This window comes from Amycolatopsis sp. NPDC102389, from assembly GCF_044765885.1.
In the GTDB taxonomy this organism is placed as follows: Bacteria; Actinomycetota; Actinomycetes; order Mycobacteriales; family Pseudonocardiaceae; genus Amycolatopsis.
This window is the reverse complement of the sequence record NZ_JBIWKX010000020.1, coordinates 1-45,964: the sequence shown is the minus strand read 5'-3', so window position 1 is coordinate 45,964 and position 45,964 is coordinate 1. Positions and strand designations below refer to the sequence as shown.

Below are 45,964 nucleotides of genomic sequence, written 5' to 3'. Positions count from 1 at the left end.
CGGGGGGCGCGGCCGGGTCTCCGCGGGCCGCCCCCCCCCGCCCCCCCCCCCCCCCCCCCCCCCCCCCCCCCCCACCCCCTTGCGACACCGTGCAGACTGCTCAAACCGGACACTTGCGGCTCAAAAAGTGTCCTTTGTGGACAGTCGCCGCGCGGCCGGCCCTCGTCGGTCAGCGCGGACCCAGGCCGCAAAGGGAGCGCGGCACGCCATATTTGACTTGCCCCTCAATAACCCTCATTACCACTCACGACCTCGGCCAGGATCATATCTAATAGCTATAAACCGGACACCGCGCGGTCGGAAACTGTCCCTTGTGGACACTCAGTGGCGCTTAGACGTCTGCGGCACGCCACGTTTGACTTACCCCTCAATAGAGCCAACCACGTCTTAGGTGGATACTGCCCCGGCGGTTTCGCGTGACTGGATGGACGACACGCGTGATCGGGTGGACGACTCGCGGTGGCGCCCTAGCCGCGGTCGTGTCGTCCGTCCAATCACGCGTGTCGTCCGCCGGATCACGTGTGTCGTCCATCCAGTCACGCGAGATCGCCGGTGCCGGCCTCGCGAACGCGCCATAAATGCGTTGCGCGAGGGGCCACCCGATCGCATCCTTCTCCCCATGACTTCGACCCGCACCTTCCTGCCGCCGTCCACCGTCGTCCGACGGGTGCGGGTGCAGCAGCAGGCCGGGTCCTGGCGGAGGCCGACACCACTCCTGCCGTGAGCGCCGCGCTCGTCGCGGGCCTGCTCGCCGGGTATGGCATCGCCATCCCGGTGGGCGCGGTCGCGACCTATCTCGTGGTACTGACGGCCCGGTCGGGGCTCAGGATCGGTGCGTACGCCGCGCTGGGGGTCGCCACGGCCGACGGGCTTTACGCCCTGGTTGCGGTCCTCGGCGGCGGCTCGCTGATCCCGGTCATCGAACCGATCGCCGTGCCGCTGCGCTGGGTTTCGGTGGTGGTGTTGCTCGGGCTGGCCGTCCACATCGGACTCACCGGGGTCCGGAACTTCCGTGCCTCCGCGAAAGCCGAGGTGACCGACCCGGTCGCGATCGGACCGGTGAAGGCTTACGCGAGCCTCCTCGGGATCACCCTGCTGAACCCGACGACGGTGGTCTACTTCGCGGCGCTCGTGCTCGGCAGCGAGGACATGGCCGCGGCGAGCGGAGCGGATCACGTGGTCTTCGTGCTCGCGGCGTTCGCGGCCTCGGCCAGCTGGCAACTGTTCCTCGCGGGCGGCGGCGCCATGCTCGGCAAGGCCTTGACCGGACGTCGTGGACGGCTGGTGACCGCGCTCGCGTCCAGCGCGCTCATCACCGTGCTCGGCCTCCGCCTGCTTTGGTGACGGCTGGAATCGAGGACCGTGGTTGTCCGCATGGGTTGCGAGGCTGTCCGCATGACCGAAACCCAGGAACGCCTCGCTTCCCTCCACGCCTACCTCGCCTACAGCGACGCCCCGAAGGCGCTTCGCTGGCTTGAACGCGCCTTCGGCTTCGAGACCGTCGCGGAGTTCGCCGACGACAAAGGCTTGATCCTGCATGCGGAACTGCGGCTCGGCGGAGTCGGGATCGTCGTGTTCAGTGCGGAAGAGGACTACGACCGCCCGGCCCGCAAGGGCGAAACCGTCGGCCACGGCCTCTATGTGAGTCTTCCGACGCAGGAGGCCGTGGACGCCATCTTCGCCTCCGCGGTCGAAGCCGGCGCTACGCCGGTCTGGGAACCGACGGATACCGAATGGGGCAACTACCGTTGCCGCGTCGACGATCTCGAAGGCTACGAATGGACCTTCGGCACGTACATCTTCGGAGCCCCGCAGAGCTAAAGCAACCGCGCGAACCACTCGCGAGTGCGGCGAAGCAGATCCAGCTGATGTTCCCGTTCGGAGATCCTATGCCCTTCGCCGGGATACACGACGAGGTCGTGTTCGACGCCGAAGTGGCGTAGCGCGCGGTGGAAGAATTCCGCCTGGGACAACGGGACGTTGGTGTCGTCCGCACCGTGCACGATCAGCACGGGGGTCTCGACCTTCGACGCGAAGGAGATCGGGCTGAGCTGATCGTGCCGGTGCGGGCCGCCCCCTTCCCAGCCGGTACTTCCGCCGAGCGCGGCTTCGAACGGGCCGAGCTCGCCGGTCGCGGCTTGCATGCCCCAGTCACAGATACCGGCGCCCATCAACGCCGCCTTGAACCGCCTGGTCCGGCCCACGGCCCAGGCCGCCACGAACCCGCCGTGGCTCCAGCCCGCGATGCCGAGCCGCTCCGGATCGGCCACCCCTTCGGCGACGAGGAGATCGATCCCGGTTTCGAGATCGCTCCATTCCTCCAGCCCGACCCGTCCCGCGACGGCGGCGGCGAATTCGTGTCCATGCCCTTGTCCCCCACGGGCATTCGGCAGGAAGACCGCGTGCCCCGCCAGTGCGAGCCATTGCGCGGACGGAAACCAGCCGAGCCGGAAGCCGTCCGCGTAGCGGTCGTACGGTCCGCCGTGCGGCAAGGTGATCAGGGAGAACGGGCCGTCGGCCCGGGTCTTTCCCGGTGGCAGAACGAGCAGCCCGTCCAGCACAAGTCCATCGGAAGCCTTGTAGGACAAGCGTTCCTGCGATCCCCAAGAAATACCGGCGAATTCCGGAGCCATATCGCTCACCCGTGTCAAGGGTTCGCCGATCGGTCCACAGTGGACATCATTCGGGCGGTGAGCGGTGCTCAGCACGACGGCCACGATCTCGCCATTCGAGGCCAGCGCGTCGGCTTGCCCGCGCCACAACGACACTTCGCCGTCACCGAGCCGATGGAGGGCCGTGTCGAGACCGTCGGCGACGAGCATCAGCGGAGCGCCGGAATCGACCTGCGCGAGCCTGATCGGGCAGGTCGATTCCGGGGTCAGGTTCCGGTGCTCCCCCGTTTCCACGGGCACGTCGAAGACCGCCCAGCCACCCACCATCTCCGGGGTCGCGAGATACGTGACGTGCCAGTCGTCGCCGTCCCGCCACCAGACGGGGCTCGTGGCCTCGACCGCGGTTTGCCCGAGGTCGCGCCGTTCTCCGGTTTCCAGGTCCAGCACGGAAAGCCGGGGTTCGAGCCCGCCGGGATCGAGTTCCGGGGTCGGCCACGTCACCACGGCGAGCGCCTTGCCGTCCTGACGGCGGGCGACGTCGACCACGTGGTCTTCGAGCAGTGTCGTGATCTCACCGGTTCGAGGGTCGAAGCTCCGCAACCGTGCCGGGCGGAGGCTTTCACTCCAGACCCGGACTGCAGGAGCGGGCGTCTCGTCCTCGGCGATGAACACGATCCGGTCGCGCAGCGGAAGAAACGCGGTGATCTCGCTCCGCCAGGCGAACAGCGGCCCGTCCTCCGTGTGAATCAGCCCGTCCCGGAGGAAGTAGAGGGAATCAGGCGACCACCGGGGCGAGGTCCCCTCGGCCAGCTTCCGCGGCTTTTCCTCGCCGTCCACGGCCGCCAGCCAGATCTCGGGGGCGCCCTTCGCGATGGTCGCGACCTGATAGGCGATCCACCGCCCGTCCGGGGAGAGCGCGGGTTCCGACGGGACACGGCTGTCGACGATCAGCTCAGCGGTCAGCATGTGTTCATACTGCCGACAAAGCCTTCCCCAGCGCATCGAGCCAGTCGCCCGTGCCCTGCTCCCGCCATGCCGGTTCTTCGAGTCCGTCGAGGTAGGTGGCCTGCTCGATCAACGTCAGCCGGGTGCCGCCTTCCTCGGCTTCGAGCAGGATCGTCGTGAGCGACACGGTCGCCAGGACGTCGTCCGCGGAGAGCCTCCCCGCGTAGACGATCCGCTCGTTTTCCGCGATGTCCTCGTAGCGCGCCTCGAAGACCATCCGCTTGCCGTCGGCGGGGCCGGTGATGGCCTCGCGGCCGCCGACGCGGAAGTCCAGCGAATGTCCGCCACCCGGCACGGTGATCCAACCGGCTTTCGCGGCCGGATCCGACCAAGCGGCGAAAACGCGTTCGGGCGCAACGGGGTAGACGCGCTCCAGGGTGAAAGTGGCGTGTTTGACGGTCATGACCTGTTCCCTTCGTCGGAGTCCAGAAAGCCACCAAGGCGATCGAGCCGGTGTTCCCAGCCGGTGCGCTGTCCGCCGAGCCAGTCCTCGGCCATCCGCAGCCCGTCCGGTTCGAGATGGCAGGTGCGGACACGCCCCGCCTTCTCCGACCGGACGAGCCCGCTCGCCTCCAGCACCTGGAGGTGCTGCATCACGGCGGGCAGCGACATCGACAACGGCTGCGCGAGCTCCCCCACCGAGGCGGGTCCCCGGGTGAGGCGCTCGATCATTTCGCGGCGCGTCCCGTCGGAGAGCGCCTTGAACACCTGGTCCATCCGTTGGTTAGGCACATGCTTAACTATCCGCCCACGCCAAGCGATAGTCAAGTAGATGCTTAACTTTCCGCGGTCATACCTTCGACAAGCAGCCACTGCGACGCCAGGTACGAGGTCAGCACGAAGGTTTCGAGGTTGACCCGCACCCGCTCGCTGGTGACGAAGTTACGGCGGATCAGGATCGCCAGATCCGACGCGGAAAACAGCAGTGCACCGGCGGCGATCCAGGTCCGGCGGTCACGCGAGGGGACCACCATTCCGCCCGAGACCTTGGCCTTCGGCGCCAGCACCGGGTCCGCCGCGAGGGTCGACGTCGTGCTCAGCAGGCCTCCGTAGACCGAAAGCACCGAAGACACCGGAGACGGCTTCGGCAACGCCATCGCGACCGCGGCCGCCGCCCACGCCGCCAGCCGGGGCGGCGCGGTCGCCGCGCGCGGACGAGCACCGCGACGCCACAACAGCGCGGAGTACAGCACCTGCATCACGCCGAAGGAAGTCGCGCCCTTGATCAGCTGACCGTCCTCGTCGGACCTGCCCATGAAGTGGTCGCCCGCCCCGGCGGCGATCAACGCGGCGACGAGCAGCCCCTTCTCCCCCGGCGCGAGCCCCCGCGAGCGCGCGACCCGGGCGGCGAGCACCGGGACCGCGGCCGGCTTGGTCGCCAGCTGCAGCTTCCGATTGCCTGTCCTCGCGGAGTACACCGTGCCGATCGCGGCGGCGCCGAACAGCAGCCGTTCGGCGAACTTGAGGGTCTTCACTAACCACCTCCGGAACTTATTTCTGGGTAAGTTACCAGGAGGTCAGTCACTTTCAGACGGCTTCGCGGAAGGTGTTCCGATACGCACTCGGCGAGACCCCGAGCGCCGCCTGCAGATGCTGGCGCAGTGACGCGGCGGTGCCGAAACCCGCCTCGGTGGCGACCTTGTCGACCGGCAGATCGGTCTCTTCGAGCAGCTGACGGGCCCGCTCGATCCGCTGCTGGGTGAGCCACTGCAACGCCGAGATCCCGACCTCGTCGCGGAACCGCCGCGTGAACGTTCTCGTGCTCATCGCCTCTTTCGCCGCCAGCTCGCGCAGCGTCAGCGGCCGGTCGAGGTTCTCCAGCGCCCAGGCCCGCGCCGCCGCCGTCGACGAGGACTGCGGCTCCGGCACCGGCCGCCGGATGAACTGCGCCTGCCCGCCCTCGCGATGCGGCGAGACGACCGTTCCGCGCGCGACCTCGTTCGCGACCGCGGCACCGTGATCGCAGCGGATCATGTGCAGGCAGAGGTCGATCCCGGACGCGACGCCCGCCGCGGTCAGCACGTTCCCGTCGTCGGTGTAGAGCACGTTCGGATCGAGGGCGACCTTCGGGAACTTCGCCTGGAAGTCCAGCGCCGAACGCCAGTGCGTGGTCGCCTTCCGGCCGTCGAGCAGGCCGGCGGCGGCGAGTACGAAGGCACCCGTGCAGATCGACGCGATCCTGGCCTCCGGCCGGATCAGCTCCAGCGCCCGCGCGAGCGGTTCGGTGAGGTCGTGTCCCGAGGGTTCGTATTCGGTGGACGATGCCGGGATGACGACGGTGTCGGCCTCGGCCAGCACCTCCGGGCCGAGCGCGACCGAGACAGTGACGTCGGCGTCGGTCCGGATCTGCCCTGGTTCCGGCGTGCAGGTGACGACTTCGTAGAGCGGCTCGCCGTCGGCCGACTTGGCCGTGCCGAACAGCCGGGTGACGATGCCCAGCTCCATCACCAGCATTCCGTGCCGGACCAGCACGGCGACCCGATGACGGCCGGGATGCGCGAAAAAGCCCATGGCTCGATTCTTGCACATATTGTCCATCGGGCCACTCGCCTCGGCGGCCGGACCGCGCGACGGTGGGACCATGAACGTGCTGTGGATCTTCGCCCATCCGGAACCCCGTTCCCTCGGCGGCTCGCTGCGCGACGAGGGGTTGCGCACCCTCCGCGCGCAGGGCGCCGACGTCCGGGAATCCGATCTGTACGCGATGAAATGGAAGCCCGTCGTCGACGCCGACGACTTCGGGCGGGCCGCTTCGACGGAGCGGCTCATCGTCGGTTCGACGTCGAAGGACGCCTTCCAGAGCGGCGAGCTCGGCGAGGACATCCGCGCCGAGCACGAAAAGCTGGCGTGGGCGGACGCCGTGATCATCCAATTCCCGTTGTGGTGGTACGGAATGCCCGCGATCCTCAAGGGCTGGTTCGACCGCGTCTTCGTCAAGGGTTTCGCCTATGGCGTCCGACGCCCCGACGGCCGGACGGCGCGCTACGGCGAAGGTGCGCTGGCCGGGAAACGCGCCATGGTCGTGCTGACCGCGGGCGCGCCGGAGGCCACCATCGGGCCGCGTGGCGTGAACGGCGAGATCGGCGACCTGCTGTTCCCGCTGCAGCACGGAACCCTGTGGTACGCGGGCATGTCCGTCCTCCCGCCGCTGACGATCTGCGGCGCCGACCGCGTTTCGCCCGAGCAGTACGAGGCTGCCGCGGAGTCGCTGCGCGAACGGCTGCGGACACTGTCCACACAGGACCCGATCCCGTTCCGTCACCAGAACGGCAGCGACTACGACGACGCCCTTGTCCTGCGCGACGACCTGGCTCCCGGCCGGAACGGGCTCGGCGTCCACCTCGACGTTTGACCCGAGTATCACGTTGCGGTTATATTTCCTTTAAGGCACATTAGGAGGTGACCGTGAACGCTCGCGCCCGGTTGGAAACCGTCGGAGAACGTCCGGCGCTGCGGATAGAACGCCGTCTCGCGCATCGGCCGGAACGCGTCTGGCGGGCGATCACCGAACCGTCGGAGCTCGCGAAATGGTTCCCCGCGGCGGTCACCGTCGACCTGCGCCCGGGCGGGACCATCGAGTTCACCTTCGAAGGCGAAGAGACGCCGACAGTCGGCGAAGTCCTCGAAGCCGACGAACCTCGCGTCTTCGCGTTCAGCTGGAACGACGACGTCCTGCGCTGGGAGATCACGCCGGAGGGTGACGGCAGCCGTCTCCTGTTCACGCATACGTTCGGCCGAGGCGAGCCCGCCATCGCCAGGATCGCCGCGGGCCGCACGGCCGCCGGTTGGGACAGCTGCCTCGTCGCGCTGGCCGCCTTGCTGGACGGCGAGGATCACGAGCCGCCGCGGGACTGGGTCGGCCCGATCGAGGCCTACACCGAGGAGTTCGGGCTCGCCGAGGGCGAAGTCCTGGAAACCGGCGACGGCAAGGTGATCCGCTTCCGCCGCGATCTGATCTGGAAACCGCTCGACGAGGTCTGGGCTCTTCTCGCGTCCGAAAGGGCCTCGGGGACGGTCACCCGCGAAGAACCGCCGCGGCTGCTGGAGCTCAGCCTGCCGCGCGGCGGCGTCGTCCGCTGGGAGTTCAGCCACTCCGAACTCGACGGCACCATGGTCGAGCTGACCCAGACCGTCCCCGCCGGCCAGGACGACGTCGTGCCCGAAGCGCTGCGAAGCTGGCGCGAGAAGCTGAAAGAGTTCTTCGCGGCGGTTCACCGGAGCTGAGCTCCACCCTGGGGTTGACCTCCGGCGGACGGACGCGCGAGCGTCGTCCGTCTGGTTGAGTTCGCCGTATGAAACAGCCGTCGGCGCTCTCCCAGCGGGTGGCGTACACGATCGACGCGCTCCTCGCGCTGGTGCTCGTCGTGGCGGTCGGCGGGAACCTCGCCGCGCGGACCTGGACGTTCCTCGTCGTCATCCCGATGTGGCTCGCCTGGGCGACGGTCGCCGCCAGCGGGATCGCGATCGCGCTGCGGCGTCACCACCCCTTGATCGCCTACGGCCTCGGACTCGGCAGCTTGGTCCCGGGCCTGCTCGCCGGCAACGGGCTGGGCCCGGCCGCGCTCCTGGCCACCGGATGCGCCCTGTACACCGTGGCGCTGGAAAACCCGCGGGCCCGTTCGCTGATCGCGATGGGCCTCGGCCTGGTCGTCGTCATGATCTTCGAACTGCTGCGGCTCGGGCCGAACACGATCGCCTCGACGGCGTTCGCGGGCGGCGGGGTCGCCGGTTCGTGGGCGCTGGGCTGGATGACGCGGCAACGGCGCGCGAACCTGGCCCAGCTCGCCGAAACCCAGGCCGATCAGGCGGTTTCCGACGAACGGCTGCGTATCGCGCGCGAGATGCACGACGTCGTCGCGCACAGCATGAGCCTGATCGCGGTCAAGGCGGCCGTCGGCAACCACGTCGCGGAGGAGCAGCCCGAAGAAGCCCGTGAGGCGCTGCGGGTCATCGAACTCACCAGCCGCGAGACCCTCGTCGAACTCCGGCGCATGCTCGGCGTCCTCCGATCCGGCGACGGGACGCCCGAGGCCGCGCTCGGGCCCGCGCCGAAACTCGCCGATCTGCGGACCCTGGCCGAACGCGCCGGACAGGCCGGGGTGCGGGTCGAGCTGACCGGCGAGGCGGTGGACGACCTGCCCGAAGGCGTCGCGCTTTCGGTCTACCGCATCACGCAGGAGGCGGTGACGAACGTCGTGAAGCACGCGGGGCCGTCGGCGTGCCGGGTCACGATCACCGAGGACCCGGGCGAGGTCAGCGTCGAAATCGTCGACGACGGGCGCGGCGATGGCTCGCCTTCGGCGCCCGGCGGGCACGGCTTGATCGGCATGCGCGAACGCGTCGCCGTCTACGGTGGAGACTTCGAAGCGGGCCCGCTGCCCGCCGGGGGATTCCGGGTGTTCGCGCGGCTGCCGTACGCCGCCAAGGAAGTGGGGACACGATGATCCGCGTACTGATCGCCGACGACCAGGCGTTGCTGCGTGGCAGCTTCCGCGTGCTCGTCGACAGCGCGCCGGACCTCGAAGTCGTCGGAGAGGCGAGCGACGGCGCGGAAGCCGCGGAACTCGCCGAGAAGGAACGCCCCGACGTCGTGCTGATGGACGTCCGTATGCCGGAGCTGGACGGGATCGAAGCGACCAGGCGGATCTGCGCCTCGGCCGCCACCGAAGGCGTCCACGTGCTGATGCTGACGACCTTCGATCTCGACGCCTACGTCTATTCGGCCCTGCGCGCGGGCGCGAGCGGCTTCCTGCTGAAGGACACCCCGCCCGCCGAATTGCTGACCGCGATCCGGGTCGTCGCCGCGGGCGAAGGGCTTCTCGCCCCTTCGATCACGCGAAGGCTCATCGCCGAATTCGCCCGGCTGCCGGAACCCGGCCAGCGTGTCGCGGCCTCGCTGGAGAACATCACCGCGCGTGAACGCGAGGTGCTGAGCCTGATCGCGCGCGGCCTGTCGAACGACGAGATCGCCGGGACGCTGCACCTCGGGCTGGCGACGGTGAAGACGCACATCGGCCATCTGCTGCACAAACTCGCGGCGCGGGACCGGGCGCAGCTCGTGATCGCGGCCTACGAGTCCGGTCTGGTGCGCGCCTCGGTCCAGTGACGACGTTGCCTACGCCACACGCGAAGTGACCGTCGAGTAGCTAGGCTGCGGTTTCATGAGCAGTGCGACGGAGCCGCTCGGGACGCCGCCCGAGGACGAACCGGACATCCACACGACGGCCGGCAAGCTGGCCGACCTGTACCGCCGGTATGACGAGGCGGTGCACGCGGGTTCCGCGAGGGCGGTGGAGAAACAGCACGCCAAGGGCAAGAAGACCGCTCGCGAGCGGATCGACCTGCTGCTGGACGAAGGCTCCTTCGTCGAGCTCGACGAGCTGGCGAAGCACCGCTCGGTGAACTTCGGCCAGGAGAAGAACCGGCCCTACGGCGACGGCGTCGTCACCGGCTACGGCACCGTCGACGGCCGTCCGGTGTGCGTGTTCAGCCAGGACGTCACCGTCTTCGGCGGTTCACTCGGTGAGGTGTACGGCGAGAAGATCGTCAAGGTGATGGACCTGGCGATCAAGACCGGCCGCCCGATCATCGGCATCAACGAGGGCGGCGGCGCGCGGATCCAGGAAGGCGTCGTCTCGCTCGGGCTGTACGGCGAGATCTTCAACCGCAACGTCAAGGCGTCCGGCGTCATCCCGCAGATCTCGCTGATCATGGGCGCCAACGCGGGCGGGCACGTGTACTCCCCCGCGCTGACCGACTTCGTGGTGATGGTCGACAAGACCTCGCACATGTTCATCACCGGCCCCGACGTCGTGAAGACCGTGACCGGTGAAGAGGTCTCCTTCGAGGAACTCGGCGGCGGGCGCACGCACAACACCCGTTCGGGCAACGCGCACTACCTCGGCTCCGACGACGAGGACGCGATCGCCTACGTCAAGGAACTGCTCTCGTTCCTCCCGGCGAACAACCTGTCCGAGGCGCCGCTGTTCGAAACGGACACGCCCAAGCCCGGCTTCTTCGACGACGTCACCGAGTCCGACCGCGAACTCGACACGCTGATCCCGGACTCGCCGAACCAGCCGTACGACATGCACGAGGTCATCAACCGCGTCGTCGACGACGGTGACTTCCTCGAGGTGCACGAGCTGTTCGCACCCAACATCCTGGTCGGTTTCGGCCGGGTGGACGGACGCAGTGTCGGCATCGTGGCGAACCAGCCGACCCAGTTCGCCGGCTGCCTCGACATCGACGCGTCCGAGAAGGCGGCGCGGTTCGTGCGCACCTGCGACGCGTTCAACATCCCGGTGCTGACCTTCGTCGACGTCCCGGGTTTCCTGCCCGGCACCGACCAGGAGTGGAACGGCATCATCCGGCGCGGCGCGAAGCTGATCTACGCCTACGCCGAAGCGACCGTCCCGCTCGTCACCGTCATCACCCGCAAGGCGTACGGCGGCGCGTACGACGTCATGGGGTCGAAGCATCTCGGCGCGGACATCAACCTGGCCTGGCCGACGGCGCAGGTCGCGGTCATGGGCGCGCAGGGCGCGGCGAACATCGTGCACCGCAAGACACTCGCCGCGGCCGCCGCCGACGGCAAGGACGTCGACGCGTTGCGGGCCGAGCTGATCCAGGAGTACGAGGACACCCTCCTGAACCCGTACGCGGCGGCCGAGCGTGGCTACGTCGACTCGGTGATCGTGCCCGCGCACACCCGCGGCCACATCGCGAAGGCGCTCTCGCTGCTCCAGGGCAAACGAGAGTCGCTGCCGCCCAAGAAGCACGGGAACATCCCGCTGTGACCGCGCCCGAAACCCCGCTGCTGCGCGTCGTCCGGGGCAACCCGGACGACGCCGAGCTCGCCGCGCTCACCGCCGTCGTCGCGGCGGCGGCGAGCGCGCGGGCACCGGAACCGGCGCCGAAACGGGATTCGTGGTGGGCGGACAAGGCTTCGCTCGTACGAGCCCCGCTCGCCCCCAGCGAGGGAGCTTGGCGGGCTTCGGCGCTTCCTCGCTGAGACGGCTCGGCGAACAACGCGGATCGGCCTTCCGCGGGCTATCGTGACAGTCCTCCTCGACCGCGATCGCCCCAGAAAGCCGTGCGTGACGAACCAGGACCACCTCTCCACCGAGTTGCGCCGTCTGCGCAAGGCCGCCGGGCTATCCGGTACCGAAGCGGCGAAACTCGCCGGCCTCAGCCAGTCGAAGATCTCGCGGGTCGAGACCGGCGCGTTCATGCCGACAGAGGACCAGGTCGTCGCGCTGTGCCGCCTCTATCGCGCGCCCGCGAAGGTCCGGCGGACGCTGGTCGCGATCACCCGGGACCTGCGCGAAGAGGCTTCGTCCGCCCGCGTCGTCCTCCAGCGCGGTGCCTGGCGGATGCAGCAGCGCATCGGCAAGATCGAGACGGCTTCCGCCCGCATCCGGGGTTTCCAGCCGACCATCGTGTTCGGCCTCCTCCAGACGCGCGACTACATCACCGCGCTGTTCGGCGATTCCCTGCCCGAGGACGAACGCGACCAGACGGTCGAGGCCAGGCTGGAGCGCCAGCGGATCCTCGACTCGAACCGTGAGTTCCACTTCGTGCTGACCGAAGGCGCCCTGCGCTGGAACATGGGCGGAGCGGCGACCATGCTGGCCCAGCTCGGCCACCTCATCGAGGTGTCCCGCCGCGGCCGGGTGCGGCTGGGCGTGATCCCGTGGACCACGCCGGTGTCGGTCCCCGTCCTCCACGGTTTCGACATCTACGACTCGCGCGCGGTGCTCCTCGGGACGCAGACGGCCACGGCGCTCGTCACGGACGAACGCGAAGTCGCCGACTACGAGAAGAACTTCGCCGAAGTCGAGCGCTACGCCACTTACGACGACATCGCCTGTTCGCATCTGGCGCGGATCGCCGCCGACTACCGAGAGCTCGCGGTCTGACCACTTCGGTGACCTAAGACCCTTTGCGCTATGCACCCCGGGAGTGCATCGTGAGTAAAGCAGCTGTCGGTGAAGGCCCCATTCCGTGCGCCGAACGCGATCACCGAAGCCGTTCACCGACGAGCGGACACAGATCACCCGATCTCGCCAACCTTGCTGCCGCGCAACCCGTCTACTTGCCGAAACAGTCACTGGGGAAAGGGCCTCCGATGACCACCTGGCACGAGAACATGACCGGCTGGCACAAGTCGACCTACACGCACTGGGAAGAGAACGCCTGCGTCGAGGTCGGCACCGCGCCCGGCCTCGTGGGGATCCGGGACACCAAGCAGTGGGCACTGCCGGACGAGACCCGGCCGATCCTGGTGCTCCCGGCCGAATCCTTCGCCGCGCTCCTCGAACACCTCGGACGATGAACGACGTCGCCGAGCCGTACATGGTCCACGATCCGCGGGAGATGGCGGGCCAGCTGATCAACGGCAACTGGATCGTCGCGCGGTGGGAGCACCTCGGCGAGGACGAGGATCTCGACCGCTGGACCGCCGTCCTGCGGGAGCACTGCGAAGAACTCGACGTCGATCCGTACGTCATCAACATCCCGCGAAAGAGCCTGACGATCGTCTTCAACGGCGCACTTCCCGCGCCGACGTTCGAACAGCTGGAGAACTCGATCGCGGCCATCGAGTACCACCGCTTCCTCGAACGTGAAATCGGGCCGAGACCGCTGAACTAGCGTCTTCCGCCCCCAGACACGCGAGTCGCACCTCCAGACACGCGAGTCACGCCTTCAAACACGCGAGTCACGCCCCCAGACCCCGGGCTCCACCCTCCGCCACTTGCGCTCGAACCATGCGTGCCATATATTCCACGCGGAATAATCAGCGAGGAATCCTCCGAGAGGGGCATCATGGCCGCGAAGCTCACCCCGCTCGCCATGGCGGTGCTGGAACTGCTGCACGAGCGGCCCATGCATCCGTACGAGATGGCGCAGCTGATGCGCGAGCGCTTCGTCAACACCCGCGTCAAGGTGAAGGCGGGCTCGCTCTACCACACGGTGGATCGCCTGGTGCAGAACGGTTTCGTCGAGGTCGTCGAGACCCAACGGGACGGGAAACGCCCCGAACGCACCGTGTACACGATGACGGAAACCGGTCGCGACGAGTTCGTCGATCGCGCGCAGGACATGCTGGCCACTCCCGCCGAGGAGTACCCCGAGTACCTCAGCGCGCTCGCCGTCATCGACGACCTCGGCCTGGAAATGTCGCTCACCCAGCTCAAGCACCGGGTGCTGCGGCTGCAGGCCGCCATCGCCTCCGACCAGGTCGTTCTCGAAAACCTGGTCAACGAGCACAAGCTTCCCGAGATCTATTGGCTCGACTGGTCCTACGCCACCGCGCGGCGGGCCTTCGAGCTCGAATGGACCCAAAAACTGGTCGAAGACCTGGAATCCGGCCGTATCCGGTTCCAGGGGCACTGCAAGCCACAACTGAACCTGGTCACCGAGGACGACAGCGATGAACGCAAGACAAGCTAACCCCTGGGCCGCGCTCTCCGCGCTGTGCCTGGGTTTCTTCATGATCCTGCTGGACACCACGATCGTTTCGACCGCGATTCCCGCGATGCTGCGCGAACTCGGCGCCGGGCTGAACGCGATCGTCTGGGTGATCAGCGTCTACCTGCTCACGTACGCCGTGCCGATGCTGTTCGCCAGCCGGCTCGGCGACCGCTTCGGCCCGAAACGCGTCTACCTGGCCGGGCTCGTGGTGTTCACGCTGGCCTCGTTGTGGTGCGGCCTGTCCGGTTCGGTCGAGATGCTGATCGCGGCTCGCGCGGTACAAGGCCTCGGCGCCGCTTTGATGACGCCGCAGACCCTCGCGTTCATCAGCCATCTGTTCCCGCCGTCTAAACGTGGCCCGGCGATGGGGCTTTGGAGCGGCGTCGCGGGGATCGCGGCCATCGTCGGCCCGGTGCTCGGCGGCGTGCTCGTCGACCATCTCGGCTGGGAATGGATCTTCTTCGTCAACCTGCCGGTCGGCGTGGTCGCGCTCGCGCTGGCGCTGCTCAAGGTGCCGGACTGGCAGCCGAAGCATTCGCATTCCTTCGACGTCCCCGGAATCCTGCTCTCCGGCGCCGGTCTGTTCTGCGTCGTCTACGGCGTCCAAAATGGACAGCACTACGACTGGGGACGTGTTTTCGGGCCGGTCACCGTGTTCGAGATCATCGGCGCCGGGATCGCGTTGCTGGTCGCCTTCGTGGTGTGGCAACGGTTCAACCGCAAGGAACCGTTGCTGCCGCTGGGTGTTTTCGCGAACCGCAACTTCTCGGCCGGGGCGCTGACCTCGGTCACCGTCGGCTTCGCGATGACCGGCATGTTCCTGCCGCTGGTGATCTACATCCAGGCCGTGCTCGGCGAGACGCCGACGATGTCCGGCCTGCTGTTCGCGCCGATGTCGTTGCTGGCCGGCATGATCGGCCCGTTCGTCGGCCGTGCTTCGGACAAGGTCAACGGGAAGATCCTGCTGATCGTCGGGCTCACCGCGCTCGCCGCGGGAATGGTCCTGGTGGCACTGATCGCACGGGCGGACGCGAACGCTTGGTCGCTCACCCCGGCGCTGCTGGTGGCAGGCCTCGGAATCGGGTTCATCTTCGCGCCGATGGGCAATCTGGCGATGAGTTCGGTCGAACCGCGGCTCGTCGGGACCGCGTCGGGCATCTTCAACACCGCCCGGCAGGTCGGCGGCGTGCTCGGCAGCGCGGCCGTCGGTGTGCTGCTGCAGGCGCGGATCAGCGCTTCGATCGCCGATGAGGCGACGTCGGCCGCGAGCGCGTTGCCGGAGCAGTACCGGGCGCCGTTCGCGGAAGGCGTGGCGAAGGCCGCGGAATCGACCGGGGAGTTCGGCTCGTCCGGACCGGCCGCGTTCCCCGGCCTGCCGTCCGGTGTCGCCGAGCAGGCTCAGCGGCTCGCGCTCGAATCGGTCCACAATGGACTCACCGACGCGGCACGGGTGACACTGCTGCTGCCGGCCGCGATCCTCGTGCTGGGCGTGCTCGCCGCGCTCACCATGCGGCGCCCTGCTCCGCGGGTTCCGCACGCGCCGGTGCCCGAACCCACCGCCAGCGCCGCCTGACCCTCTTGCCGCGTTTAGTCCTCTGAATGCGGTTCGTGGGCCATCACGGGTGCGATGAACGGTCCGTTCCTGGCAAATTTCGCCAGGAACGGACCGTTCCTCATCCGCGGGAGGGCGGAAGCTACCGGCGGTACCGCAGGCCGTAGCCGTACGGGTACAGCGCCTTCTTGCCGTCGCCGACGTTCACCGGTTCCTGCGCCGCGCTGGTCGGCCAGCTGAACGTCAGCTTCCCGGTCGGGTTGTAGTCGCCGTAAAGGACATCGGCGACACCGGCGCCTTCACTGCCCGGGAGCCAGGCCGCGACCAGTCCGTCGAACCGCGGCAGCTGGGCGGCGATGTCGAGCGGGCGCCCGGACACGGTCACCACGACGACCGGGACTCCGGTGCTCTTCAGCTTGGCGATCGTGGCGAGGTCTTCCGCGTCGAGTCCGAAGCCGTTCGGCCGGTCTCCCTGTCCTTCGGCGTACGGCGTTTCGCCCACCACGGCGACCGCGACCCGGTAGCTGCCGTCGATTCCGTCACCCTCACGGTCATAGGTCACCGTGGTTCCCTTCCCCGCCCCCGACTTGATGCCGTCGAGGATGGTCGTGCCCGGGATCACCGGGCCGCTCTGTCCCTGCCAGGTGAGCGTCCAGCCGCCCGCCTGGTTGCCGATGTCGTTCGCGTTCTTGCCCGCGACGAAGATCTTGTTGTTCTTCTTCGCCAGCGGCAGCACACCGTCGTTCTTCAGCAGCACCTGGGATTCACGGACGGCCTGCCGGGCCAGTTCGCGGTGTTCCTTGCTGCCGAACGTCTTCTGGAGCGATCGGTCGGTGTACGGGTGCTCGAACAGGCCGAGCTCGAACTTCTCCGCCAGGATGCGGCGGTTCGCGTCGTCGATCCGGTCGCGCGAGACGCGGCCCGCCTCGACTTCGGCCTTGAGGTAGGCGATGAACTGCGGCGCGTCCCACGGGACCATGAACATGTCGATGCCCGCGTTGACCGACAACCGCACTTCTTCGGGAGTGAAGCCCTCCTTGCCGTCGATCTGGTTGATCGCGTTGTAATCCGAGATCACCAGCCCGGAGAACCGCAGTTCCTTCTTGAGGACGTCGGTGATCAGGTACTTCTGGGCGTGCATGCGCACCCCCTGGAAACTGGAGAACGAGATCATCACCGAGCCGACGCCGCGCTCGATCGCCTCGCGGAACGGCGGCAGGTGGATCTGCCGCAGTTCGCGTTCGCTGATCTGGGTGTCGCCTTGGTCGACGCCGTTCGTCGTGCCGCCGTCGCCGACGTAGTGTTTCGCGGTCGCGAGCACCGATCCCGGTTTGTCGCCGAGCCTGCGCCCTTGAAGCCCGGTGATGGCCGACGCGTTCGCGATGGCGTCACGCGGGGATTCACCGAAGGATTCGTAGGTCCGGCCCCAACGATCGTCGCGGGCGACGCACAGACACGGCGAAAAGTCCCACTGCGGCCCGGTTCCGGCGACTTCCAGCGCCGTCGCGCGGCCGATCTTCTCGACCAGGCGCGGATTGTTCGCGGCGCCGAGGCCGATGTTGTGCGGGAAGATCGTGGCGCCGTACACGTTGTTGTGGCCGTGCACGGCGTCGACGCCGTAGAGCGTGGGAATGCCGAGCGGCGTCGAAACGGCGGCCTTCTGATACGAGTCGACCATGTCGGCCCACCCGTTCGGCGTGTTGCTCTCCGGCACTGAGCCACCGCCGGAGAGCAGGGACCCCAGTTTGAGCGCGGCGGCCTGATCGGGCGTGACCGCGCCGCGTTCGGCCTGCGTCATCTGGCCGATCTTGTCGTCGAGACTCATCCGCTCGAGCAGGTCGTTCACCCGCGCGGAGGTCGAGGCGTGGGGGTTCTTGTAGACCGGCCCCGGGGCGGCCGAAGCCGGCGCCGCGAGGGCCGAACCGGCCAGGAGCAGGCCTGCGAGCACTGTGGTTTGCGTCGTGCGAAGAGATCTTCTGACGCGGAGGCGGGACGACATCGGTTCCTCCGTAGCTCGAACAATCCATATGTTGCGCGCCACAACAAACTAACTCCACGTCCGGGTGTTCCAGGTCACAATCAGGCAACGGCGAGCCGTCGAGTACCTTCCTCACGTGCGTTTCGTTCTCGCGTCCCAGTCCCCCGCCCGCCTCGGTGTCCTGCGGTCCGCCGGCTTCGATCCGAGCGTCGTCGTATCCGGCGTCGACGAGGACGCCGTCGCCGCGTCCCTGACCGATCCGGACCCCGAGGAGCTGGTCCGCGCGCTCGCCGCCGCGAAGGCCGAAGCGGTTTTCGAGGCGCTCGGCGACCACACCGACATGGTCATCGTGGGCTGCGATTCGATGCTGTCGATCAACGGCGAGATGGTCGGGAAACCGATCACGCCGGAAGCCGCGCGCGAGCGCTGGGCGTCGATGGCGGGTAAAACCGGTGAACTTCTGACCGGCCACGCGATCATCCGCGTCGAGAACGGCGAGAGGACGAAGGAAGCGTCGGGCACCGAAGGCACCACGGTTCGCTTCGGCACACCGTCGCAAGAAGAGATCGAGGCGTACATCGCTTCCGGGGAGCCGCTTCAGGTGGCCGGCGGCTTCACCCTGGACGGGCTCGGCGGCTGGTTCATCGAGGGGATCGACGGCGATTTCTCGAGTGTCATCGGGATCAGCCTGCCGCTGACCCGGCGTTTGCTGGCGGAGGTCGGCGTGAGCGTCGTCGAGCTGTGGACCCGTCCCGCATCCTGAGACGACTCCCACACGATCGGGTGATCCGGAAGAGTCCTGCCTCGCCGAACGTTCTTCACGTTCGGGAAATCAGGAAACTTTCACGCACCGGAGTCGCCCCGTGTCTTTCATTCGGACCTACACAAGGCCAAGGGTCTTCGCGGCGGCGGTCCTCGGCTCGCTAGTCGTGGGCGCCCTGCTCGGCGTGCTCGCCAGGACGACCGAGGCGAGCTGGCTGACCGACCTGCTCGACCAGATCGGCACGATCTTCACGACGCTGCTGCAGATCGCGGTGATCCCGCTGGTCTTCACGGCGATCGTGGTCGGCATCAACAGCCTGCGCAACCTCGGCGGCGGCAAGAAGGCCGCCCGGCTGGGCGGCAAGACCGTGCTGTGGTTCGCGATCACCTCGTTCATCGCGTCGCTGATCGGTATCGCCGTCGCGAAGCTGTTCAACCCGGGCAGCGGCGGCCTCGGCGAAGGTGTCGCCGCGACCGCGAAGAACGCGGACAAGGCCACCAAGAGCGTCGACAACTGGGGCTCCTGGAGCGCCTTCATCGAAGGCTTCCTGCCGAAGAACTTCTTCGCCGCCTTCACCGAAGGCTCGACGCTTCAGGTGCTGTTCCTCGCCGTGCTGATCGGCGCGGCGGCCTACAGCCTCGGTGACAAGGCCAAGCCGTTCGTCGACTTCACCACCAGCGTCTTCGAGATCATCCAGCGCTACCTCGGCTGGATCGTCCGGCTCGCCCCGATCGGCATCATCGGCCTGATCGGCGCCGCGGTCTCGAACTACGGTGACGCCCTGTTCCGGCCGCTGTTGTCCACCACTCTCGCGGTTTACGCCGGCTGCTTGCTGGTGCTGCTGGTGGTCTACCCGATCCTGCTGCAGTTCGTGGCGAAGGTCAGCCCGCTGAAGTTCTTCTCGAAGGCGGGCACGGCGATCCAGTTCGCGTTCGCTTCGCAGTCTTCGGCCGCGACGCTGCCCCTCACCCGGCAGTCCGCCGTGAACCTGGGCGTCCAGCCCGCGTACGCCGCCTTCGCGACTCCGCTGGGCAGCGCCACGAAGATGGACGGCTGCGCCGCGGTGTTCCCCGCGATCGGCGCCATCTTCATCGCGAACCTGTCCGGTGTCTCGCTGAACATCTGGCAGTACGTCGGGATCGTCGTGGTCGCCGTGCTCGGCGCGCTGGCCACCGCGGGCACCACCGGCTGGCTGACCGCGCTGACCCTGACCACCGCGTTCATCGGCCTCGACGCGCAGCAGGTGGCGCTCGGGATCGCGCTGATCTACTCGGTGAACCCGATCATGGACATGATGCGGACCGCGACCAACGTCGCCGGCCAGATCGTCGTGCCGGTGGTCGTCGCTCGCGGCGAAGGCCTCCTGGACGACGACGTGCTCAACTCGCCGACGGACCCTTCGCCCACTTCCGACGGCGAAGCGGCTACTACGTCGGCGAAAGAGCCTGCCGCTGCTGGGGCCTGAGGTTCTTTAAGTCCGTGAAGGCCTCCTTCCCTACCCTCACGGTAGGGAAGGAGGCCTTCACGGACTTCACGCTCCGAGGACCGGCCGCCACCTGCGAAAAGTGAGCAAGGGACCTTTGCTACCACTTACCTCGACATTGAGAGAAGTGGTAGCAAAGGTCCCTTGAGCCCTCTCAAGGGCAGGCCCGCAGATCCGCCTTCGTCAGCCGGACATCCGGCCAGCCCCGCAGCTCCGACGGCGCGGTGTACCGCCGCGTGCAGCCCACGGAACCGCGCGCGACGTCGTAGACCTCCGCGAGCACCGGCGCCGCCTGGCAGCGCGCCGAACCGGACTGCGCGCCGGGACACTCGTGCCGCACGACAATGACGTCCGCGATCCCGTCGGCGGTCACGTCGCCGAGGGAGACCGTCCCGGCGTCAGAGAAATACGGCTTCCCGGTGTCCCGCCAGATCCCGCCGCGCGCGACGAACAGTTCTCCCGCCGTACCGCCGCCCGTCTCACCGCGCACCAGGCACACCGGCGTCGCGCCGTCGACACAGCGCAAAGAATCGCCCTTCAGGGTGACCCCCATGTCGTTGATCATCAGCGGGTACACGGTGTCCGCCCCGATCCGGACCACCCCTTGCTTCCCCGCGTCGTCGGCCAGCAGCACGACGGGCAGCCCGCCGACGGTCATCGCGCCGATCTCCCGGCAGGCCGAATCGCCGCAGTCGGCACCGGGAGCGGTCGGGGCCCCGTCCGAAACGGGAGGCACGCCGGGGTCTCCGGCAGGTGCCGGAGCGGCCGGGCGGAGCAGGATCACGGCCACGATCACGCCCGCCGTCACCACCGCCGCCAGCAGTGCGGTGAACAGCACGGATCGCGGCGCCCGCGCTTCCTGAGTCCGCATATCCGAGAGCGTAAGTGATCTAGCGCAGAGTGCACGTCTATGTTGTTCCTGTGACGAATCCCGGACTGCCCAACGCACTGTTCCTCCCCACGGCGAAAAAGCCGAAGGACTTCACGAGCGCGGAGATCGAACTCCGCGCGACCAAAGACGGCCGGATGGCGTTGATCGCCTTCAGTTCCGTCGAGCGTCTGGTCGAGTGCTGCGGGCCGCATCAGCCTTGGGCACTGGTGAAATCCGAGCACCTCGGCCGCGTCCACCAGGCTCAGCCGTATGACCTGATCGTGCTCGACTCCGACCTTCCGGAAGAACTGCGGCACCGCGAAGCGCTGGTGTAAGGCCTCATAGAAGAACTGAGACGGCGCGATCGACTGCTATAAACAGTGTCACCGGGTGGCCTTGCTCTCACTAATCGGGGCGGGAACTTCCGTAAACTGCTGCCGAGCCGCATCGGGGCGGCCCGACGTGCGAACGCAGGAGGTACGGCGTGACCGAGCAGGCCGGCACAGGTGGTCCGGTGACCAAGATCCTGATCGCGAACCGCGGGGAAATCGCAGTACGGGTGATCAGGGCGGCGAAGGACGCCGGGCTGACCAGCGTGGCCGTCTACGCCGATCCCGATCGTGACGCACCCCATGTGCGCCTCGCGGACGAGGCCTTCGCCCTCGGCGGCACCACCGCGGCCGAGAGCTACCTCGTCTTCGACAAGCTGCTCGACGCCGCCAAGCGCTCGGGCGCGGACTCGGTCCACCCCGGCTACGGGTTCCTCTCCGAGAACGCGGACTTCGCCCAGGCGGTGATCGACGCCGGGCTGACCTGGATCGGGCCGAGCCCGCAGGCCATCCGCGACCTCGGCGACAAGGTCACCGCGCGCCATATCGCGCTGCGCGCCGGTGCCCCGCTCGTGCCCGGGACGAAGGACCCCGCCGCGAACGCCGACGAGATCGTGGCCTTCGCCGACGAGCACGGCCTGCCGGTGGCGATCAAGGCGGCGTTCGGCGGCGGCGGCCGCGGCCTGAAGGTCGCCCGCACCCGTGAAGAGATCCCGGAACTCTTCGAATCGGCGACGCGTGAAGCGATCGCCGCCTTCGGGCGTGGCGAGTGCTTCGTCGAGCGCTACCTGGACAAGCCGCGCCACGTCGAGGCGCAGGTCCTCGCCGACCAGCACGGCAACGCCATCGTCGTCGGCACCCGCGACTGCTCGCTGCAGCGCCGCCACCAGAAGCTGGTCGAGGAGGCGCCCGCGCCGTTCCTGACCGACGAGCAGCGCAAGCGCATCCACGAATCCGCGAAGGCGATCTGCAAGGAAGCCGGCTACTACGGCGCCGGGACGGTCGAGTACCTCGTCGCCGTCGACGGCACGATCTCGTTCCTCGAGGTCAACACGCGGCTGCAGGTCGAGCACCCGGTGTCCGAGGAGACCACGGGCCTCGACCTCGTGCGCGAGATGTTCCGCATTGCGCGCGGCGAAAAGCTGCGCATCACCGAGGACCCGGAACCGCGCGGCCACTCGATCGAATTCCGCATCAACGGTGAGGACGCCGGCCGCGGCTTCCTGCCCGCGCCCGGCACCGTGACGAGGTTCGTCGCGCCCAGTGGCCCCGGCGTCCGCGTCGACTCGGGTGTCGAGTCCGGCAGTGTCATCGGCGGCCAGTTCGACTCGATGCTCGCGAAGCTGATCGTCACCGGGTCCGACCGGCAGAACGCGCTCGAGCGCAGCCGTCGCGCGCTGGCCGAGATGGTCGCCGACGGGATGGCGACGGTCCTGCCGTTCCACCGCGTGATCGTGGACGACCCGGCCTTCATCGGCGACGAGAACGGTTTCAGCGTCCACACCCGCTGGATCGAGACCGAGTTCGAGAACAAGATCGAGCCGTTCGTGGCACCGGAAACCGTCGAGGCCGAGGAAGAGCAGCCTCGGCAGAACGTCGTCGTCGAGGTCGGCGGGCGTCGTCTCGAAGTGTCGCTCCCCGGCGGTTTCTCCCTCGACGCCGGCGGCGGGACGGCCGTGAAGGCCAAGCCGCGCAAGCGCGCGGGCGGCACCAAGGCCGCGGTGAGCGGCGACGCGGTGACCGCGCCGATGCAGGGCACCATCGTCAAGGTCGCCGTCGAAGAGGGCCAGCAGGTCGAAGCGGGCGAGCTGGTCGTCGTGCTCGAGGCGATGAAGATGGAGAACCCGGTCACCGCGCACAAAGCGGGCACCGTGACCGGACTTTCGGTCGAGGTCGGCGCCGCGGTGACGCAGGGAACCCAGCTGTTCGAGCTCAAAGACTGATCCACCGGCACGTCCCGGTGAGTCCACGGTGAACTCACCGGGACCGGTGGGTCAGCAGTACTGCTTCTCCACGTGGATGTCCTGGTCGGTACTGATCTTGTACCACCAGCCGGCCTTGCCCTTCCAGTCCTCGTCCCACCAGAAGCCGGGGAAGGTCCAGGTGGACAGCGTGCCCTTGGCCTTGCACTTGACGTAGACGCCGTCCCAGTCCTGGTCCTTCGGGGTCTTCTGACCGGGCTTGAGCCGCCGCCACTCGGTGCCGGGCTTCGGCCCGTTCGAGTTGAACGTGCGGATCGCCCAGATGTCGTGATCGGACTTGTTGAGCACCGTGCCGCAGATCTTGCCCAAGCAACCGTGGCGCACCTCGGCATCGCCCTCCGGCGAGGTCGTGGCACTCGCCGACGCCACACCCAGCGGCAGCGCGGCGACCGCGATCCCGGCCGCCAGCGCGACCTTGGTGATGAACTTCCGCATGAGGTCCCCCTCTCTCGATCACGCCCGGTTCCCGGACGCGTGACCAGGGTGAAGGGCACGACGCGGCCGCTACAACACGTTTGCGCCCAGGCGAAAAGACTGACGAATGTCGTGGTCGACGGGACCTCGCTCGGCCTATTCTCGAAAGAGTGAGCGAGGTTCCGTCTCCGCGGCTGCGGATCAGTGATCAGGATCGCGAGTCCGCGTTGACCGCGCTCGGCGAGCACATGACCGTCGGCAGGATCGACATCGACGAGTTCGGCGAACGGTCCGCCCGGATCACCGCCGCCAAGACCCGCGGCGAGCTGTCCGAGGTCTTCCTCGACCTCCCCGAACCGCACCCGCGCTTCGACGCGCCCCAGGCCGCCGTGAGCGCACCGGAGAAACCGGCGAGGTCGTGGGCCGACATCTCGCCGGCGCAACGCGTCATGGGCGCGTTGCTGCCGATCCTCTTCATCGCCACCATCGCGCTGATCATCACCACCGGTGTCACCTGGTGGTTCATCCTCGTCCCGATCGGGATCAGCGCCGTCGGCGAGGGGATCTGGGGCAAGGGCTGGGAGAACTCCCACAAGAAGCTCGGGAAGCAGCGTCGGCGGGAACTCGACGGCTGATCCGCCCGTAGACTCGGGACGTGAGTGCCGAGAGACCGGACATGCGGCTGAGCGACGCCGAACGCCAAGACGCGCTCGAAGCGCTGGAAGAGCATGTCCGCACCGGCAGACTCGACCTCGACGAGTTCGGTTCGCGGTCGGCGAAGGTCAGCGCCGCGAGGATGGTGAGCGAACTCGAACCGCTGTTCACGGATCTGCCGTCGCCCCGGCCCGCCGCGCTGCTCCCCCTGCCGCCGATGCCCGGCGTCGCGCAGGCGTCCGCGAAGAACGAGATCCAGCCGTCGAAATGGCTGACGGCCAGTGCCGTGCCGATCGCCGCCGCGGTCGCGATCGCGCTGTTCTTCTTCACCCGGGGGACGTTCCTGGTCTTCCTGTTGCCGCTCGCGGTCGCGCTGATCATGAGCCGCCGTCGCTGAAGCGCCGGTTACCCTCGAAGGGTGGAACCGGTGGAGATCAACGCGGGCGAGTACTACCTGCGGCAACTGCGGGCCGACAAGGCCCTCGACGACCGTCCGGCGCTGGTCGCGGCCTTCGCCGACCCGACGCATCGCAAGTACGTCCTGAACTACCGATTACGGGACCTCGACGAGGCGACCGAGTACGTCGCGCTGCGCACCGCCCAATGGGCGGGTGACGAGCGCTGTTCCTGGGCGGTGGCCGAGCCGACGACCGGGGATCTGCTGGGCGAGGTCGGCCTGCGGGATCTCGATCTCGACGCCGGATACGCGGAGGCGTCGGTCTGGGTGCGCGCGGCGTCGCGGGGCAAGGGCGTCGCGAGCACGGCGCTCAACGCGGCCCTGCGCTTCGGGTTCGGCGGGCTCGGCCTGCGCGAGGTCAGCTACCGCTACGAGGAGACGAACGAGGTGTCGGCCTCGGTCGCCCGCAAATGCGGGTTCACCCTGGTCGGGCCCGAGCTGGAGCCGGCCCCGACCGGGGAACGCCTCATCCGCTGGCGCCGCACCGCCTGATCGCGTCGCGTTTAGCGGGCTAAACGCGACGCGGCTGGTCAGAAGGGGTAGGTGGGCGGCGGGTTCCGGACGGTGACCCAGCGGGTCTCGGTGAACGCCTCGACGTTCGCCGCCGCACCGCCGAAACGGCTTCCGGTGCCCGAAGCGGCGACGCCGCCGAAGGGACTGTTCGCCTCGTCGCTGACGGTCTGGTCGTTGATGTGCACGATCCCGGTCGGCACGCGGTCCGCGAGCTCCAGTCCTTTGAGGACATCGCGGGTGACGATCCCCAGCGAAAGCCCGTACTCGCTCGCCGTCGCGAGACGGATGGCCTCCTCCGCGTCGGAGAACCGCACAACCGGTGCGACCGGGCCGAAGATCTCCTGCGCGACCGCGGGCGCCGTCGGCGGCACGTCGGCGAGCACCGTCGCCGAGTAGAACAGCCGGTCGTATTCGGCGCCGGCCGCGACCCGCGCCCCCGCCGCCACGCTGGCGGTGACCAGTTCGTGGATCTTGTCCCGCTGCCCGGCGTCGATGATCGGCCCGAGCGCGACCTCGTCCCGGGCCGGGTCGCCCACGCGCAACGCGGACGCCTTCGCCGCCAGCCGCTCGACGAAGTCGTCGTACAGCCGCTCGTGCACGAGGTGCCGCCCGGTGGTCATGCAGATCTGGCCCTGGTGGAAGAACGAGCCGAACGCGGCGACTCCGGCGGCTTCGTCGACGTCCGCGTCGTCGAGCACGATGAGCGCGGAGTTCCCGCCCAGCTCAAGATGTGCTCGCTTCAAATGCTTTCCGGCGAGTTCGCCGACCTTGCGCCCGGCGCCGGTCGACCCGGTGAACGAGATGACCCGCACGGCCGGATGCGTCACCAACGTCTCGCCGACGTCCGCGCCACCCGGCAGCATCTGCAGCACCCCCGGCGGCAGGCCCGCTTCTTCGAAGATCCGCGCGAGGACCACGCCGCCGGTGACGGCGGTGCGCGGATCCGGCTTCAGGATGACCGCGTTCCCCAGCGCGAGCGCCGGGGCGACCGAGCGGATACCCAGGATGATCGGCATGTTGAACGGCGAGATCACCGCGACGACACCGGCCGGGACGCGGCGCGCCATCGAAAGCCGCGGTTCTTCGCTAGGCAGGAGTTCGCCGTACGGACGGCCGGGCAGGGCCGCCGCTTCATAGCATTCCTGCTCCGCGACATGCAGCGAAAAGCCCGCGACACCCGGCACGGCGCCGACCTCGCGGACGTTCCACCAGCGGATCTCGTCGGCGTACTCCGACCACAGCCGGGCCGCCTTGCGCAGGACGGCGGCCCGTTGGACATGCGGTGTCGCCGCCCAAGCCCGTTGTGCCTCGGCCGCCGTTTCCGCCGCCTTCGCGGCGTCTGTGGCCGAGGCCATCCCGATGCTTCCCAGGACCGCGCCCGTCGCGGGCTCCGTGACCTCCCGGGTGCCGCCGGTACCGGGGGCCCACGAGCCGCCGGCGAAGATCCGGTCCGTCCACGTCGACGAGTCGAGAAACACCACAGGGCCACCTTCCGTCTCAGGAAGGCCCGACGCTATGCCAGATTCACTCGATCAGGCAACGATCTCTGCGCGCCTGGCACACCACTCGGCGGCAGGGATCAACTGACCGGCTCGATGATCCCCGAGCGCGCTTCCGGAGCGGCGGAGCGCAACGCGTCGGCGGCCTCGTCGCTCGGCTGCGACTGGGACTCCCGTTCCGCGTCGACCCGCGCCTTGTACACCTCGACTTCGCGCTTCTCCTCGTCCTTCGACCAGCCGAGCACCTCGCCCACCAGCGTGGCGACCTGGGCGGCACAGTCGACGCCGCGGTGCGCGTACTCGATCGAGATCCGAGTCCGGCGCGCGAGCACGTCTTCCAGGTGAAGCGCGCCCTCGTGGCTGGCCGCGTAGACGACCTCGACACCGAGGTAGTCCGGAGCGTGCTCCAGCGGCTTCAGCAGTTCCGGACGTCCTTCGCCGAGCGCGAGGACCTCGTGCACCATCGAGCCGTACCGGTCGAGCAGGTGACGCACGCGGTACGGGTGCAGCCCGTGCTCGCCCGCCAGATGATCGGCCTGGTTCACCAGCGCGTGGTAGCCGTCGGCGCCCAGCAGCGGCACCTTGTCCGTGATGGACGACTGCGGCCTGCCCGGAAGGTCGACGGCCGCGGCGTCGACGGCGTCGGCCGCCATCACCCGGTACGTCGTGTACTTGCCGCCCGCGATCGCGACCAGTCCCGGTGCGACCCGCGCGACCGCGTGCTCACGCGAAAGTTTCGACGTCTCTTCGCTTTCTCCGGCGAGCAAAGGCCGGAGTCCCGCGTAGACCCCTTCGATGTCGTCGTGCGTGAGCGGGGTCGCCAGCACGGTGTTGACGTGTTCGAGGAGATAGTCGATGTCGTGCTTCGTCGCGGCGGGATGCGCGAGATCGAGGTTCCAGTCGGTGTCGGTGGTCCCGACGATCCAGTGGTTGCGCCACGGGATCACGAACAGCACGGATTTCTCGGTGCGCAGGATCATGCCCGATTCCGAGACGATCCGGTCGCGCGGGACGACGATGTGCACGCCCTTGCTCGCCCGCACCCGGAACCGGCCGCGGCCACCGGAAAGGCGCTGCAGTTCGTCGGTCCACACGCCGGTGCAGTTGACCACCGCGGAGGCGTGGATCTCGGTCTCGCGGCCGTCCTCGACGTCGCGCACGCGGACACCGGAAATCCGGTCCGCCTCGCGGAGGAAACCGACCACCTGGGTGGAAGTGCGCACGACGGCGCCGTAGTGCGCGGCGGTGCGGGCGACGGTCATCGTATGCCGCGCGTCGTCGGATTGCGCGTCGTAGTAACGGATCCCGCCGATCAACGCGGAGCGCTTCAGCGCCGGGACCATCCTCAGCGCACCCGCGCGGCTCAGGTGTTTCTGGCCGGGGACCGACCGCGCGCCGCCCATCGTGTCGTACATCAGCAGGCCGGCCGCGGTGTACGGACGTTCCCAGATGCGGTGGGTCAGCGGGTACAGGAAGCTGACCGGCTTCACCAGATGCGGGGCGATCGTGGTCAGCATCAGCTCGCGTTCCCGCAGGGCTTCCCGCACCAGACCGAATTCCAGCTGTTCGAGGTAACGGAGCCCGCCGTGGAAGAGCTTGCTGGACCGGCTCGACGTGCCCGAGGCGAGGTCGCGCGCTTCGACGAGGGCGACCCGCAGGCCGCGTGTCGCGGCGTCGAGCGCCGTGCCCGCCCCGACCACTCCGCCGCCGATGACGACGAGGTCGAATTTGTCCTCACCCAGCCGCTGCCAAGTCTCTTCCCGCTTGAGCGGTCCCAGCCTGGCGGGGCTGTTTTCGGCTTCGCGCTGAGAGCTTGCCACGTGACATTCCTCCTTGTGCCGCTGTGGCTCCAGCATCGCACGATCGGCCGCGACCGGTCCGTTATGCGGGTGACACGTGTGGCGTAACCCTCGTCGATCTTGGAAGGATTGGTTCCCGCGGTGCCTGGAAGGAACAAATACGCGACGGTAACGTGCCACGGACGTGGGTCGGCAAGGGCGCCGTAGCACACCGTGTTCGACCCTGCGCGGAATGTCCAAAGTGGAGGTCAAGCGGTGAGTGCAGGAGCCATATTCGTCTGGGAGCTGCTGGGAACGGCGGTCCTGATTCTGTTGGGTAACGGCGTGGTCGCCAACCACGTGTTGCGGAAGAACAACGGCCACGGCGGCGGCGTCGTGTTGATCACCCTCGGGTGGGCGTTCGCGGTCTTCGCCGGTGCCAGCATCGCCGCGCCGAGCGGCGCGCACCTGAACCCCGCGGTGACCCTGGGGCTCGCCATCGCGGACAAGACGAAGTGGGCGGACGTCCCGATCTACTTCGCCGGGCAGATGGTCGGCGCGATCCTCGGCGCCGTGCTCTGCTGGGCCGCCTACAAGCTGCAGTTCGACGACCACCCGCAGCGCGACGAGACGCTCGGCATCTTCTCGACCGCGCCGCAGATCCCGAACAAGGCGTGGAACCTCGTCACCGAGATCATCGGCACCTTCGTGCTGGTCGCGTGGATCCTGCTCAGCCCGGTCTACGCCAACCCCACGGGTGAGGGCGGCACGCCGAACTTCGGCAACTCCGCGCTCGGCTACGCGGGTGTAGCGTTCGTCGTGCTGGTCATCGGCCAGTCCCTCGGTGGCCCGACCGGTTACGCCATCAACCCGGCCCGAGACCTCGGCCCCCGCATCGCGTACGCGTTCCTGCTGCCCATCAAGAACAAGGCCAACCCGAACTGGGGCTACTCCTGGATCCCGGTCGCCGGCCCGTTGGTCGGCGGTGCCCTGGCCGCCTTGCTGTTCCTCGCCGTCCACAACCTGACCTGAGACTGGAGCTTCGATGACTTCGTACGTAGCCGCGATCGACCAGGGCACCACGTCGACCCGCTGCATGATCTTCGACCACTCCGGCCGGGTGGTCGCCGTCGACCAGCGGGAACACGAGCAGATCTTCCCGAAGGCGGGCTGGGTCGAGCACAACGCCGAAGAGATCTGGGAGAACACGCGGGCCGTCGCCGCGGGCGCGCTGGCCAAGGGGGACCTGGTCGCGAGCGACATCGTCGCGGTCGGCATCACCAACCAGCGCGAGACCACGCTGGTCTGGGACCGCACCACCGGCAAGCCGGTGTACAACGCGATCGTCTGGCAGGACACCCGCACCGACAAGATCGTCAGCGACCTGGGCGCGCTCGGCGGCGGGCAGGAGCGCTACCGCGCGAAGGTGGGCCTGCCGCTGGCGACCTACTTCTCCGGACCGAAGATCAAGTGGATCCTCGACAACGTTGACGGTGCCCGCGCGCGGGCCGAAGCCGGTGACCTGATCTTCGGCAACATGGACACCTGGGTGCTGTGGAACATGACCGGCGGGGTCGACGGCGGCGTGCACGTCACCGATCCGACCAACGCGTCGCGGACCATGCTGATGGACCTCGACACGCTGGCCTGGGACGCCGAAATCGCCGAAGAGATGTCGATCCCGCTGTCGATGCTGCCGGAGATCCGGTCGTCGTCGGAGACCTACGGCAAGGTCCGGGAGAAGGGCGCGCTGGCCGGCGTCCCGATCTCGGGCATCCTGGGCGACCAGCAGGCGGCGACCTTCGGGCAGGCGTGCCTCTCGCCGGGTGAAGCGAAGAACACCTACGGCACCGGCAACTTCATGCTGCTCAACACCGGCACCGAGAAGGTCATGTCGGACAACGGGCTGCTCACCACGGTCTGCTACAAGATCGGCTCGAACGACACCGTGTACGCGCTCGAAGGCTCGATCGCGGTCACCGGTTCGCTCGTGCAGTGGCTGCGGGACAACCTCGGCCTGATCGGCTCCGCGGCCGAGGTCGAGCAGCACGCCCGCACCGTCGAGGACAACGGCGGCGCGTACTTCGTGCCGGCGTTCTCGGGTCTCTTCGCGCCGTACTGGCGTTCCGACGCCCGCGGCGCGATCGTCGGCCTGACCCGGTTCGTCAACAAGGGCCACATCTCGCGGGCGGTCCTGGAGGCGACCGCGTTCCAGTCGCGCGAGGTGATCGACGCGATGAACGCCGACTCCGGTGTCCCGCTGAAGTCGCTGAAGGTCGACGGCGGCATGGTCGTCAACGAGCTGCTCATGCAGTTCCAGGCCGACATCCTCGGCGTGCCCGTGATCCGGCCGGTGGTCAACGAGACCACCGCGCTCGGCGCGGCCTACGCGGCCGGTCTCGCGGTGGGCTTCTGGAAGAGCGAAGACGACATCCGCAACAACTGGGCGCAGGACAAGCAGTGGGACCCGTCGATGGACGAGTCCCGCCGCGAGTCGGAGTACCGGAACTGGAAGAAGGCGGTCACGAAGACCTTCGACTGGGTCGACGAAGACTGATCTCCCGTTTGTCCGTGAAGGCCTCCTTGAGGGACCCTGCGTCCCTCAAGGAGGCCTTCATTACTTGGCGCGTTCAGAGGACTAAATGCCGCCGCCGGTCTGCGGCGCCCCCACCGGAATCTTCGAAACCTGACGACCCGAAGCCGGCTTTCTCGGCGAAGAAGGCTTCGGCCGAACTGTCGGCTTCGGTGCCGGAGGCTTACTCGACGACGTCGGCGTCTTGTCCGGCACGATCTGGAGGTTCGCCCTGATCGTCGTGGTCTTGCAGATCGCCGTGATCGTGTAGAAGGCAGGCCGCGCCTTGGCGTCGATATGCGCGACGGCCCCTTGGATCACCGGAGCCTCGTTGGTCACCGTGAATTCGCCGATACGGTCGAACACCTTCGACGTCACCTCGCCCAGTTCGCCGACCGGGCACCCGACCGAGACCAGGATCTCCTCCCCCGCCACCGACTGCTGCGGCGAAAGCCCGAGGAACGGATACGGATCCGCCTTGGGGCTCGTGGAAGGGGCTTCCTGTGCGTACGCGACGGCCGGGACGGCCAACGCCACTCCGCACACCAGCACCAAGGCGGACCTGATCATGAAGCTCACCTCGCGATCAACCGGGCGAAAACGATGATGTTGTCGAGATAGTTGCGCGACGCCTTGTCGAAGACCCCGCCACAGGTGATGAGCCGCAGCTCCGGTTCCGCGGTGTCGCCGTAGACGGCGTCGGTGGGGAACTTGTCCTTCGCCACCCGCTCGACCTTCGTGACCGCGAACTCGGCCGTCGTGCCGTCCTTGCGGGCGATCGAGACCTTGTCACCGGGTGCCAGCTCCTTGAGCCGGAAGAAGATGCCCTTCTGCTTGTTGCCGTCCACATGCCCGAGGATCACCGACGGCCCGACCTCCCCCGGGGTCGGCCCGTTCTCGTACCAGCCCGCCTGCAGCGGCTGGGTAACCGGCGGCACCTCGACGGTGTTGTCCGCGTTGAGCCCGAGCGGGATCAGGCTGGACTTCGCCTCGATCTTCGGCACGTCGATCGACACCGGATCGGCCTTCGGCATCCCTGCAGCGGGCTCGGCCTGCGGCTCCGCGCTCGGCGACGCCACCGCCTCGGTCCGCACCGTGCCCGCTGGAGGAGCGGCCTGACCGGTCTCCCCCGGACCGGACAGGACGATCGCCAGCGTCGCCAAAACCGCCAACAGGACGGCCGCGAGCACCAGCGGAGCCCGTCGCCCTCGCCACCATTTCGCTTTCATGTCCACCTCCCGGGGGCACACCGAGCCGGTCCCGGCCCCCAGACCGGGACCGGCTCGTCGTTCACCCCCATGACTGCCAAACGCCAGACGGGGCCGGACGGTTGCCCGCCCGGGTCACGAAACGATCGCGGTCGCTTACGCCTTCACCGAGCGACGACGGTACGCCGCGAACCCGGCGCCGCCCGCGACCAGCGCGAGGCCGCCCCCGACGGCGGCGAGGACACCCGTGTAGTCGGCGGGCCCGTCGGTACCACCGGTCTGCGGAGCACCGGAAGGCACCTTCGCGACCTGGTTCTTCGTGCCGAGCACCTCGAAGGTGACCGTCGACTTCTGGCCCCAGCAGGTCAGCGTCACCGGGTACTTGCCCGGTTTGACGTCCTTGACCGTCGCCGACCATTTCGCGGAGTCGATGGAGTTCGCGGAGTCGACCTTGAGGGCCGCCGAAGTGACCTTCGGACCGAACTCGTTGCCGCGGGTGGCGCACTGGAAGTCCAGCTTCACCCGGTCCCCGGGCTTGCCCTTGGCGGGCGAGAGGGTCAGGTCCTTGAGGATTCCGACGGGCGACGCGTGCGGGCCGGGGCCGTCGGGGTCTTCGGTCGGTGACTCCGAAGACCCCGACGGCGAAGGGGCCGGAGAAGACGAAGACGACGGAGCATTTGTCGGAGAAGTCGCGAGAGCGGCGCCCGGCGCGAAAAGAAGGAATCCGGCGACGGTACCGGCGGTGAGCATGATGGTGCGCTTCATTGGAATACCCCTGAAAATAATGTGGACGGAAATCGGAAGGAAGAATCCCGCGCCCCTGTTCCCCCAGTGGCGGTTCTCTGTTTTTCCGACACCCTCATGACGCCTCACCGGTGGGTCGGGTTGCCTGGTTTCATCACGGAATGGTCGCGAATTCCCGGCATGAAAAAACCGCCCCCGGAACTGGTCCGAGAGCGGCTCCAAAAGGGAAGGAAGTCAGGAAGCCATGCTGCCGTCACCCGCGTGGGCGGCACCGGCGGGCACCGCGCTCACCTGCCGGGGCGGAACGGAAAACGTTGTCGTATAAGACTTTCCGTTGCAGTTGACGGTCAGCGGGTAGCGGCCGGGCGCGGTGCCCTCTTTGAGGACCACGTCGGCGCTGACGTTCGCCGGGACGCCGATGAGCGGGCCGTAGTCGTACTTCCCGATGGTCAGCACCGGCGAAGAGAACGTCGTCGACGTCGGCGCCTTCATCCCGTCGCCGCCGGGGCATTGCGCCAGTGCCACGTTCGAGTCGCCGTGCACGTACTTGTTGACGAGCCCGAGTTCGTAGGCCGTGTCGTCGTTGAGCTGCACCGTGACACCGGGATCCGGCTGGGGTTGCTGGGCGAATCCGGTCGCCGGCCCCGCCAGCACCGCCGCACCGATCGCCACCACTCCGGCGAGAACCCTGCGAATCACGAAAAACCCCTAGCTGTCAACGAAACACCGACACGCGCTAGACGCGGGCACCCCCGCGAAGGTTGCTCGACCGGCGAAGATCAGTCCAAGTCGTCGTGCCGCATGAGCTGGCGGCCCGCCTCGGTGATCGACCCCGACAGCGACGGGTACACCGAAAATGTCAGTGCCAGGTGTTCCACTGTGAGCTGGTTCTGGACGGCGAGCGCGATGGGAAGGATGAGTTCGCTCGCCGTCGGCGCCACGACCACCCCACCGACGACCACGCCGGTGGCGGGGCGGCAGAACAGCTTCACGAAACCGCGTCGCAGGCCTTCCATCTTCGCGCGGGCGTTCGTCGCGAGCGGGAGCATGATGGTGCGGGCGGGCACCTCACCCGAGTCGATCGCCTGCTGGCTGATGCCGACGGTCGCGATCTCGGGGTGGGTGAAGACGTTGGCGGCGACGGTCTTGAGCTTGATCGGCGCGACACCCTCGCCGAGGGCGTGCCACATCGCGATGCGGCCCTGCATGCTGGCCACGGAAGCGAGCATGAGCACGCCGGTGCAGTCGCCGGCGGCATAGATGCCGGGCGCGCTGGTGCGGGAAACGCGGTCGACGCCGATGAAGCCGCCGGGGCCGGGCTCGATGCCGACCTTCTCCAGGCCGATGTCGGTGGTGTTGGGCACCGAACCGACGGTCATCAGCGCGTGGCTGGCTTCGATCACGCGGCCGTCGGAGAGGTGGATCTCGACGCCCTTTTCGGTGCGCTCGACCTTGTCGGCACGGGCCTGCTTGACGACCGTGGTGCCGCGCTGGGAGAAGACCTCTTCGAGCACGGCGGCGGCGTCGGCGTCCTCGTGCGGGAGCACGCGGTCGCGGCTGGACACGACGGTGACCTTGACGCCCATCTCGGTGTAGGCCGAGGCGAACTCGGCACCGGTGACACCCGAACCGATGACGGCCAGGTGCTCGGGCAGTTCGCGCAGGTCGTAGAGCTGGCGCCAGTCGAGGATGCGCTCGCCGTCCGGCACCGCGCCGGGCAGTACGCGCGGGGTGGCGCCGGTCGAGATGAGGACGACGTCGGCGTCGAGCACCTCGGTCGAGCCGTCGGGGGCGGTGACGGCGACCTTGTGCGTGGCAAGCCCGGTCTCTTCGTCGTCGAAGCGGGCCTGGCCGATCACGACACGGACGCCCTCGCGCTGGACGCGGGCGCGGATGTCGGCGGACTGCGCGAGCGCGAGGCCCTTCACCCGGCCGTGGACGGTCGGCAGGTCGACGCTGGTGTCGGCCATGTCGGTGTTGATGCCGAGCTCGCGGAGGTCGTGCATGTTCGCGAGCGCGCCGGAGGAGGCGATGAACGTCTTCGACGGGACACAGTCGTAGAGCACGCACGCGCCGCCGAGACCGTCCCGTTCGACGATGGTGACGTCGGCTCCGTGCTGGGCCGCGACCAGTGCCGCTTCGTAACCGGCGGGGCCTCCGCCCATGATCACGATCTTGGTCACCGGTCTCCTCCTCGCAGTCGTGTCCATGACTGCGTTTACCGTACGCGGGCGACCGTTGGGCGGATTGAGTGGCCGGACACGGCATGTGCGTCCAGCCGGGTGACCGGTAGGTCGCTAGGCTGTGGCCGTGCCGTTGTATGCCGCGTATGGATCCAATATGGAGCCCTCCCAGATGTTGGAGCGCGCTCCCCACTCGCCCATGGCCGGCACCGGCTGGCTGGAGGGCTGGAGGCTGACCTTCGGGGGCGAAGACCTCGGCTGGGAAGGCGCGCTGGCGACCATCGTCGAAGACCCGGGCTCCCGGGTCTTCGTGGTGCTGTACGACGTCACCTCGCTGGACGAACCCAACCTCGACCGCTGGGAAGGCGGCGAGCTGGGCATCCACTCCAAGATCCGGCTCCGCGTGCAGACCATGGACGGCTCCGTCCTGGCCTGGCTGTACGTCCTGGACGCCTATGAGGGCGGCCTCCCGTCCGCGCGCTACCTCGGCGTCCTCGCCGACGCGGCCGAAGCCGCCGGCGCCCCCGCCGACTACGTCGACGCGCTCCGCACCCGCCCCTGCCAAGGCATCAGCGGCTGACCCGCGAGTCCCGCCTTCAATCACGCGAGTTACGGCTTCAATCACGCGAGTCGCGCCGCCGATCACGCGAGTCGCGCCGTACGGCGCTCGAACGCGCTGCGCAACTCCGCCAGCAACCGTCGTGAATCCCGCAGGTCGGCCGCCGTCGCGCGGATCGTGATCCACCCGCGCGCCGCCATTCGGGCGTCCCGCTCCGCGTCGTAGTCCCGCCTGCCCTCATGTGCGGCGTAACCGTCGTACTCCAGGGCGATACGCAGCTCGGGCCACGCGAGGTCGAGCACGTACAGCTTCCGCCCGTCGACGGTGCCGATCTCGTACTGGGCGATCGGGACCGGCAGCCCGGCCTCCACCACGATCAAGCGAAGAATGCTCTCCGGCGGCGATTCGGCCTCGCCCGTCGCGAGCGCGAGCAGCATCTGCGCCCTGTGGATACCTCGTCGGTCGCGGCGGTCGATGATGCGATCCCGGACGTTGGCGCGCAGGGTCTCCCGGTGGTCCGGCACGAGGTTGTGCAGCGCCTCTTCGAGCGCGGCGAACGCGGTTCGCTTGTCGCCATCACAGAGGTGGTCGGCCAATGCGCGGTCCACCGAGAACACCGGAAGTCCGTCCAGTTCGAGCACATCGGCCGGCTCGAACTCGGCCCTGTGCACCACCAGCCCCGACCTCGATCCGACCCGTCTCGAGTAGGGAACGGTCAGGTGGACGATCGTGCTGTCGGCAGCCGAAATCCCGTGCAGGGCAAGAGAAGTGGCGCCGGAAAGAACCGCGGGCGCGCCGACCGCGAGCAGTGCCGCCTGCGCCAGGCACGGCAACTTGAGCAGATCCGCCGCGTGGACGATCACGCCTCGCCACGGCTGAGCCAGCACTCCGCTCGCCAGCCCTTCGATGACGGCTCGCCGCCCCAAGATCTTGTCGGCCTCACTACGCAAGACCGCTCCATGACGTCCTCCCCAGTTGATCACGTCTTCGAGAATCGGAGACCGGATCGCCTTTGGGAAGGGCCGATTTCAGCACTGTGGACAACTTGCCCAGGCTGTGGATAACTCTGTGCACGGATGTTCGGACCCGTTAGGGCGAACATCCGTGCACAGGGACGGAACTCGCGTGATTGAAGCCGTGACTCGCGTGATTGAAGGCGGAACTCAGGCCAGGGTGGCCAGGGCGGTGTGGACCAGCGTGCGGACACCGCACAGCAGCGAACGCTCGTCGAGGGTGAAGGTCGGGCGGTGGATGTCGGCCATCGGGCCTTCGCCGGACCAAACGCCGAGCCGCGCGAAGGCGCCCTGGACGTGCTCCAGGTACCACCCGAAGTCTTCGCCGCCGGACGACTGCTCGGTCCCGGCTACGGCGGTCTCGCCCAGCGCGGCCTCGACCCCGGCCCGCATCAGCGCGTGCGACTCCGGATCGGAGACGACCGGCGGCACGCCGCGGCGGTAGTCGAGCGAGAAGCCGACCCCGGTCGGCGCGAGCAGCGACTCCACCGAAGCCGCGACGAGCGGCTCCAGCATCGTCCAGACCTCGTGGTCCGCGGTACGCAGCGTGCCGCGCAGCACCCCGTCCTGCGGGACGGCGTTGGCGGCCTGCCCGGCGTGCACCGCGCCCCAGACCAGCACGGTCCCGGATCGCGGGTCGACGCGCCGCGAAAGCACCGCGGGCAGCGACGTGATCACGGTGCCGAGCGCGTGCACCAGGTCCGCGGTCAGGTGCGGCCGCGAGGTGTGCCCGCCCGGCGAGGTGAGCCGCAGCTCGATGAGGTCGGCGGCGGAGGTCAGCGCGCCGACGCGCAGCCCGACCTTGCCGACCTCGAGCCGCGGGTCGCAGTGCAGCCCGTAGATCCGCTCGACGCCTTCCATCGCGCCGGCGGCGATCATGTCGAGCGCGCCGCCGGGCATGACCTCCTCGGCGGGCTGGAAGATCAGCCGTACGCGGCCCGGCAGCTCCGGCGCGCCCGCCAGCGCCCGGGCGGCGCCCAGGAGGATCGCGGTGTGCGCGTCGTGCCCGCACATGTGCGCGGCACCTTCGGTCTTGGAGGCGTACGGGAGCCCGGTGGCCTCGGTCAGCGGCAGGGCGTCCATGTCGGCGCGCAGCGCGACGCAGCGGTCACCGCTGCCGATGTCGCAGACCACGCCGGTGCCCGAAGGGAGCACCCATGGCTTGAGCCCCACCGAGCGGAGCAGGGACATGACCATTTCGGTCGTGGCGAACTCGTGGCGGGAGAGCTCCGGGTGCGCGTGGATGCGACGACGCCACGCGACGACGTCGGTGGCGTTCGCGCGGAGCCAGTCGTCGAGCCAGAAGGGGCCGCGCCCGGCGCCCAGATCATGCACAGGTGCCATGCTGACGCCGGTCTCGGAGATCAGCGCGGTGGACGCCCCGATAGGGGAAACGACGCGACCCTCGGGGTCGCCTGGAATGTCCGGACGTGAATCGAGCACCGTCACGCCGCACCTCCTCCCGCAACACAGTTGCCTCCGTCTACCACCGTACGGGTGGTCACTGAAGACACGCTGGGTGCCGTTCGATCTGTGATACGCATTTGCGGTAGATCGTGCACCATGCAGATGACAAGCCGCTCGTCGAGTGATCGAGCCGGAGATGGCCGGTAGTGGATCTGCGTTGAACGGCTTCGGGGAGTTCGGCCCGGGCTAAGCGGAGAGTCCTTCTACTTACCGGTAGCGGTTCAGGACTTCTTCTTCTTGGAACGGGAGCGACGGCCGAGGATCACCAAGCCGAGCAGGATCGCCGCGGCGATGCCCGCGATGACCTTGTTCTTGGTCTCCTGGCTGTTGGCCTTGTCGGTCTCGGCGGGGTCGAGCACCGGGCCCGGAGGCGCCTGCTCGAGCACTGTGTGCACCGCCGCTGCCTGCGCGATCGCCGGCGCGGGCGCCTGGATCTCAACGGCCTGCGCGACCGGCGCGCAGACGACCAGCCCGGCGGCGATCAGCCCGGCCAGCTGCCCGAGACGAGACCTTTTCGGCATGACTCCCTTTCGTCGGCGTAGCGCGAATCCGATTCTGCACTCTGCCGGGTTCCCGCGTCAGCCGCCACGCGGAGGACCGGAGAACGCCTCCAGAATCCGTTGTGCGGCCAGGGTCGGGGTCAGTTCACCGTCCCGGACCGCCCGTTCGACGTCCGGAACGACCGCTCGCACGTCCGGATGCGCACCGAGCCGTCCGAGCAGTTGCTCGCGCACCATCGACCAGGTCCACTCCACCTGCTGCCGCCGTCGACGCTCGTCCAGTTCACCCGAAGCGGTCAAAACGTCGCGGTGGCGGCCGATTTCGGCCCAGACCTCGTCGAGTCCGACGTCGGTGAGCGCGCTGCAGGTCAGCACCGGGGGCGTCCACTCGGCGTCCCGGCCGTAGATCATCCGCAGCGCGCCGGCCAGTTCGCGGGCCGCGCGTTTCGCGTCGCGTTCGTGGTCGCCGTCGGCCTTGTTGACCGCGATGACGTCCGCGAGTTCGAGAACGCCCTTCTTGATCCCCTGCAGCTGGTCTCCGGTGCGGGCCAGGGTCAGGAACAGGAAGTGGTCGACCATGTTCGCCACGGTCACCTCGGACTGCCCGACGCCGACGGTCTCGACCAGCACGATGTCGTATCCGGCCGCTTCCATCAGCACGATCGTCTCGCGGGTCGCCCGCGCGACACCGCCGAGCGTGCCCGAAGTCGGCGAAGGGCGGATGAACGCCTTCGGGTCCACCGCGAGCCGCGCCATGCGGGTCTTGTCGCCCAGGATCGAGCCACCGGTCCGCGTCGACGACGGGTCGACGGCCAGGACGGCGACCTTGTGCCCGGCCTCGGTCAAATCCGTGCCGAGCTGGTCGATGAAAGTCGACTTGCCGACACCGGGAACGCCGGTGATGCCGACCCGCCGCGCGCCGCCCGCGTGCGGGAGGAGTTCGACCAGCAGTTCCTGCGCCTGCGCCCGGTGATCCTCGCGATTGGACTCGACGAGCGTGATCGCCCGCGACAGCAGGCCGCGGTCACCCGCGAGGACGCCTTTGGCCAGCGCCCCGACGTCGATCTTGCGCGGCAAGGTCAGGACTCCTGGGCGGTCAGCTGTCCGATCAGGTCGATCGCCGCTTCGGCGATCACCGTGCCGGGGCCGAAGATCGCCGCCGCGCCCGCCGCGCGCAGCTCCTCGTAATCCTGCGGCGGGATGACGCCGCCGACCACGACGATGATGTCCTCACGGCCCAGTTCGGCGAGTTCGGCGCGCAGCGCGGGCACCAGCGAAAGGTGCCCGGCGGCCAGTGACGAAACGCCGATCACGTGCACGTCCGCCTCGATCGCCTGCCGCGCGACCTCGCCGGGGGTGGAGAACAGCGGGCCGACGTCGACGTCGAAACCGATGTCGGCGAAGCCGGTCGCGATCACCTTCTGGCCGCGGTCGTGGCCGTCCTGGCCCATTTTCGCGACCAGGATCCGGGGACGGCGGCCTTCCTCCTCGGCGAACTTCTCGACCAGCTCGCGCGCCTGCTCGACGTTTTCGGTCTTGCCGACCTCCTCGCGGTACACACCGGAGATGGTACGAATCTGGCCGGAGTGGCGCCCCCAGATCTTCTCCAGCGAGTCGGAGATCTCGCCGACGGTGGCCTTCGCCCTCGCGGCGTCGATGGCCAGCGCGAGCAGGTTCCCGTCGGACTCGGCGCCCGCGGTGAGCCGCCGCAGCGCGTCCTGTGTGGCGTCCTCGTCCCGTTCTTCGCGCAACCGCCGCAGTTTCTCCAGCTGCTGCGCGCGCACGCCGGCGTTGTCGACCTTGAGCACGTCGATCTGTTCATCGTCGGTGACCTGGTACTTGTTGACGCCGATCACCGGCTGACGGCCGGAGTCGATCCGCGCCTGCGTCCGCGCCGCGGCCTCTTCGATGCGCAGCTTGGGGATGCCGGCGTCGATCGCCTTCGCCATCCCGCCCGCCTGCTCGACCTCGGCGATGTGGCCCCAGGCCTTGCGCGCGAGGTCGTAGGTCAGCTTCTCGACGAACGCGCTGCCGCCCCACGGGTCGATGACGCGCGTGGTGCCGGATTCCTGCTGCAGCAGCAGCTGCGTGTTCCGCGCGATGCGGGCGGAGAAGTCGGTCGGCAGGGCGAGGGCCTCGTCGAGGGCGTTGGTGTGCAACGACTGCGTGTGGCCCTGGGTCGCCGCCATCGCCTCGACGCAGGTGCGGACGACGTTGTTGTAGACGTCCTGCGCGGTCAGCGACCAGCCCGAGGTCTGCGAGTGCGTCCGCAGGCTCAACGACTTGGAGCTCTTGGGTTCGAAGCCCTTCACCAGCTTGGCCCACAGGAGCCGCGCCGCCCGGAGTTTCGCGACCTCCATGAAGAAGTTCATCCCGATCGCCCAGAAGAAGGACAGGCGTGGCGCGAACTTGTCGACGTCCAGACCGGCGTCGACACCGGCGCGGATGTACTCGACGCCGTCCGCGAGCGTGTACGCCAGCTCCAGATCGGCGGTCGCCCCGGCTTCCTGCATGTGGTAGCCGGAGATGGAGATCGAGTTGTACTTCGGCATGTTCCGCGAGGTGAACGAGAAGATGTCCGAAATGATCCGCATCGACGGCTGCGGCGGGTAGATGTAGGTGTTGCGGACCATGAACTCCTTGAGGATGTCGTTCTGGATGGTCCCGGCCAGTTTGTCCGGCGTGACACCCTGTTCCTCGGCCGCGACGACGTACAGCGCGAGCACCGGCAGGACGGCGCCGTTCATGGTCATCGAAACGCTCATCTTGTCGAGCGGGATGCCGTCGAAGAGCTGGCGCATGTCGTAGATCGAGTCGATCGCGACGCCCGCCATGCCGACGTCGCCGGCGACACGGGGGTGATCGGAGTCGTAGCCGCGGTGCGTCGCGAGGTCGAAGGCGACCGAGAGGCCCTTCTGCCCGGCGGCGAGGTTGCGGCGGTAGAAGGCGTTCGACTCCTCGGCGGTGGAGAAACCCGCGTACTGGCGGATGGTCCACGGCTGGTTGACGTACATCGTCGGGTACGGGCCGCGCAGATAGGGCGCGACACCGGGATACGTCGAGAGGAAGTCCACTCCGGACAGATCGTCGGCGGTGTACACCGGCTTGACGCCGATACCTTCCGGCGTCTCCCACGCGAGCGCGTCGGGACCCTTGCCGGTGGCGGCCTGCAAGGCTTCGGTCCACTGAGGACGGTCGGCCGGTTCGGGGGAACCGAGCTCGATTCCGGCGAAGTTCGGGATGGTCATCACTGCACTCCGAGCTCGTTCAACGTGCCGGTCAGGATTTCCAGGGCGTCGCAGCCCGTGTAGAGGTAACCCGTGACATCCGGGTGGTCGCCGGGTTTTCCGGCGAGGAGCACCGACGTGGCGCCCGCTTCCCTCAACGCCTTCGCGACGCTGTCGGCTTCTTCGGCGTAGGAAGTGTTGCTTCCGCAGAGGCAGGCGATTTTCGTTCCGCTGGCCCGGAATTCCGCGACGACATCTTCGGGGGCGCCGGGGTTCACCGCCTCGATCCCGCCCGCTTGGAACAGGTTCGCCGCGAAGCTCGCCCGCGCGGTGTGCGCCGCGACCGGGCCGAGCGTGGCGAGGAAGACCCGGGGACGGCTGGGGTGCGCGTCGGCCCGGTCGCGCAGGGCCTCGAAGGCCTCGGCGTACCGATGCCGGGGCAGTCCGCCGCCCGGCACGTCGTCGAGCGGGTCGCGAACGACCGCTTTCTCCGTCAGATTGGGGAATTCGCTGACACCGGTGATCGGATCGCGGCGGGTCCCGATCCGCTTCGACCGCTTTTCCCAGGTCTCGGCGAGCCGTCCGGCGAGCGCGCCCGAAGCCAGCTCCGCCTCGATCCCGCCTGCCGCTTCGATGGCGGTGAACTCTCGCCAAGCGGCCTTGGCCAGCTCGTCGGTGAGGTTCTCGACGTACCAGGAGCCGCCCGCCGGATCGATGACACCGGCCAGTTTGGACTCCTCCAGCAGCACGGCGTGCGTGTTGCGCGCGATCCGCGCGGAGAACGCGTCCGGCTGGCCGATCGCGGCGTCGAACGGGAGGACGGTGATCGCGTCCGCGCCGCCGACCCCGGCGCCGAAACAGGCGAGCGTGGTGCGCAGCATGTTCACCCACGGGTCACGCTGCGTCAGCATCGCGGGCGAGGTGACCGCGTGCTGCCGCATGCCCGCCCCCTTGCCACCGGAGACTTCGGTGACCCGGGCCCACAGCCGCCGCGCGGCGCGGAACTTGGCGATCGTGAGGAACTGGTCGGCCGTGGCGGCGAGCCGGAATTCGAGCTGCCCGGCCGCGGTGTCGACGTCCAGTCCCGCTTCGGTGAGCGCCCGCAGATACGCGACGCCCGCCGCGATGGCCGCGCCGAGCTCCTGCGCGTCCGAGCCGCCGGCCTCGTGGAACGGTAGGCCGTCGGCGACGATCGTCCGCACCTTCGGATGACTGGTGGCGACGCGTGCCGCCAACTCCGCGGCGGGGGCGAGCGGATGCGCCGCACCGGTGCGCGCGGTCAAGCCGATCGGGTCGGCGCCGAGCGTCGCGGAGACCGCGCTCGCCGGGATCTCGCGCTCGGCGAAGAGCGCGAAGAGCTCGTTCGCGGCGGCTTCGTACTCCTCGCCCGCGTCCAGGGTGACGGGTGCGAGGTCGACGTAGACCTCGTTCAACGCGTCGCCGAGATCGGCGACGGGGACCCCGGTCGCGCCGGCGCGCAGCCAGATCGAGCTGACGCCGCCTTCGAGGTCGGCGAGGATCGCGGCGTTCGTGGCCTTGGCGTCACGGCGCGCGTACCGGGCACGGATGTCCCAGCCGGTCGTCACCGCGCCTTCGGGCCGGGCGCTCCTCACGAACGGGGGAAGACCGGGGAAGCCTGTTCCCTCGACCGTGTCTTCGGCGGTGTAGAGCGGCTGGATCTCCAGGCCGTCATACGTCCGCGTGACCAGCTTGCTTTCGGGCAGGCCGTCGAACGACTCGTCGATGGCGCCGCTCTTGCGCAGCACGCCGGCGACGAGTTCCCGCCACTGTTCCCGGCTCGCTTCCGGGAACTCCGCGGCGAGCTTCAGCTCCTCGGGCGCATCAGGCTCGCCAGGGGTCGGCACTGACTCCGTCTCGGCCACTTCCGTCATAACCAACGATGCTAACGGCCTTCAACAGCCCCTACCTGTGACGCTAGTCGCCCCTAAGGCACCCCTATTCACTCCGACAGGGCACGGTGCATAGGTCCGTCACGCGGGCATACGACACAATTGGGCGGTGCCGTCCGACACCACCGAGCCCAGCGAGAGTCCCGGCGATGAGAAGCGTGTGGTCGCGGGGCGATATCGGTTGCGCTCGGTCATCGGATCAGGGTCGATGGGCACGGTCTGGTCCGCCTACGACGAGTTCCTGCACCGTCCCGTCGCGGTCAAAGAGGTCCGCCTCCCGCCCGGCGTCCCGACGTCGCAGGCCGACGAACTGCGCGAACGGACCCTGCGCGAAGCCCGCGCGATCGCCGTCCTGAGTCACCCGAACGTGATCATCCTGCACGATGTCGCCCGCGAGAACGACGAACCGTTCGTGGTCATGGAGCTGCTGCCGTCGCGCAGCCTCGCGCACATCCTGCGCGACCACGGGCCGCTGACCGTCGAGCAGACGGCGGCGGTCGGCATCGCGGTGGCGTCCGCGCTCGAAGCCGCGCACGCAGCCGGGATCACCCACCGTGACGTCAAGCCGGGCAACGTCCTCGTCGCGGGTGACGGCCGGATCAAGCTCACGGACTTCGGCATCGCGCGCAACGTCTCCGAAGCCACGATGACCCGCACCGGGATGATGCTCGGCTCGCCCGCCTACATCGCGCCCGAAGTCGCTTCCGGCGGCGCCGTCGTCCCCGCCGCCGATCTGTGGGGTCTCGGCGCGACGCTGTTCGCCGCCATCGAAGGCTCGCCGCCGTACGACGCCGACGGCGACCCGCTCGAAACGGTCGGCAAGGTCGTCAACGGGAAGGTGCCGAAACCCGGCCCCGGTCCGCTGGCCGACGTGATCGGCGCGCTCATGAAGAAGGAGCCGTCGAAGCGGATCACCCTGCGCGAGGTCCGCCGGCGCCTGTACCCGTTGCAGGCCAAGACACTCATCGACCTCTTCCCCGCCGAGCTGTTCCACACGCCCGACGGCAAGAAGACCACCGCGCATCTGGACGCCACCGACACCCAGGTGCTCAAGCCGGTCGCGCCGGAAAAGCCGGGCGAGGGCACGAGTTCCGAACTCGCCGCCGATCCCGGCCCGCTGCCGTTCCTGAACCAGCCCGCCGCGGCACCCGCGCCTCCGGCGGAGCTCGCGCCGATGCCGACCGTCACCCCGCCGCCGCCTCGACGGCCGGGCCGGTCGACGGCGGGCACCGTGGTGCTGGCGCTCGCGTCGGTCGTCCTCTTCCTGCTGGCGGCTGGCGGCGGGTTCGTGCTGGCCAGGGCCGCCGGCGGACAGGATCTGCGGCCGCCGGAGAAGGTGCAGCAGGGCGACACGATCGTCACTCAGCCGCCGCCGAAACTGATCACGCAGCAGGGCGACGCCAGCACGGTGAACGGCCTCAAGGGCGGCCGGTTCAGCCTCGGTGTCCCGGAAGGCTGGCAGAAGTTCGTCGCCCCGCACGTCACCAGGGGTGTGCCGAGCACGGTGGTCCAGTACGTCTCGCCCGACGGCCGCCAGACCATCCGGGTCGAGCGGCTGACCGGCTTCCTGGCCGACAGCGCGCCGCCCGCCTACTTCAGCTGGCTGAAGAGCCAGCATCCGGAGATCGCCCCCATCGGCGGGCCCACCACGGTGCCCGGCCGGGGCGACGGCAGCCAGCGTTACACGTACCGGACGAGCGAGCGCGCCGCCGGCACCAGGGACTCGGTGAACGAGAGCATCACGCGGACGACGTACATGGACCTGTTCAGCGGCGGCACGGACCTGTGGATCCTGTCGGTGACCTCGACGATCGAGCAGGAGAACTCCGCGAGGACCGGGATCTTCGAGCCGGTGGCGTTGTCGTTCATCGTCGACGGCTAGGCCTGTTGGGAGGCTCCGCACCCAGGTGTCGCTGCACGACCGCTTGCCGGAAGCCACCACCCGACCTCACTGTCCACAAAGGCCTCTCCCTGAGAATGGAGTGCCTGATTGGTCCGTTTTGAGCGGTTTCACAAGGGGGTCGTGAGTGGCAAATAGGGTTCTATTTGAGCCGAAGGTCAAACGTGGCGTGTTCTTGGGCGGGCCGATGGTGGGATGAAGGCTCCCTTCGCCGCGTCTAACCTGGATCCACCGATGTTTGTGGTGAGTTGATCGTGTCGTAGGCGCGCAGATGCCCTCTGACTTGGGACGATTGGTCTTGCGACAGAACAATTC

At 68.5% G+C, this 45,964-nt stretch carries 45 protein-coding genes; 24 read left to right on the top strand and 21 right to left on the bottom strand.

What is annotated here, in order from left to right; translation table 11 throughout:
* Positions 1-720 precede the first annotated feature (720 nt).
* The gene (locus ACIRGA_RS19010; protein ID WP_400942667.1) at positions 721-1,344 is read left to right on the top strand and encodes a LysE/ArgO family amino acid transporter; all 624 of its coding nucleotides are present in this window, start codon (positions 721-723) and stop codon (positions 1,342-1,344) included.
* Between the two features lie 51 nt (positions 1,345-1,395).
* Positions 1,396-1,821, top strand: a complete 426-nt coding sequence (locus ACIRGA_RS19005; RefSeq protein WP_400942666.1) for a VOC family protein — start codon at positions 1,396-1,398, stop codon at positions 1,819-1,821.
* On the opposite strand, the gene ACIRGA_RS19000 is transcribed toward ACIRGA_RS19005, so the two are convergent.
* The 5 genes from ACIRGA_RS19000 to ACIRGA_RS18980 are packed head-to-tail and all read right to left on the bottom strand — an operon-like array spanning position 1,818 to position 6,155.
* Positions 1,818-3,578, bottom strand: coding sequence for a prolyl oligopeptidase family serine peptidase (locus tag ACIRGA_RS19000; protein ID WP_400942664.1), 1,761 nt, complete (start codon positions 3,576-3,578; stop codon positions 1,818-1,820). The two genes, ACIRGA_RS19005 and ACIRGA_RS19000, sit on opposite strands and share 4 nt — an antisense overlap.
* A gap of 4 nt (positions 3,579-3,582) precedes the next feature.
* Positions 3,583-4,020, bottom strand: a complete 438-nt coding sequence (locus tag ACIRGA_RS18995; RefSeq protein WP_400942662.1) for an SRPBCC family protein — start codon at positions 4,018-4,020, stop codon at positions 3,583-3,585.
* A complete protein-coding gene (locus ACIRGA_RS18990) occupies positions 4,017-4,334 on the bottom strand; it encodes a helix-turn-helix transcriptional regulator (RefSeq protein WP_240601514.1) in 318 nt (105 codons plus the stop codon). Before ACIRGA_RS18990 ends, ACIRGA_RS18995 begins: the two co-directional genes overlap by 4 nt.
* A gap of 59 nt (positions 4,335-4,393) precedes the next feature.
* Complete coding sequence (locus ACIRGA_RS18985; protein ID WP_400942661.1) at positions 4,394-5,092, bottom strand: lysoplasmalogenase family protein; 699 nt, start codon at positions 5,090-5,092, stop codon at positions 4,394-4,396.
* Between the two features lie 52 nt (positions 5,093-5,144).
* Positions 5,145-6,155, bottom strand: coding sequence for a GlxA family transcriptional regulator (locus ACIRGA_RS18980; protein ID WP_400942771.1), 1,011 nt, complete (start codon positions 6,153-6,155; stop codon positions 5,145-5,147).
* A 43-nt stretch (positions 6,156-6,198) separates the two neighbouring features.
* Here ACIRGA_RS18980 and ACIRGA_RS18975 point away from each other — a divergent pair, with 43 nt between their 5' ends.
* The 11 genes from ACIRGA_RS18975 to ACIRGA_RS18925 all read left to right on the top strand — a co-directional run bounded on the left by ACIRGA_RS18975 (position 6,199) and on the right by ACIRGA_RS18925 (position 15,666).
* Entirely contained in the window at positions 6,199-6,969 is a 771-nt protein-coding gene (locus tag ACIRGA_RS18975) for an NAD(P)H-dependent oxidoreductase (protein WP_400942660.1), read from the top strand.
* A 53-nt stretch (positions 6,970-7,022) separates the two neighbouring features.
* The gene (locus ACIRGA_RS18970) at positions 7,023-7,841 is read left to right on the top strand and encodes an SRPBCC family protein (protein ID WP_400942659.1); all 819 of its coding nucleotides are present in this window, start codon (positions 7,023-7,025) and stop codon (positions 7,839-7,841) included.
* Positions 7,842-7,909: 68 nt separating this feature from the next.
* The gene (locus tag ACIRGA_RS18965) at positions 7,910-9,061 is read left to right on the top strand and encodes a sensor histidine kinase (RefSeq protein ID WP_400942657.1); all 1,152 of its coding nucleotides are present in this window, start codon (positions 7,910-7,912) and stop codon (positions 9,059-9,061) included.
* The gene (locus ACIRGA_RS18960) at positions 9,058-9,723 is read left to right on the top strand and encodes a response regulator (protein ID WP_400942656.1); all 666 of its coding nucleotides are present in this window, start codon (positions 9,058-9,060) and stop codon (positions 9,721-9,723) included. Before ACIRGA_RS18965 ends, ACIRGA_RS18960 begins: the two co-directional genes overlap by 4 nt.
* 55 nt (positions 9,724-9,778) lie before the next feature.
* Positions 9,779-11,416 carry an acyl-CoA carboxylase subunit beta gene (locus ACIRGA_RS18955; RefSeq protein ID WP_400942654.1) on the top strand — a complete coding sequence of 546 codons (1,638 nt, stop codon included), beginning with the start codon at positions 9,779-9,781 and terminating at the stop codon, positions 11,414-11,416.
* The gene (locus tag ACIRGA_RS18950) at positions 11,413-11,631 is read left to right on the top strand and encodes an acyl-CoA carboxylase subunit epsilon (protein ID WP_400942652.1); all 219 of its coding nucleotides are present in this window, start codon (positions 11,413-11,415) and stop codon (positions 11,629-11,631) included. The genes ACIRGA_RS18955 and ACIRGA_RS18950 overlap by 4 nt, the downstream gene beginning before the upstream one ends.
* 85 nt (positions 11,632-11,716) lie before the next feature.
* Positions 11,717-12,538, top strand: coding sequence for a helix-turn-helix domain-containing protein (locus ACIRGA_RS18945; RefSeq protein WP_400942650.1), 822 nt, complete (start codon positions 11,717-11,719; stop codon positions 12,536-12,538).
* Between the two features lie 209 nt (positions 12,539-12,747).
* Positions 12,748-12,954 carry a DUF397 domain-containing protein gene (locus ACIRGA_RS18940; RefSeq protein WP_016331337.1) on the top strand — a complete coding sequence of 69 codons (207 nt, stop codon included), beginning with the start codon at positions 12,748-12,750 and terminating at the stop codon, positions 12,952-12,954.
* Positions 12,951-13,271: a hypothetical protein gene (locus ACIRGA_RS18935; RefSeq protein WP_400942648.1), complete on the top strand. Its 321-nt coding sequence runs from the start codon at positions 12,951-12,953 to the stop codon at positions 13,269-13,271. The genes ACIRGA_RS18940 and ACIRGA_RS18935 overlap by 4 nt, the downstream gene beginning before the upstream one ends.
* A 174-nt stretch (positions 13,272-13,445) precedes the next feature.
* The gene (locus tag ACIRGA_RS18930; protein ID WP_400942647.1) at positions 13,446-14,072 is read left to right on the top strand and encodes a PadR family transcriptional regulator; all 627 of its coding nucleotides are present in this window, start codon (positions 13,446-13,448) and stop codon (positions 14,070-14,072) included.
* Complete coding sequence (locus tag ACIRGA_RS18925; RefSeq protein WP_400942645.1) at positions 14,053-15,666, top strand: DHA2 family efflux MFS transporter permease subunit; 1,614 nt, start codon at positions 14,053-14,055, stop codon at positions 15,664-15,666. Before ACIRGA_RS18930 ends, ACIRGA_RS18925 begins: the two co-directional genes overlap by 20 nt.
* A gap of 121 nt (positions 15,667-15,787) precedes the next feature.
* On the opposite strand, the gene ACIRGA_RS18920 is transcribed toward ACIRGA_RS18925, so the two are convergent.
* Complete coding sequence (locus ACIRGA_RS18920; RefSeq protein ID WP_400942770.1) at positions 15,788-17,593, bottom strand: glycoside hydrolase family 3 protein; 1,806 nt, start codon at positions 17,591-17,593, stop codon at positions 15,788-15,790.
* A 166-nt stretch (positions 17,594-17,759) separates the two neighbouring features.
* Between ACIRGA_RS18920 and ACIRGA_RS18915 the strand changes: the two genes are divergently transcribed.
* Both ACIRGA_RS18915 and ACIRGA_RS18910 read left to right on the top strand, forming a co-directional pair.
* Positions 17,760-18,386 carry a Maf family protein gene (locus ACIRGA_RS18915; protein WP_400942644.1) on the top strand — a complete coding sequence of 209 codons (627 nt, stop codon included), beginning with the start codon at positions 17,760-17,762 and terminating at the stop codon, positions 18,384-18,386.
* Between the two features lie 100 nt (positions 18,387-18,486).
* On the top strand, positions 18,487-19,851 hold the full coding sequence (locus tag ACIRGA_RS18910) for a dicarboxylate/amino acid:cation symporter (RefSeq protein ID WP_400942642.1): 1,365 nt from the start codon (positions 18,487-18,489) through the stop codon (positions 19,849-19,851).
* A gap of 172 nt (positions 19,852-20,023) precedes the next feature.
* Here ACIRGA_RS18910 and ACIRGA_RS18905 read toward each other — a convergent pair whose 3' ends face one another.
* Positions 20,024-20,707, bottom strand: coding sequence for a hypothetical protein (locus ACIRGA_RS18905; protein WP_400942769.1), 684 nt, complete (start codon positions 20,705-20,707; stop codon positions 20,024-20,026).
* Positions 20,708-20,790: 83 nt separating this feature from the next.
* Between ACIRGA_RS18905 and ACIRGA_RS18900 the strand changes: the two genes are divergently transcribed.
* Complete coding sequence (locus ACIRGA_RS18900) at positions 20,791-21,075, top strand: SAV_915 family protein (RefSeq protein WP_400942641.1); 285 nt, start codon at positions 20,791-20,793, stop codon at positions 21,073-21,075.
* Positions 21,076-21,224: 149 nt separating this feature from the next.
* On the top strand, positions 21,225-23,012 hold the full coding sequence (locus ACIRGA_RS18895) for an acetyl/propionyl/methylcrotonyl-CoA carboxylase subunit alpha (protein WP_400942640.1): 1,788 nt from the start codon (positions 21,225-21,227) through the stop codon (positions 23,010-23,012).
* A gap of 51 nt (positions 23,013-23,063) precedes the next feature.
* Here the strand turns inward: ACIRGA_RS18895 and ACIRGA_RS18890 are convergent, their stop codons facing one another.
* On the bottom strand, positions 23,064-23,486 hold the full coding sequence (locus ACIRGA_RS18890) for a hypothetical protein (protein ID WP_400942639.1): 423 nt from the start codon (positions 23,484-23,486) through the stop codon (positions 23,064-23,066).
* Between the two features lie 149 nt (positions 23,487-23,635).
* Between ACIRGA_RS18890 and ACIRGA_RS18885 the strand changes: the two genes are divergently transcribed.
* Genes ACIRGA_RS18885 through ACIRGA_RS18875 form a run of 3 tightly spaced genes read left to right on the top strand, consistent with a single transcriptional unit; the run spans position 23,636 to position 25,068 of the window.
* Entirely contained in the window at positions 23,636-24,100 is a 465-nt protein-coding gene (locus ACIRGA_RS18885; RefSeq protein WP_400942637.1) for a DUF1707 domain-containing protein, read from the top strand.
* A gap of 41 nt (positions 24,101-24,141) precedes the next feature.
* Positions 24,142-24,516, top strand: coding sequence for a DUF1707 domain-containing protein (locus ACIRGA_RS18880; protein ID WP_400942767.1), 375 nt, complete (start codon positions 24,142-24,144; stop codon positions 24,514-24,516).
* Positions 24,517-24,537: 21 nt separating this feature from the next.
* Complete coding sequence (locus ACIRGA_RS18875; RefSeq protein ID WP_400942635.1) at positions 24,538-25,068, top strand: GNAT family N-acetyltransferase; 531 nt, start codon at positions 24,538-24,540, stop codon at positions 25,066-25,068.
* A gap of 38 nt (positions 25,069-25,106) precedes the next feature.
* Here the strand turns inward: ACIRGA_RS18875 and ACIRGA_RS18870 are convergent, their stop codons facing one another.
* On the bottom strand, positions 25,107-26,570 hold the full coding sequence (locus ACIRGA_RS18870) for an aldehyde dehydrogenase family protein (RefSeq protein ID WP_400942634.1): 1,464 nt from the start codon (positions 26,568-26,570) through the stop codon (positions 25,107-25,109).
* Between the two features lie 98 nt (positions 26,571-26,668).
* On the bottom strand, positions 26,669-28,408 hold the full coding sequence (locus tag ACIRGA_RS18865; protein ID WP_400942632.1) for a glycerol-3-phosphate dehydrogenase/oxidase: 1,740 nt from the start codon (positions 28,406-28,408) through the stop codon (positions 26,669-26,671).
* A gap of 234 nt (positions 28,409-28,642) precedes the next feature.
* Between ACIRGA_RS18865 and ACIRGA_RS18860 the strand changes: the two genes are divergently transcribed.
* Together ACIRGA_RS18860 and glpK are read left to right on the top strand one after the other, a co-directional pair.
* Complete coding sequence (locus ACIRGA_RS18860) at positions 28,643-29,398, top strand: MIP/aquaporin family protein (RefSeq protein ID WP_400942630.1); 756 nt, start codon at positions 28,643-28,645, stop codon at positions 29,396-29,398.
* A gap of 13 nt (positions 29,399-29,411) precedes the next feature.
* Positions 29,412-30,923, top strand: coding sequence for a glycerol kinase GlpK (gene glpK, locus ACIRGA_RS18855; protein ID WP_400942629.1), 1,512 nt, complete (start codon positions 29,412-29,414; stop codon positions 30,921-30,923).
* Between the two features lie 81 nt (positions 30,924-31,004).
* Here glpK and ACIRGA_RS18850 read toward each other — a convergent pair whose 3' ends face one another.
* The 5 genes from ACIRGA_RS18850 to ACIRGA_RS18830 all read right to left on the bottom strand — a co-directional run bounded on the left by ACIRGA_RS18850 (position 31,005) and on the right by ACIRGA_RS18830 (position 35,073).
* Complete coding sequence (locus ACIRGA_RS18850; protein WP_400942627.1) at positions 31,005-31,508, bottom strand: hypothetical protein; 504 nt, start codon at positions 31,506-31,508, stop codon at positions 31,005-31,007.
* Between the two features lie 5 nt (positions 31,509-31,513).
* A complete protein-coding gene (locus ACIRGA_RS18845) occupies positions 31,514-32,167 on the bottom strand; it encodes a class F sortase (RefSeq protein ID WP_400942625.1) in 654 nt (217 codons plus the stop codon).
* Positions 32,168-32,302: 135 nt separating this feature from the next.
* The gene (locus tag ACIRGA_RS18840; RefSeq protein WP_400942624.1) at positions 32,303-32,911 is read right to left on the bottom strand and encodes a hypothetical protein; all 609 of its coding nucleotides are present in this window, start codon (positions 32,909-32,911) and stop codon (positions 32,303-32,305) included.
* A 213-nt stretch (positions 32,912-33,124) separates the two neighbouring features.
* Positions 33,125-33,589 carry a hypothetical protein gene (locus ACIRGA_RS18835; RefSeq protein ID WP_400942623.1) on the bottom strand — a complete coding sequence of 155 codons (465 nt, stop codon included), beginning with the start codon at positions 33,587-33,589 and terminating at the stop codon, positions 33,125-33,127.
* Positions 33,590-33,669: 80 nt separating this feature from the next.
* Positions 33,670-35,073: an NAD(P)H-quinone dehydrogenase gene (locus tag ACIRGA_RS18830; RefSeq protein WP_063272373.1), complete on the bottom strand. Its 1,404-nt coding sequence runs from the start codon at positions 35,071-35,073 to the stop codon at positions 33,670-33,672.
* A 127-nt stretch (positions 35,074-35,200) separates the two neighbouring features.
* On the opposite strand from ACIRGA_RS18830, the gene ACIRGA_RS18825 reads away from it, so the two are divergent.
* Entirely contained in the window at positions 35,201-35,653 is a 453-nt protein-coding gene (locus tag ACIRGA_RS18825; RefSeq protein WP_185927259.1) for a gamma-glutamylcyclotransferase, read from the top strand.
* A gap of 62 nt (positions 35,654-35,715) precedes the next feature.
* Here the strand turns inward: ACIRGA_RS18825 and ACIRGA_RS18820 are convergent, their stop codons facing one another.
* From ACIRGA_RS18820 to ACIRGA_RS18795, 6 genes are all read right to left on the bottom strand, one after another.
* Entirely contained in the window at positions 35,716-36,558 is an 843-nt protein-coding gene (locus ACIRGA_RS18820) for an endonuclease domain-containing protein (RefSeq protein WP_400942766.1), read from the bottom strand.
* A 237-nt stretch (positions 36,559-36,795) separates the two neighbouring features.
* On the bottom strand, positions 36,796-38,094 hold the full coding sequence (locus ACIRGA_RS18815) for an amidohydrolase (protein ID WP_400942621.1): 1,299 nt from the start codon (positions 38,092-38,094) through the stop codon (positions 36,796-36,798).
* 239 nt (positions 38,095-38,333) lie between these two features.
* Positions 38,334-38,633, bottom strand: a complete 300-nt coding sequence (locus tag ACIRGA_RS18810; RefSeq protein WP_400942619.1) for a hypothetical protein — start codon at positions 38,631-38,633, stop codon at positions 38,334-38,336.
* Positions 38,634-38,690: 57 nt separating this feature from the next.
* Positions 38,691-39,689: a methylmalonyl Co-A mutase-associated GTPase MeaB gene (gene meaB, locus ACIRGA_RS18805; RefSeq protein WP_400942618.1), complete on the bottom strand. Its 999-nt coding sequence runs from the start codon at positions 39,687-39,689 to the stop codon at positions 38,691-38,693.
* A gap of 2 nt (positions 39,690-39,691) precedes the next feature.
* Positions 39,692-41,860, bottom strand: a complete 2,169-nt coding sequence (gene scpA / locus ACIRGA_RS18800) for a methylmalonyl-CoA mutase (RefSeq protein WP_400942617.1) — start codon at positions 41,858-41,860, stop codon at positions 39,692-39,694.
* The gene (locus ACIRGA_RS18795) at positions 41,860-43,731 is read right to left on the bottom strand and encodes a methylmalonyl-CoA mutase family protein (RefSeq protein ID WP_400942615.1); all 1,872 of its coding nucleotides are present in this window, start codon (positions 43,729-43,731) and stop codon (positions 41,860-41,862) included. Before ACIRGA_RS18795 ends, scpA begins: the two co-directional genes overlap by 1 nt.
* 127 nt (positions 43,732-43,858) lie before the next feature.
* Between ACIRGA_RS18795 and ACIRGA_RS18790 the strand changes: the two genes are divergently transcribed.
* Positions 43,859-45,631 carry a serine/threonine-protein kinase gene (locus ACIRGA_RS18790; protein ID WP_400942613.1) on the top strand — a complete coding sequence of 591 codons (1,773 nt, stop codon included), beginning with the start codon at positions 43,859-43,861 and terminating at the stop codon, positions 45,629-45,631.
* Positions 45,632-45,964 lie beyond the last annotated feature (333 nt).

Coding starts and splice junctions, on each gene's coding strand:
- ACIRGA_RS19005 (WP_400942666.1), top strand. CDS start 1,396: ATGACCGAAACCCAGGAACGCCTCGCTTCCCTCCACGCCTACCTCGCC.
- ACIRGA_RS19000 (WP_400942664.1), bottom strand. CDS start 3,578: ATGCTGACCGCTGAGCTGATCGTCGACAGCCGTGTCCCGTCGGAACCC.
- ACIRGA_RS18995 (WP_400942662.1), bottom strand. CDS start 4,020: ATGACCGTCAAACACGCCACTTTCACCCTGGAGCGCGTCTACCCCGTT.
- ACIRGA_RS18990 (WP_240601514.1), bottom strand. CDS start 4,334: ATGGACCAGGTGTTCAAGGCGCTCTCCGACGGGACGCGCCGCGAAATG.
- ACIRGA_RS18980 (WP_400942771.1), bottom strand. CDS start 6,155: ATGGACAATATGTGCAAGAATCGAGCCATGGGCTTTTTCGCGCATCCC.
- ACIRGA_RS18975 (WP_400942660.1), top strand. CDS start 6,199: ATGAACGTGCTGTGGATCTTCGCCCATCCGGAACCCCGTTCCCTCGGC.
- ACIRGA_RS18965 (WP_400942657.1), top strand. CDS start 7,910: ATGAAACAGCCGTCGGCGCTCTCCCAGCGGGTGGCGTACACGATCGAC.
- ACIRGA_RS18960 (WP_400942656.1), top strand. CDS start 9,058: ATGATCCGCGTACTGATCGCCGACGACCAGGCGTTGCTGCGTGGCAGC.
- ACIRGA_RS18955 (WP_400942654.1), top strand. CDS start 9,779: ATGAGCAGTGCGACGGAGCCGCTCGGGACGCCGCCCGAGGACGAACCG.
- ACIRGA_RS18940 (WP_016331337.1), top strand. CDS start 12,748: ATGACCACCTGGCACGAGAACATGACCGGCTGGCACAAGTCGACCTAC.
- ACIRGA_RS18935 (WP_400942648.1), top strand. CDS start 12,951: ATGAACGACGTCGCCGAGCCGTACATGGTCCACGATCCGCGGGAGATG.
- ACIRGA_RS18930 (WP_400942647.1), top strand. CDS start 13,446: ATGGCCGCGAAGCTCACCCCGCTCGCCATGGCGGTGCTGGAACTGCTG.
- ACIRGA_RS18925 (WP_400942645.1), top strand. CDS start 14,053: ATGAACGCAAGACAAGCTAACCCCTGGGCCGCGCTCTCCGCGCTGTGC.
- ACIRGA_RS18890 (WP_400942639.1), bottom strand. CDS start 23,486: ATGCGGAAGTTCATCACCAAGGTCGCGCTGGCGGCCGGGATCGCGGTC.
- ACIRGA_RS18880 (WP_400942767.1), top strand. CDS start 24,142: ATGCGGCTGAGCGACGCCGAACGCCAAGACGCGCTCGAAGCGCTGGAA.
- glpK (WP_400942629.1), top strand. CDS start 29,412: ATGACTTCGTACGTAGCCGCGATCGACCAGGGCACCACGTCGACCCGC.
- ACIRGA_RS18850 (WP_400942627.1), bottom strand. CDS start 31,508: ATGATCAGGTCCGCCTTGGTGCTGGTGTGCGGAGTGGCGTTGGCCGTC.
- ACIRGA_RS18845 (WP_400942625.1), bottom strand. CDS start 32,167: ATGAAAGCGAAATGGTGGCGAGGGCGACGGGCTCCGCTGGTGCTCGCG.
- ACIRGA_RS18840 (WP_400942624.1), bottom strand. CDS start 32,911: ATGAAGCGCACCATCATGCTCACCGCCGGTACCGTCGCCGGATTCCTT.
- ACIRGA_RS18810 (WP_400942619.1), bottom strand. CDS start 38,633: ATGCCGAAAAGGTCTCGTCTCGGGCAGCTGGCCGGGCTGATCGCCGCC.
- scpA (WP_400942617.1), bottom strand. CDS start 41,860: ATGACCATCCCGAACTTCGCCGGAATCGAGCTCGGTTCCCCCGAACCG.
- ACIRGA_RS18795 (WP_400942615.1), bottom strand. CDS start 43,731: ATGACGGAAGTGGCCGAGACGGAGTCAGTGCCGACCCCTGGCGAGCCT.